39 protein-coding genes and 2 pseudogenes (1 of these 41 running past the window's edge) are annotated in these 57,671 nt (G+C 43.0%); 11 read left to right on the forward strand and 30 right to left on the reverse strand.

The genetic code is table 11. The features are described 5' to 3' along the window. The 3 genes and pseudogenes from CA600_RS14605 to CA600_RS14615 form a co-directional block, all read right to left on the reverse strand. Positions 1 to 533, reverse strand: a pseudogene (locus CA600_RS14605) (collagen-like protein); the annotation flags it as partial. 340 nt (positions 534 to 873) lie between these two features. Continuing rightward, entirely contained in the window at positions 874 to 1,527 is a 654-nt protein-coding gene (locus CA600_RS14610) for a deoxynucleoside kinase (protein ID WP_094870901.1), read from the reverse strand. Further along, positions 1,524 to 2,147 carry a deoxynucleoside kinase gene (locus tag CA600_RS14615; RefSeq protein ID WP_094870903.1) on the reverse strand — a complete coding sequence of 208 codons (624 nt, stop codon included), beginning with the start codon at positions 2,145 to 2,147 and terminating at the stop codon, positions 1,524 to 1,526. Before CA600_RS14615 ends, CA600_RS14610 begins: the two co-directional genes overlap by 4 nt. 300 nt (positions 2,148 to 2,447) lie before the next feature. Here CA600_RS14615 and CA600_RS14620 point away from each other — a divergent pair, with 300 nt between their 5' ends. Continuing rightward, positions 2,448 to 3,965, forward strand: a complete 1,518-nt coding sequence (locus tag CA600_RS14620; RefSeq protein WP_094870905.1) for a stalk domain-containing protein — start codon at positions 2,448 to 2,450, stop codon at positions 3,963 to 3,965. Positions 3,966 to 4,013: 48 nt separating this feature from the next. Here CA600_RS14620 and nspC read toward each other — a convergent pair whose 3' ends face one another. From nspC to CA600_RS14645, 5 genes are all read right to left on the reverse strand, one after another. Then, positions 4,014 to 5,150, reverse strand: coding sequence for a carboxynorspermidine decarboxylase (gene nspC, locus CA600_RS14625; RefSeq protein WP_042186699.1), 1,137 nt, complete (start codon positions 5,148 to 5,150; stop codon positions 4,014 to 4,016). Between the two features lie 9 nt (positions 5,151 to 5,159). Then, on the reverse strand, positions 5,160 to 6,359 hold the full coding sequence (locus CA600_RS14630; RefSeq protein ID WP_060624451.1) for a saccharopine dehydrogenase family protein: 1,200 nt from the start codon (positions 6,357 to 6,359) through the stop codon (positions 5,160 to 5,162). A 283-nt stretch (positions 6,360 to 6,642) separates the two neighbouring features. Next, positions 6,643 to 8,019, reverse strand: a complete 1,377-nt coding sequence (locus CA600_RS14635; RefSeq protein ID WP_094870907.1) for a DUF5808 domain-containing protein — start codon at positions 8,017 to 8,019, stop codon at positions 6,643 to 6,645. Between the two features lie 12 nt (positions 8,020 to 8,031). Further along, positions 8,032 to 8,427 (reverse strand): GntR family transcriptional regulator, encoded by a 396-nt coding sequence (locus CA600_RS14640; RefSeq protein WP_094870908.1) that lies wholly within the window; start codon positions 8,425 to 8,427, stop codon positions 8,032 to 8,034. An 80-nt stretch (positions 8,428 to 8,507) separates the two neighbouring features. After that, positions 8,508 to 9,995 carry an RCC1 domain-containing protein gene (locus CA600_RS14645; protein WP_094870910.1) on the reverse strand — a complete coding sequence of 496 codons (1,488 nt, stop codon included), beginning with the start codon at positions 9,993 to 9,995 and terminating at the stop codon, positions 8,508 to 8,510. 351 nt (positions 9,996 to 10,346) lie between these two features. Here CA600_RS14645 and CA600_RS14650 point away from each other — a divergent pair, with 351 nt between their 5' ends. After that, the gene (locus tag CA600_RS14650) at positions 10,347 to 12,233 is read left to right on the forward strand and encodes an LTA synthase family protein (protein WP_094870912.1); all 1,887 of its coding nucleotides are present in this window, start codon (positions 10,347 to 10,349) and stop codon (positions 12,231 to 12,233) included. A 66-nt stretch (positions 12,234 to 12,299) separates the two neighbouring features. Here CA600_RS14650 and CA600_RS14655 read toward each other — a convergent pair whose 3' ends face one another. Next, a complete protein-coding gene (locus CA600_RS14655; RefSeq protein WP_094870973.1) occupies positions 12,300 to 14,021 on the reverse strand; it encodes a glycoside hydrolase family 13 protein in 1,722 nt (573 codons plus the stop codon). A 272-nt stretch (positions 14,022 to 14,293) separates the two neighbouring features. Between CA600_RS14655 and CA600_RS14660 the strand changes: the two genes are divergently transcribed. Next, on the forward strand, positions 14,294 to 15,289 hold the full coding sequence (locus CA600_RS14660; protein WP_094870975.1) for a LacI family DNA-binding transcriptional regulator: 996 nt from the start codon (positions 14,294 to 14,296) through the stop codon (positions 15,287 to 15,289). 39 nt (positions 15,290 to 15,328) lie between these two features. Here the strand turns inward: CA600_RS14660 and CA600_RS14665 are convergent, their stop codons facing one another. After that, positions 15,329 to 15,535 (reverse strand): hypothetical protein, encoded by a 207-nt coding sequence (locus CA600_RS14665; protein ID WP_042193575.1) that lies wholly within the window; start codon positions 15,533 to 15,535, stop codon positions 15,329 to 15,331. A 21-nt stretch (positions 15,536 to 15,556) separates the two neighbouring features. Then, on the reverse strand, positions 15,557 to 16,138 hold the full coding sequence (clpP, locus tag CA600_RS14670) for an ATP-dependent Clp endopeptidase proteolytic subunit ClpP (RefSeq protein ID WP_094870914.1): 582 nt from the start codon (positions 16,136 to 16,138) through the stop codon (positions 15,557 to 15,559). A gap of 183 nt (positions 16,139 to 16,321) precedes the next feature. On the opposite strand from clpP, the gene CA600_RS14675 reads away from it, so the two are divergent. Together CA600_RS14675 and CA600_RS14680 are read left to right on the forward strand one after the other, a co-directional pair. Then, the gene (locus CA600_RS14675; protein WP_179281625.1) at positions 16,322 to 17,173 is read left to right on the forward strand and encodes an RNA polymerase sigma factor; all 852 of its coding nucleotides are present in this window, start codon (positions 16,322 to 16,324) and stop codon (positions 17,171 to 17,173) included. Between the two features lie 546 nt (positions 17,174 to 17,719). After that, a pseudogene (locus CA600_RS14680) lies at positions 17,720 to 18,609 on the forward strand (NAD-dependent epimerase/dehydratase family protein). A gap of 424 nt (positions 18,610 to 19,033) precedes the next feature. Here CA600_RS14680 and CA600_RS14685 read toward each other — a convergent pair. Beyond that, positions 19,034 to 20,827, reverse strand: coding sequence for a methyl-accepting chemotaxis protein (locus CA600_RS14685; protein ID WP_218832782.1), 1,794 nt, complete (start codon positions 20,825 to 20,827; stop codon positions 19,034 to 19,036). 235 nt (positions 20,828 to 21,062) lie between these two features. On the opposite strand from CA600_RS14685, the gene CA600_RS31245 reads away from it, so the two are divergent. Next, complete coding sequence (locus CA600_RS31245) at positions 21,063 to 21,236, forward strand: hypothetical protein (protein WP_179281627.1); 174 nt, start codon at positions 21,063 to 21,065, stop codon at positions 21,234 to 21,236. A 247-nt stretch (positions 21,237 to 21,483) separates the two neighbouring features. On the opposite strand, the gene CA600_RS14690 is transcribed toward CA600_RS31245, so the two are convergent. After that, positions 21,484 to 21,942, reverse strand: a complete 459-nt coding sequence (locus tag CA600_RS14690; protein ID WP_094870919.1) for a DUF2798 domain-containing protein — start codon at positions 21,940 to 21,942, stop codon at positions 21,484 to 21,486. A 152-nt stretch (positions 21,943 to 22,094) separates the two neighbouring features. Here CA600_RS14690 and CA600_RS14695 point away from each other — a divergent pair, with 152 nt between their 5' ends. Further along, positions 22,095 to 22,511: a MarR family winged helix-turn-helix transcriptional regulator gene (locus tag CA600_RS14695; RefSeq protein ID WP_094870921.1), complete on the forward strand. Its 417-nt coding sequence runs from the start codon at positions 22,095 to 22,097 to the stop codon at positions 22,509 to 22,511. A 359-nt stretch (positions 22,512 to 22,870) separates the two neighbouring features. Here the strand turns inward: CA600_RS14695 and CA600_RS14700 are convergent, their stop codons facing one another. From CA600_RS14700 to CA600_RS14755, 12 genes are all read right to left on the reverse strand, one after another. Further along, the gene (locus CA600_RS14700; protein ID WP_094870923.1) at positions 22,871 to 23,914 is read right to left on the reverse strand and encodes a YeiH family protein; all 1,044 of its coding nucleotides are present in this window, start codon (positions 23,912 to 23,914) and stop codon (positions 22,871 to 22,873) included. A 231-nt stretch (positions 23,915 to 24,145) separates the two neighbouring features. Beyond that, a complete protein-coding gene (locus tag CA600_RS14705; protein ID WP_256989856.1) occupies positions 24,146 to 26,125 on the reverse strand; it encodes an ATP-dependent DNA helicase in 1,980 nt (659 codons plus the stop codon). Between the two features lie 206 nt (positions 26,126 to 26,331). Continuing rightward, on the reverse strand, positions 26,332 to 27,837 hold the full coding sequence (locus tag CA600_RS14710) for an alpha/beta hydrolase family protein (protein ID WP_094870925.1): 1,506 nt from the start codon (positions 27,835 to 27,837) through the stop codon (positions 26,332 to 26,334). A 429-nt stretch (positions 27,838 to 28,266) separates the two neighbouring features. After that, on the reverse strand, positions 28,267 to 29,232 hold the full coding sequence (locus CA600_RS14715) for a pectinesterase family protein (protein WP_094870926.1): 966 nt from the start codon (positions 29,230 to 29,232) through the stop codon (positions 28,267 to 28,269). A 27-nt stretch (positions 29,233 to 29,259) separates the two neighbouring features. Continuing rightward, complete coding sequence (locus tag CA600_RS14720; protein WP_094870929.1) at positions 29,260 to 30,150, reverse strand: dienelactone hydrolase family protein; 891 nt, start codon at positions 30,148 to 30,150, stop codon at positions 29,260 to 29,262. A gap of 10 nt (positions 30,151 to 30,160) precedes the next feature. Next, the gene (locus CA600_RS14725; protein ID WP_094870931.1) at positions 30,161 to 31,522 is read right to left on the reverse strand and encodes a glycoside hydrolase family 28 protein; all 1,362 of its coding nucleotides are present in this window, start codon (positions 31,520 to 31,522) and stop codon (positions 30,161 to 30,163) included. A gap of 22 nt (positions 31,523 to 31,544) precedes the next feature. Next, entirely contained in the window at positions 31,545 to 32,666 is a 1,122-nt protein-coding gene (locus CA600_RS14730; RefSeq protein ID WP_094870933.1) for a glycoside hydrolase family 88/105 protein, read from the reverse strand. A 42-nt stretch (positions 32,667 to 32,708) separates the two neighbouring features. Continuing rightward, a complete protein-coding gene (locus CA600_RS14735; protein ID WP_094870934.1) occupies positions 32,709 to 33,812 on the reverse strand; it encodes a glycoside hydrolase family 88/105 protein in 1,104 nt (367 codons plus the stop codon). 41 nt (positions 33,813 to 33,853) lie between these two features. Beyond that, positions 33,854 to 34,729 carry a carbohydrate ABC transporter permease gene (locus CA600_RS14740; RefSeq protein ID WP_094870936.1) on the reverse strand — a complete coding sequence of 292 codons (876 nt, stop codon included), beginning with the start codon at positions 34,727 to 34,729 and terminating at the stop codon, positions 33,854 to 33,856. A gap of 21 nt (positions 34,730 to 34,750) precedes the next feature. Then, entirely contained in the window at positions 34,751 to 35,710 is a 960-nt protein-coding gene (locus tag CA600_RS14745; RefSeq protein ID WP_094870938.1) for an ABC transporter permease, read from the reverse strand. A 100-nt stretch (positions 35,711 to 35,810) separates the two neighbouring features. Further along, positions 35,811 to 37,370 carry an extracellular solute-binding protein gene (locus tag CA600_RS14750; protein WP_094870939.1) on the reverse strand — a complete coding sequence of 520 codons (1,560 nt, stop codon included), beginning with the start codon at positions 37,368 to 37,370 and terminating at the stop codon, positions 35,811 to 35,813. Positions 37,371 to 37,547: 177 nt separating this feature from the next. Then, the gene (locus CA600_RS14755; RefSeq protein WP_256989857.1) at positions 37,548 to 39,065 is read right to left on the reverse strand and encodes an extracellular solute-binding protein; all 1,518 of its coding nucleotides are present in this window, start codon (positions 39,063 to 39,065) and stop codon (positions 37,548 to 37,550) included. A gap of 179 nt (positions 39,066 to 39,244) precedes the next feature. Between CA600_RS14755 and CA600_RS14760 the strand changes: the two genes are divergently transcribed. The 4 genes from CA600_RS14760 to CA600_RS14775 all read left to right on the forward strand — a co-directional run bounded on the left by CA600_RS14760 (position 39,245) and on the right by CA600_RS14775 (position 44,553). Beyond that, entirely contained in the window at positions 39,245 to 41,590 is a 2,346-nt protein-coding gene (locus CA600_RS14760; RefSeq protein WP_094870941.1) for a helix-turn-helix domain-containing protein, read from the forward strand. A gap of 108 nt (positions 41,591 to 41,698) precedes the next feature. Then, a complete protein-coding gene (locus CA600_RS14765; protein WP_094870943.1) occupies positions 41,699 to 42,442 on the forward strand; it encodes a rhamnogalacturonan acetylesterase in 744 nt (247 codons plus the stop codon). Next, positions 42,405 to 43,247 carry a sugar phosphate isomerase/epimerase family protein gene (locus CA600_RS14770; RefSeq protein ID WP_094870945.1) on the forward strand — a complete coding sequence of 281 codons (843 nt, stop codon included), beginning with the start codon at positions 42,405 to 42,407 and terminating at the stop codon, positions 43,245 to 43,247. The genes CA600_RS14765 and CA600_RS14770 overlap by 38 nt, the downstream gene beginning before the upstream one ends. Before the next feature lie 145 nt (positions 43,248 to 43,392). After that, positions 43,393 to 44,553 carry a glycosyltransferase family 4 protein gene (locus CA600_RS14775; RefSeq protein ID WP_094870947.1) on the forward strand — a complete coding sequence of 387 codons (1,161 nt, stop codon included), beginning with the start codon at positions 43,393 to 43,395 and terminating at the stop codon, positions 44,551 to 44,553. On the opposite strand, the gene CA600_RS14780 is transcribed toward CA600_RS14775, so the two are convergent. The 5 genes from CA600_RS14780 to CA600_RS14800 form a co-directional block, all read right to left on the reverse strand. Next, positions 44,525 to 44,989: a DUF2269 family protein gene (locus CA600_RS14780; protein ID WP_179281628.1), complete on the reverse strand. Its 465-nt coding sequence runs from the start codon at positions 44,987 to 44,989 to the stop codon at positions 44,525 to 44,527. The two genes, CA600_RS14775 and CA600_RS14780, sit on opposite strands and share 29 nt — an antisense overlap. A 149-nt stretch (positions 44,990 to 45,138) precedes the next feature. Then, positions 45,139 to 51,510: a rhamnogalacturonan lyase family protein gene (locus tag CA600_RS32105; RefSeq protein ID WP_306440397.1), complete on the reverse strand. Its 6,372-nt coding sequence runs from the start codon at positions 51,508 to 51,510 to the stop codon at positions 45,139 to 45,141. Positions 51,511 to 51,744: 234 nt separating this feature from the next. Beyond that, a complete protein-coding gene (locus tag CA600_RS14790) occupies positions 51,745 to 53,577 on the reverse strand; it encodes a UbiD family decarboxylase (RefSeq protein WP_094870951.1) in 1,833 nt (610 codons plus the stop codon). 110 nt (positions 53,578 to 53,687) lie between these two features. Then, positions 53,688 to 54,209: a serine O-acetyltransferase gene (locus tag CA600_RS14795; RefSeq protein ID WP_094870953.1), complete on the reverse strand. Its 522-nt coding sequence runs from the start codon at positions 54,207 to 54,209 to the stop codon at positions 53,688 to 53,690. A gap of 258 nt (positions 54,210 to 54,467) precedes the next feature. Further along, positions 54,468 to 57,671, reverse strand: partial view of an alpha-L-arabinofuranosidase C-terminal domain-containing protein gene (locus tag CA600_RS14800; protein WP_094870955.1) — the 3' portion only. The gene runs 555 nt beyond the window's last position; only the last 3,204 of its 3,759 coding nucleotides appear in the window; its start codon lies off the right edge, out of view — the gene reads right to left on this strand; the stop codon is at positions 54,468 to 54,470.

A 57,671-nucleotide genomic window follows, 5' to 3' on the forward strand; every position in this document is an offset into this window, starting at 1 on the left:
CCTGCGACTCCTGTCGCACCGGTTGCTCCTACTGCTCCGGCCGCTCCTGTCGATCCGGTTGCACCTACAAAACCTTGTGGTCCTATTGCTCCAGCAGGACCAGGTAAACCTTGCGGCCCCTGAGGACCTACGAGTCCTTGTGTACCCGGTACTCCTTGCTCCCCTTGAGGACCAACTGGTCCCGCTACACCTTGTGGACCCATTGCTCCCGCTGGCCCAGGTTGACCTTGAGGTCCTTGGGGTCCCGGGGGCCCACCGGCGGGACCTTGAGGTCCTTCTACTCCTTGGAGTCCTCGTGCTCCTTGGGGTCCCGGTACTCCTTTAGTCCCTTGTACTCCTTGGATTCCTTGTGCTCCTTGAGGTCCTGTAGCACCAACGACTGTTGGAGTGGTAACGTTCACTTCAGGCGGAGGACATGTGACTTGTACAATTTTCTTAATAACTTTTCGACGATGTTCTTTTCTTTTTCTTTTCGAAGGATATACAGTGGCGATTTTTTTCTTATGACATTTTTTATCGTCTGGACAACTCAATACGTACACCTCCCTATTAAGATAGTTCAGTGTACGCATCTTATTAATTTTAGTCATGGACCAATAACTAGTTTTAAATAGACTGGAATCTATATCCAGAAAAAAAGGCTATAATTATAGGGTGTCGCCCTTGAGCATACTACAATGTCCACACCAATTTGGATTGCTTTTCGTATTTTATTACTAGGACAACTGACACTTCCCTATTTGACCCATATCTATGATTGGGTCTTTTTTTATTTTTACAAATCATCCCTCAAACTCAGTTTATATCGCTTAGTTCGCTTTCTGATTTTATAAAAAAAACAGCCCCCAAATCCTGGGGGCTTCAAATCACCAATTATATTTTATCAATAGGCTTACGAATCGCTTCGCCAACCTTCACAAGAATATCAGACATCGAAGTCTCATCATTCACATCATAATCATCAATGTTCAAACGAAGCACTGGACAAGCTGTAAACTCGTTGATCCATTTCGAATATCTACCATGCATATGCTCCCAGTAGGAAACATCCGTTTGAATCTCCATCTCACGGCCACGTTCATTAATTCGTGTCAGAATGGAAGGCAGACTGCCTTCAATATAAATCAGTACATCAGGATGCGGGAAGTACGGCGTCATAACCATAGCTTCATACAGGCTGGTGTAGGTTTCATAGTCCGTCTTGGACATCGTACCTTGATCCGCATGCATTTTCGCAAAAATACCGGTATCCTCATAGATGGAACGGTCCTGAACAAAACCACCGCCGAGTTCGAACATCTTCTTCTGCTCTTTGAAACGTTCAGCAAGAAAATAGATTTGCAAGTGAAAGCTCCATCTCTCAAAATCATGATAGAACTTTTCGAGATAAGGATTGTGATCGACCTGCTCTAGCGAGGTTTGAAAATTAAGTCTTTTGGCCAAGGCGCCTGTTAAAGTGGATTTCCCCACCCCGACAGTTCCAGCCACGGTAATAATGGAATTTTCCGGGATATGATATGAATTCATTTGATTAGCTCCTTTATATAAGAGACAATTTCAGTGAAGTGTTCCGGATTCTCCACGAAATCGACTGCATTTCCATCAATGGTAATAATTACGGTCGAAGGCTCCTGAATGGCTAGAGAGGCCATCGCGTCATCATAATCTTTAATTAATTGCTCCAAATACGCAGTATCCATTCCCTCTTCAAAGGGCCGCCCACGTTTTTCAATTCTGCTTAATAATGTATCTAAATTGGCTTTAATATAGAGAATAATATTTGGCTTTGGCAGGTCATCCGTAAGCACATGATAAATTTGCCGATACTTTTCACGTTTCGTTCCATTCAGCGTTCGTTCTCCAAAGATGAGGTTCTTATAAATATGGTAATCGGAAATGACCGGGATCCCTTTATCTATGTATTGTGTAACGGTATCTTCAAGCTGTTTATACCGGTTACAGAGAAAAAACATCTCCAGTTGAAAGCTCCAATCGTCCATGTTCTCATAAAATTTAGCTAGAAACGGATTCTCATCGACAATCTCTTTGATGATCGGTAAATTTAATTCTTCTGCTAGCATAGAAGCTAATGTTGTTTTTCCAGCCCCGATTGGGCCTTCCACTGCAATAAACGGTGCTTGTTTCATTGACGCTGACTTCCTCCTCAGATACAAACCTTTCAATAGCTAAATCAAGAATAAACGCCTTCGGCGTCCTTATAAGGACGGTAAGTGTTTAAGCGTGAAATATAAGGATAAAGTATAGCGTGAAACTTATACTCTCTTATATTTTAAAAAACAGACTAAATTATTGTATCACATGAGACCTTTCTTGTGAGTGGGTAAATATGAAGAAACTTTTCCAGTAGTTCTAGCGTCTATATGTAAGATAATGGATTATAGTGTAGACATAATGAAAATATTTAATAAGAAAAGAGAGGTATTCCTATGAAAAAATGGATCAGCATGGTTAGTGCTCTTCTCGTATTAAGCCTCGCCTCTAATGTAAGCGCAGTTGCAGCAGAGAAGTCGGTCACAACTACTAACCTCACTTCGTATGGAGCGGATTATCTGACCAAAACAGATGGTTCCTTCTGGGTATGGGGAGGGAATCGCTCTGTCCCCACTCAAATCCATGACCTGAATGAGGTACAAGCATACTTTGGTTCTCAATATGTAATGAAAAAAGACCTTTCGGTCTGGCAATGGAGAACATCGGCATACTCTGAAGCTGTTAAAGTGACACCCGTTCAAGAGTTAGACAATCTGGCAGATATGTTCATGGCGGGAAATAGAACGATAGCCCTTAAAGGAGACGGGACGATTCTAAGCGCCCCCCTTTCATCCGATGGACTCACTTCCTCCGCGTTCACACCGGTTTCCGGCGTCGATAACGTGGCAGCTGTGGGCGGTTACTATGAGTCTGATCTTCATAAGAGCTGGACACGTTACGTGTTCTTAAAGAAAGATGGAACTGTTTCTACTACACGCGATGACTTCGAAAGCTTCGAAACCATCCAAAAATTGACGGATATTATTCAAATCAAAAACAACCTAGCACTCAAGAAGGACGGTTCCATATGGAGTTGGCCAGTCCAAGATTATTACAAGAACCAAGGAGCTCCAATAGATCTATCTGCAACGCCTATTAAGGGAATCAGTAATATTAAAAGTTTAAAAGGTAATCAGAACAGCCTATTAGCCATTGACGGGGCCTCCCAATTATGGTTCTGGGGCGCTACCATTACAGGTTCCTCTGACGGAACAACTTACCATGAACAATCACCGGTTCTCCTTAAAGGAATCAAGAATGTAGTCGATGTTTCCATCGTAGAGCGGACTATTGTTGCATTAACTGGGGAAGGAAATCTCTATCAGACTTCTATTGAAAACGAGAGTATGTCCTCTGATTCAAAATTCACACTTCTTGATACTGAGGTAAGCAGCATTAAGAATGGTGCACGACATATCATCATGCAAAAGAAAGACGGTTCCCTATGGGGTTGGGGTGTCAATAAGAACGCACAGCTAGGATACGGAGACTATGAATTCACCCATGAAGCACCCGTCCCAGTTCAAAAGCCAATTTCTATCTCCCTAAATGGTGAATCCATCCCTCTTTCCAATGGTGTTATCACTCGAAACGGGCAGAATTTCGTCCCCCTCCGATCTCTGTTCGAGAAATTAGGCGCGACGATTACCTTTAAAGAGAACTTAACTGCAGCCAAAACGGTAGATAAACAAATCATGATCACTCGTACAGCTTCAGATAAGCCAGCTCTCGCTATCGGTATTAACGGTGTAACAGGAGCGACAATGGTGAACAATAAATCCGTGAATCTCCCTACACTCCCCTTCATCGTAAATGGATCAATGTATCTGCCGCTTCGATTTATCAGTGAACAACTTGGCGCAAAGGTTGAGTGGCTCCCACAGGAGGAGCGCATCGCCATCACGATGCAATAAGGAGTAATCAAAAAAGGTGTCCCATCACGGGACACCTTTTTATTAACCTTAAGATAAACGTTCGCTGAAATCTTCGAAAGCGAACTGTTTGATCACTTTAATTCCCTCTTCTTCATTGTAACTAACAATAGAAGGCAGGTTCACACCGTTAAACATATGGTTCTTCACCATGGAATAATGGGCCATATCAAGGAATACGAGTCTATCTCCGTATTTCAAAGGCTCCTTAAAGGAATAATCTCCGATAACGTCACCCGCTAGGCAAGTCATTCCACCTAATCTGTACGTATAAGGAAATTCCCCAGGTTGTCCAGCATCAATAATGTTCGGACGGTACGGCATGGCCAGTACGTCCGGCATGTGGCACTCTGCCGAGGTATCGAGAATCGCAATATCCATTCCGTTATGCATCACATCGAGAACGGTAGCTACCAGATATCCGGTATTAAGCGCTACTGCTTCACCCGGCTCCAGATAGATTTCCACACCGTAAGTCTCTTTCATGTGTAGAATGCACTTGACCAGGGTCTCTAGATCATAATCAGGACGTGTAATATGATGACCGCCACCGAAATTAAGCCATTTCATTCCTTTGAGATAAGGTCCGAACTTCTCTTCGACTACCTTGAGCGTACGCTCAAGGGTATCCGAATTCTGTTCGCACATTGTATGGAAGTGTAGTCCATCAATGCCTTCAAGCTCTTCCGGTCTGAAGTTAGGGAGAGTTACTCCCATTCTGGAATAATTATAGCACGGATCATACAGCGGAACTTCGATCTCGGAATATTCCGGATTCACACGAATGCCGCAGCTGATATGCTTCGGTGCATTCTTAACGCGATCCTTGAATCGATTCCACTGGTCAAAAGAATTGAACACAATGTGATCGGAATATCCAAGAAGCTCATCGAACTCACTATCTATATAAGCTGGTGCGTACACATGAACCTCCTTGCCCATCTTTTCATAGCCAAGTCTGGCTTCAAACAAAGAGCTCGAGGTTACGCCATGCAAGTACTTTCCAACTAACGGATACAAGGAATGCATGGAGAAGCCTTTTTGTGCGAGCAAAATCTTTGCTCCAGTACGTTCCTGTACAGAATTCATAATCTCAAGATTACGTGTAAGCAATCTTTCATCTACAAGGTAACAGGGTGACGGGACCGCGCTGATATCTATATCCATTATCGCGCCTTAGTCTAACAGCGTTGGCGAGAAATCTTCTTGCCAAGGCAGACCATGTTTATTTAAAGCTTCCATGAATGGATCTGGATCGAACTCTTCAACGTTGAATACGCCCGGTTTCTTCCAGATTCCTTTTATAATTAACATCGCTCCGATCATTGCAGGAACGCCTGTAGTGTAGGAAATGGCTTGGGAGCCAACCTCTGCATAGCACTCTTCATGATCGCAAACATTGTATACATAATAAGTTTTTGGCTTTCCGTCTTTAGTTCCTTGGATGATACATCCAATGTTCGTTTTGCCTTTTGTTCTTGGTCCCAAGGAAGCCGGGTCAGGTAAAATCGCCTTCAAGAATTGCAGAGGAACGATCTCTTTTCCTTCATACATGATAGGCTCGATAGAAGTCATGCCCACATTCTCAAGCACTTTCAAGTGAGTCAGGTAATTCTGCGAGAAAGTCATCCAGAAACGGATCTTCTTCACACCCTTGATGTTAACGGCCAAAGACTCTAATTCTTCATGATACAAAAGATAAATATCCTTTGGTCCAATTTCCGGAAGATCATATACTTTTTTCTCGGAAAGCGGTGCTGTTTCAATCCACTCGCCATTCTCGAAATAGCGGCCATTGGCTGTAATTTCACGAATATTGATTTCAGGATTAAAATTTGTTGCAAATGGATATCCGTGATCACCAGCATTGGCGTCTACAATATCAATAGTATGAATTTCATCAAAATAGTGCTTTTGAGCGTAAGCTGTGAACACGCCCGTTACACCTGGATCAAATCCACTGCCTAGCAACGCGGTAAGACCTGCTTTTTCGAATCTTTCTTTGTAAGCCCACTGCCAAGAGTATTCAAATTTCGCTGTATCTTGTGGTTCATAATTGGCAGTATCCACATAGTGCACTCCTGTTGCCAGGCACGCATCCATGATTGTCAGGTCCTGATATGGGAGAGCGACATTAATAACGACATCCGGCTCAAAGCTCTTGATCAGTTCAATGACTTCGTCCGTATTATCTGCATCGAGCTGAGCAGTAGAAATCTTCGTGCGGCCTCCGGCTAATTTATCTTTCAGAGCGTCACATTTCGCGACAGTTCTGCTAGCTATGCAGATCTCTTCAAATACATCCGGGTTCTGGCAGCATTTGTGAACAACAACACTGGAAACACCGCCAGCGCCAATAATTAACGCTTTTCCCAAAATAAAAACCTCCTAAAATTCCATTTGCAAAATCAACAAGGCTGATTATACATAATATTTTTGAATAAATCAATAAAAACCGACAAAAAATGATGTTTATTGTGTAAAATCTTCAAAGATTCTTGTTAATACTCTTGAATACTCATATTTCCTCGATTATCCACCTATATATCTTATGAAAATCGCTGGAATGGAGTAAATTTCCGGAAACTAGGACAACTAGATTATTCTATCACAATAGGGGGCTACTTCATACGATTTATTTTAAATTCAATGTGAAACCTCACCACCCTTTCAACTCCGCGTAGAGACGTTCAGTTTCAGTGGCATCCTTATTGTTGTAGAGCACATATACATCCGGCAATTTAATCACAATATATGGCGGAGAATTTTTCACAAGATAGACCTTACTCTTCCCAAACCCGTCAAACTTAAAGTTTCCAATGGCTACTGTATCCGTCGCAACGCCATTTGTTCTTCGGCCTCTTGGTAAGCTGTCCACAAGCGTCAGTTCTTGCACATCCTTCATGGCGAAGCTGTAATTATACATTGGATATTCAATCGAGACCCTTCCTTTTGTGTCTGTAGTTAAGGTAGGTGTTGAGAAATCAGTCTGAACGCCCATCCAACCCGTCCCGATCAACAGCAATATAACGAATACAAAGAGGCCGTAGTATATACTCTTACCCGTTTTTGTCCCAATATTAATCGTAGTGCCGATCCCAAGACGCTTCGGAACCATAACAGAGCGATCATTGGGGTTATTATACGTTGTCCCATTAATCCAATATTCATCATCATCCGTATACAATATCTCATGATCACCATTTAGCAGCGCAGCTTCAAGTTTCTTCAATTTATGATGTACATAAAAAATACCTGTCACCGGAATAACGGAGAACAAGAAGATACCCAAACTCCATACTATAGTTGAAGCCGCTCCATTTAAGGATAAGGCAAACACCGAAATTACGGCGATACAGCTATTGATGATAGCCATTCCAAACCATAGCAAGGACCAATATCTACGATTAGCCTGGTTAAGCAGGATATTAGTCTCGCTGTTATTCGTGTAAATTTTAGTCTTCATTCGATTAAAGGAGATAGCAATAATACAGAAAAACACGGTCAGCCCTAATGCTGTACCACCAGCCATTCGAACAATTTCAATATTTTCCTCCGGAACTGGGATCATAAAAGATAACGTAGCAATTAGTGCAGGAATTATGTACCAGTATAAAGAAAGACTCATTTTCTTTTTTAGCAGAGATAGCTTGGTATCCATTCGAACCATTCGCTTCTCTCCCACGAACCACTCATTTTCCCGTTTCAGTTCTACCGCTGCATGATGTGCCTTAATGAATGGAATTCGAAGCAGAAGCATCATAACACTCGTCCAAACATAAAAAAAGATCAGTGTGAAAGAGAGATAGCCGCTCAAGAACAAAATAGGAATCAAAGCCAGAAATGATAGGAGTCCATACTTTTTATATCTCTTCTCAGTTGAAATTTGCAGTTCGCGCAGACGTTCATCCTCAAGAGCAAACGCCGGAAGACTAACCCCAAACCACAGATTATCCTTCAGCTTCAAAGTACTCCTATACGTAAAAAACATAATAACTAAAATAACTATAGCTATACAAAAGAAAACGATAGCCATCTGAGTGTCCCCCTATTCCGTGATGGATGTAGACTTAAACGATACGGATGAAAAAATTCCAGCACACATTTGCATAAACTCCTCCCGGCCAATCCCTTTTACACTTGCCTCCGAGATGACTAACCGTAGTTCATTTTCCAGCTTCTCCTTAAACTCTGGCTGTCCATTCCCAATCGGAGCAACTGTAGCACCATGCCTGCGATCTATCGATATGAAGCCTTCATTCTTCAAAATCGCGTACGCTTTGTTCACGGTCATTGCGTTTATCCCTAAATCTTCAGCCATTTGCCGCACTGTTGGTAATTTCTCCCCATCCGCCAGTTCACCTGAGCCAATTCCAATCACGATCTCATTACGAAGCTGTACATAAATTGGTGTATCACTTTTAAAATCAAGCGTTATGATCATATTATCCATCCATTCAAAAAAAGTATTATTTGTATTAGTGATACTAATACAAATAATACTTAATGTCAAAATACCCCTATTTAATTCGAATGGATTTGAACAGCATAAGCTTCTGCATCCCATTCTACCTTAGCGCCTAACATTTCACTCACCAGTCTTAAAGGTACATATACACTATCATTAATAAAGACTGGCTTTTGATCTGTGGCTATTACTTTTCCATTTACAGTCGTTTGTCCATTAATCGAATTTAAAATCAGCGTAGTAGATGTAGATTTCTTCACAGCAATAACTGATCTCGATGGAACGTCCCAACGTACATCCACTCCCATTTGCTGAAATATTCCTCTTAAAGGAACGTAAGTAGAATTGTTGAGCAATAAAGGAGGCATGGTCAGATCCATTTCACTATTGTTCAACAGGACCTGTATCGATTTTTCCACGGGCTGAGGTGTGTCAATCATAAAATCTCTAACCCCCAACCCAGTCTGTCCAAATTCATTCGTTCCCCATGCAAGAACATGACCGTCTTTTAAGAGCACATAATGATTTCTGTTCCCGCTGGTAATCGAAGCTGCATTTTGAATACCACTAATCTGCTTAACATTCATTTTATTTTTATCATCAACGGTCCACTGCCATACGGTCCCATCAGCTTTTACTGCAGAGTCCGTTGTCATCGATACGGCATCAGTGAGTCCTGGGATCTGAATCAGCTGTAACGTTTTACCCGGATAACTATCTGTGTAATTACCCCATAACCAAACGGTGCCATCCCATCTCAAAGCTGCTCCATACTGCCCATTAATATCTACAGCTTTATATTCCCCGTTCCCCTTAATTTGGGTAGGCTTTAAGACCGTATCCTTTTTAATGCCTATAGTTTTAGATGAACCCCACACCCACACCTCTCCGCCGTTCCCAAGTGCCACTGAATTATTCGATCCTGCAGCTATAGCTAAAATAGAAGGTAGTCCTTTCACCTGTACCGGTGTTAGCCCATTTTTCCCTGAATCGTTACCCAGTTCTCCTTGCTCATTGCCACCCCACGCCCAGACCGTCCCGTCTTTTCGAAGAGCCAAGCTATGTGAGCCTCCTGCCGAAACAGAAATCACGTCCGTTAATCCCTTCACTTGAACCGGCTCTACAAGGACCGTCAAGGATTGTACGCCAGTGCCAAGTTGTCCATGTTCATTCCTACCCACTGCCCACACGGTTCCATCATCTTTTAGCATTAAGTTATGCCGATCTCCACCTGAAACTTGCTTCACATGATCAATATGCATTTTGACGGGAGTATACGCCGGCGTAGTTGCTCCATTACCAATAGAGCCGTATCCACCACCCCAAGCCCAGGCTGTTCCATCTGCAGTGATGGCATAAGCACTTCTATCCCCCGCATCCAGCCCTGTGATGCCAGACAATAACTTCTTTTCATCCGGGAAATTCACTACACTGTCCGCCTTAACTATTAATGGAGAGACTGCAGCTAGGATAATTGCTGCCCCGACAACCACACTACCTATTCGTCTTATCTGAATTTTAATGCTTGAAATTTGTCTTCCCACTTAAAATCACTCCTTTTAGAATCGGTAGGGTCAACCTATTGATCTGCACCAATAGAGACCCATTGTATTCATTCTCCTTATATAGACTGTGGAATATTATGTAAAGTTGCGAGAAACTGTATTTTTTTAAATCAATTTATACGCATTTAGCCTGTAGTTTAGGATTGAAGCTGGTTTTAACTATTTATATGGCATAAATCGCTTGTTGCTGCGCTCTAGGTCTCTCGTCCGTCTTTTGACACACGAAAACTTCAAGAGCATAATAGGCATCGGCATATTGCAACGGATTCCCACAACATACAGGGTTATGCAGGGTGATAGTGTGTTTTGCACCAGAGAGGATGATAACGAGTGAAAAAAGATTTTCGGATAAAAAATAAGCCCTTTCTAATCTTTAGCTTCGTCCTGCTCTTAAAATGCGCAGTGGCCTGGTTCGTGGTATTTAGTGACGGACCTAATTGGAGCATGCTGCTCACAGAGATTCCGTTCTTCTTTATCGTATTTGGACTCATTGAGTGGATGGCTTCCAAGCGGAAGTTTCTGTATTACATGATTGCGAACTTATTGATTTCAGTAATTTATTTTGCTGTCCTTATGTATTACAAGTATTACGGAGTCATTGCTACCTACCACGCCTTACAACAAGCGGATAAAGTTACCAAGGTTGGAGAAAGCACATATTCTTTGCTGGACCCTTATTATTTGTTCATTTTTGTGGATATTGTAGTCTTCATGTTCTTTATGTTCCGTCCCAAATATATTGCGGCCTGGAAAGAAAGAGGCATGAACCGGCGTATGAACCGAACCGCCTTGCTTGGGATCATTAGCGTTTCCCTGGCGATCTGTGTCTTTAATGTTTGGCCGAATCATGCCAGTATGAACGAGAATAAAAAGGCAGAGAGTATGGGGATTCTCAATTACGAGGTATATACCATCTTTGCTGACAGCACAGAAAAGCAAGAAATGATCGACAGCAAAGAAATTACGCAGCAGGCAGTGGACGCTACAAAGGGGATTACGGAGCCAGTCTCTCCGAAGTATTGGGCAGCGGCTCAAGGTAAGAATCTCATTGTAGTGCAAATGGAATCTTTTCAGAATTTCCTGCTTGGCTTAAGCATCGACGGACAGGAAGTGACTCCCAATCTAAATAAGCTTATAGCAAGCGAACATTATTTCAATAACTTCTATACGAATGCGGGGCAAGGTACAACATCAGATGCAGAGTTTGTAGTGAACACCTCGCTATATGTTCCTCATCACGAAGTAGCTACTTCCTCCAACTATATGACTAAAGAACTTCCCAGCCTGCCTAAGCTGATGAAAGCTAACGGATACAATACGGCCACCTTTCACACCAACAGCGTAGAATTCTGGAATCGCAAAACTTTATATAAGGTGCTGGGCTTTGATAAATACTACGATCAGTCCTTCTATGGAGATGATGATCATATCGCATTTGGTTCCTCCGATGAAGTGCTGTTTGCCAAGACGGTTCCTGAATTAAGCAAAATGGATGCTGAAGACAATCCTTTTTACGCGATGGTCATCTCTATGAGTGCTCATCACCCTTATAAAATGCCTGAATCAAAATATAAGATGACGCTGCCTAAGCGGTACGAAGGAACCTTAGTCGGCAACTATATTTTAGCCCAAAATTATGCAGATTACGCCATGGGACAATTCCTAGACGAACTGAAGTCCAGCGGGTTATGGGAAGATAGCGTGATTGTCTTTTACGGAGATCATCAAGGTGTATCACTGTACTCTCTTGATGGCAACGAGAAATCTTTAATGGAGGAAATGGTCGGGCATGAATATGGATATACCGATATGTTCAATGTTCCTTTCATTGTTCATGCCCCAGGCTTAGATCAGCCTACTGTGTACACTCAAACCGGCGGTCAGATTGACATCTTACCCACTGTAGCTAATCTGTTAGGCATTTCTATGAAGCATCAGCTCCACTTCGGAGAAGATCTGATGAATCAACAGACCAACCTGCTGCCGGTTAGACATTTTCTTCCCACTGGTTCTTTTATTAATGACACAAGCTTGTACTTGACGGGTGTCGATTATGATGATGGAAATAACTATAATCTAATCGATGGATCTGAAACTGAGGGCGGTTCGACAAAAGAACAATTCGATGCCGTTCAGCGGCTGTTGAATATGTCTAATAGTTATATTCTGCAACGGCCGGATTTATCTTCTACGGAGGATGGCGGACAGAGCAAATAATTGATATAAACGCAAGAATGCCCTTCAGCCATTGGCCGAGGGGCATTCTTGCGTTTATTAAAATAATTAAACCGTTGTTGCAGGTACACTTTCACGAATTGCCTCTTGCTCTACTGGTGCGTTAACCAGCATATACACACGAGATTCGTAAGGGCGTAATGCCACTGTCTCGATCTTCTCGGCAGGGTCAGCTTCATAGTTATTCAACAGCAGCTCACTGGAGTCAAATTCCAAGTCAAACGGAAGATCGAACAGTGCTTCCTCTGAAGTCAGGTTTGACATGACCAGTAATTTCTCATTGCCAAGTGTACGAGTATAAGCGTAGATTCGTTCATCCTCAGGCAGGATCAAATCATAGGTACCATAAACGGTAATAGGATTAGCAGCCCGAAGTGCGATTAGTTTTTTATAATGATGATAGATGGAATCAGGGTCCTGCTTCGCACGCTCCACATTGATCTCCGTGAAATTAGGATTAACCTTCATCCAAGGCTTGCCGCTGCTGAAACCAGCATTCTCAGAGTCATCCCATTGCATTGGCGTTCTAGAATTGTCGCGACCGTTCTTCCAAATAACCTCCATGACTTCTTCATGTGATTTTCCGGCATCTGTCTCTAAACGATACAGGTTCTTCATCGCCACATCATCATAATCATCCATCGAATCAAATCGTACATTGGTCATTCCAATTTCTTGACCTTGATAAATAAATGGTGTTCCTTGCATTAGGAAATACATCGTAGCCAGCGATTTGGCCGATGCCTTCCAATACTCCCCATCATTTCCCCAAGTGGAAACTGAACGTGGTTGATCGTGATTCTCGATAAAGAGTGCATTCCAGCCTCTACCCTCAAGACCTTTTTGCCAACGCGAAAGTGCTGATTTCAGCTGCAGAACATCCAAGCCACCTGTAACACTCTTATTCCAAAGGGCTAAATGCTCGAATTGAAAAATCATATTGAATTTGCCCTGCTCCTCGCCTACCCACATTTCCGCTTGATCGACACTGACACCACTGGCTTCACCAACGGTCATAATGTCATAACGATCAAATGTTTCCTGTTTCAGTTCCTGTAATAAATCGTGAATGCCTTCCCGATTCATATGACCCGCACCGGAGGAAACGAACGGAAGATGATCTGGATTTGGCAGATCAGGAAGACCTGAAATTTTCTTAATATGTGAAATAGCATCCACTCTGAAGCCGTCAATCCCTTTATCTAGCCACCAATTGACCATACCGTATAATTCCTTACGTACTTCAGGATTTTCCCAGTTGAGGTCAGGCTGTCTTTTGGAGAATACATGCATGAAATATTGCTCTGTAGCGGGGTCAAACTCCCAGATTGAACCGCTAAAAATACTCTCCCAGTTATTCGGTTCCTTTCCGTCCTTAGGATCTCTCCAAATATAATAATCACGTTTAGCATTATCCTTGCTTGAACGTGCTTCAACAAACCAAGGGTGTTCGTCTGAAGTATGGTTAATGACAAGATCCAGAATCAGCTTCATGCCCCGTGCATGAACCTCGCTTAATAGCTGATCGAAATCAGCCATACTGCCGAACTCCGCCATAATATCCTGGTAATCTGAAATATCATATCCGTTATCATCGTTCGGGGATTTATAAATAGGACAAATCCAAATGACATTGATGCCAAGGTCCTGCAAATAATCAAGTTTTGAGATTACTCCTTGTAAATCTCCAACACCATCGCCATTGCTGTCCATAAAGCTCCGCGGGTAAATTTGATACGCTGTGGCTTCTTTCCACCATGCTCTGTTCAATGTATGCAGCTCCTTCGTATTCATATACCCTCTCAGGAAAATATTTTCCTATCCAATTCACGAATTAGTGATTTTCATCATAAAAATTAAGATTATCCACTAAAAAACTATCTATTTAGGGTTTATTTAAGGAAATTATTTTCCTATGCGATCATTATAGGATCTTTTATTTTCCTGGTCAATAACAATCTTTTGGATTCTTGAAGCTATCCGTGATATGCTTGCGATATATTCTAGAACGAATACAAGATTGGAAAGTTATGGTGATATTCTTGAAGGTAAAAATTAAAGATATAGCCAAAATGGCTGACGTTTCAATAGCTACCGTATCAAGGGTTGTCAATAACAGCAAACCGGTAAACGAGGAAGTTCGTAAGCGTGTATTGGAAGCCATGAAACAATTGAATTACCGTCCTAATGTCATCAGTTCAGATGCAGGCAGATCGGATACACCTCTGATTGGTGTCATTATTCCGCAGAACAGTAATACCGTGCTTGATGATTTCAATATTGGCATACGTGATCTCGCCGAGCTATATGGTTATGATGTTTTGGTCGGGTTAACAGACGGAAGTGTAAATAGTGAACTTCATTATTTGAACTTATTCCACCATATGGGGACTGAGGGTTATATATATGTAGGCTCGGTTCCGAGTAAGGAGCATTTGGGGATTATTCAAAAATCCGGGTCACCTTGCGTGTTAGTCGGAGAACAATCTCAGATTGATTCGATCCCTTCTGTCCATCTGGATAATGTCACCGCTTCCTATGAAGCCGTTACTTATCTGGTTCAAAAAGGGCATAAAAGTATCGGCATGATCCGGGTATCTGGAGAGAATGCGGTGGGTGGTGCTCGTTATCGCGGATATCAACAAGCGCTGATGGATGCTGGAATAACCTTAAGGGAAGAATGGGTAGTAGAAAGTGGAATGGCTGTAGAAGATGGAAGCGACGCGATGCGCCGGATTAAGGATAGCGGGGAGTTGCCTACTGCGGTTTTTTGCTCCACAGATTGGATAGCTGTAGGGGCGATGAATTTTCTGATCGATAACGGCATTCGGGTGCCAGAGGATGTTGCGGTGTTCGGATTCGATAATAGCTTTATTGCTTCTGTCGTTCGTCCCAAGCTGTCCTCGGTGGAATATTCCGGAACGGAGATTGGAATGACTGCTACCCGGACCTTAATCAAGCTGATTAAAGGGGAGACTGGTATTCAGCATCATGCAAATGTAGCTCATTATTTGGCGATTCGCGAAAGTACGGGTTAGGGAAAACTTCCCTAACCCTATTTTTAAATCTGAGAATGGTTATTGTGTAAATCCTACACGGGCGCGTTCCCGTCCTTTAGTATCTAGTGTGATGGAACAGACGGAAGTCATGGGAATATAAAGCTCCTCGAATTCTGTCCGATATTTAATGAACTTCTCAGTTACCGTTTCCAAAATGCCTTTTCTAGCGTTAGAGCCATCTACAAAATAAATGGTTACCTCTTTGCCCTGCAAAGCTTCCAGCATCACTCACTTCACTCCTTCGTCCTACAGATTTGTGATGACTTTGTCGATAATCCCGTACTCCACTGCTTCATCAGCTGACATGTAATAATCCCGATCCATATCTTGCATTACCTTTTCCACCGTTTGTCCGGTTCGGTCCGCTGTAATTTGAACAAGCACTTCCCTTAGCTTCAAAATACGTTTGGCTCTAATTGCAATATCACTAGCCTGACCCTGCGCTCCACCATGCGGCTGATGTATCATGATCTCACTGTTTGGCAATGCAAAACGTTTCCCCTTGGCTCCAGCTAACAATAGAAGTGAACCAAAGGAAGCCGCCATCCCTGTGCAAATCGTGTTCACCTGTGGTTTAATAAGCTGCATCGTATCATAAATACTGAGTCCCGCCGTTACGGACCCCCCTGGACTATTGATATACATGTGTATATCTTTATCTGGATCCTCAGCTGATAAGAACAACAACTGAGCAACAACACTATTCGCTAATTGATCCTCAATCTCAGCCCCGACAAACACAATTCGGTCTTTTAGCAGCCGTGAATAAATATCGTAAGATCTCTCTCCTTGATTCGTTTGTTCAATGACATAAGGAATGTACGCCATGCGTATCTGACCTCCATCCGTTAATATTATTTTGAAATCTACCCTGTAAACGGATTAGTCTTTGGAGAGGATACGGGAAGTGGGGAAAATTTTATTTTTTTGATTGCGTATCTTATTTTCGAGCTCATTCGTTTATTATTAGAAGTAACCGAAATCACTTTACCGGAAAAGGGGTTATGCAGAGTGATCAGCCTTGAGAAGCTTAACGCCGGCCATGAACCGGATGAGAATCATACCATGTGTTTGCAAATGACCCTGAAGCGGTATTGCCTTGCACTGACACAATCCCCGTGGGAAGCCGAAGATTTGGTTCAGGATACGTGGGTCAAAGCACTGGGCTATATGAAGACTTCCGAACATTCGAAGCTGAAGAGCGATGATATGAACGATACAAGTCAAATGAACAACAATACAGATCATACAAGTCGTACGAATTTCAGCTCGCTAACGAATCATCCAAATCCTGAGGCGCTACTCCTGAGGATTGCCAGAAATACCTGGACAGATATTATGCGGCGAAAAGCCACGTTGTCACGGGTGCTGGAAATGGATCAACCACGGACAGAGGAAGCAGCAGGGTATGGTTTATTTGAGATTGAGGCTGCTTTTCAAGCCTTACAGAAGCATCTGTCTCCACTACAGCAAGCAGTCTTCCTGCTTCGCGATGTCTTCGAGCACTCCGGACTCGAAGCTGCGGAAATACTCAACACCACAGAAGGAGCCATCAAAGCTGCTCTGCATCGCGCCCGGCAAGCCCTCCCTGCAGTCAGACAAGAGCTTCTTCAATCTAACGGACCCTCCATTGTGCAGGATACGGAATTACAGATTGCCTTGAATCGCCTTGCATCCGCCTATGAACAAGGGCAAATCGCCGAGCTGATTGAGCTTGTCCTTGCGGATGAAAGTCAAGAAACTGTTATGGCCGTGTCCAGCCAAAGCTTCCAAAGCTTTCAGAGCGTTCAGCCTTTCCAATCTGACGGATTCAGCTCTATGGGCTGGAACTATTCCGAGCCAGGAATGCGGATGGTGGCTTAGCCTTTCGTGACTATTTCGTAATACTGGACTACACTTAGCTAAATGAAGCACATTACGTTACGTTATAACCGAACAAATATTAGTTTTGAAAAGTGTGAGTTTGATGAGATAGGTAAGTTTTGTGAGTCAGGTCAGTTAGTTGTATAGTTGGGTGATGTTTTAGCTTTGAGCTAGTGACGTTGCAAAATGTGCAACAGAATCCATGAAATCAACGCTAAAAAATGAAAGTACTGCACTATCTGCAATAGATTTTTAATATAAGTGACTTTTAAGGCAATTTCTCATCTTGTGATTGTATAGAGTGCAATAGAATTGAACTCTGTCTTATTTAGTTTAAATTCTATTGCACAAAGTACAATCACACGAATGAAATCTCCTTACATACCTTCATGCATAATTCATAATTCATAATTCATAATTCATCATTTATCATTCATCATTCATCACCTAACACCTATCACTCTTTTAGGCACACCCCCGCTTTTAAAAGGAAGACTTAATTCAGACTTATAAATATATACATTAGTTGGTGAGGAGTGGCATGATATGAGGAAAATTCTTATCTTAGGCGGCACGCGCTTTTTTGGAAAAAGGTTAGTTGAACGATTACTACAGGATTCCGTAAACGATGTAACGATACTTACACGCGGGGAAACTAGCGATTCCTTTGGAGATCGCATCCACCGGATCCATGCGGACCGTTTCCAAGCCAACGAGCTCGCTCAGGCGGTAGGAGATACACTATGGGATGTCGTGTTCGATAATATTTGTTATTCACCGGACGAAGCGGATCAGGCATGCCGGATTTTTGATGGTAAAACGAAACGGTATATTCTCACCTCAAGTTTATCCGTCTATGATTTCAGCGAAGAAGCGCTGACCGAGGACATTTTCGATCCTAAAGCTTACCCTATCCGCCACGGAGGGCGAAATGATTTTACCTATCAAGAGGAAAAAGACTGGCGGAAGCTGTCTTTATGCAGAAGGCCACCTTCCCAGTCGCCGCGGTTCGCTTTCCAATTGTGCTGGGAATAGATGATTATACGCGAAGACTTCATTTTCATATTGAGCATGTCCGTAATGAGTTGCCTATTGGTATACCGAATCCCGGAGCATATATCTCCTTTATCCGTTCAGATGAAGCTGCTGATTTCCTATATTGGCTCGGATGTAGCTCTACTATGACAGGACCGTTCAACGCCTGCTCAGACGGTACAATTAGAATTACGGATATTCTCACAATGATTGAAGAAGAAACGGGGAAGCACGCCAGCATCCAGAGCCAAACCGCGGACGAGCATATGTCACCATTCGGAATTGAACAATCCTGGTTTATGGATACGACCAAAGCCCAGTCGGCGGGGTACAAGTTTCTCAATCTAAAGAACTGGTTCCCAGAGCTAGTCAGCTCTCTGAACAAAACCTACGAGGAATAACAGTCAGCACCTTAATAGACCCCTTTCACTCACTCATTCATCTACGCAACAAAAAAGCTGTCCCTTAGTAGATTTTTTCTATGAAGGAGCAGCTTTTACATTGTACAAAACCTCTGCAAATGTTCAGTTAACTGCACGCTATACAACTAAATCAGGCCGGCCAAGCTTATGTTCGACTTTAGTTGTATTCAGTGCAATTAAAAACTAGCTAAACACCACTGACAGCCATTTCTCGGAGAAATAACTGCACAAAGTACAACTAAACACACATAGAGGAGATCACATCCTTTAATAGCTGTATTGAATACACTTAACGCGCAAAAAAAGGTAGTTAGAAGGATCTCCCCTCTAAGCTACCCTTTTACGTTACAGAATTAGTGAATCAAGTCGCTCCCGATGTGCGGGCAGTCAATCAAACCTTCCCCTATGCGGAGATTGTCAAATAAGAGCGCTCCTCAAGCGTTTCATCGCCAGGTGAGTCACTGTCATCCCCAACGATAATCTCGTCTACTATGTCCGAATTAATCTTGAAGACGTTGATTTCCTTGAATAATTTTTGCGAAATCTCATTAATCTCAACAGCTTGACGGGCAATGTCGTGGATCGCGTTGTCCTGTTGCACGCTAGAGGCATTCACTTCCTGAACCCCTGCCGCAGTTTCCTCAGCAATGGCTGCCACGTTGTGAACAGACTCTGCGAGTCTACGATTCATAGTCTGTGTCATATCTACCTTGTCATGGATTTGCCCAATCTGCTTACTAATCTCAACGATCGATTCATCTATCGCTTCAAATGAAGACAACGTTTCTGCCACTTTTTGATCCTGCTCTTCAAGGTTTCCTTTGGTCTCCAGCATATATTGCTGGAATTCATCCATCCCTGCTTGCAGTTCGTTAATAATCTGACTGATATGTACGGAGGATTCTTTGGTCTGATCAGATAATTGTCTCACTTCATCAGCTATGACGGCAAAGCCCTTTCCATAAGCTCCCGCCCGCGCTGCTTCAATCGCTGCATTTAGAGAGAGAATATTGGTCTGGTTTGAAATATTTGTGATCGATTTGGTAATTCTGGAGATGTCCTTCGATTGGTCGCTCAATTTGGTTAAAGCAAGATATACTTTATTCACAGACTCACGGGAGTGCTCTGATACCTCACGCAAGGCGATGACGGATTCTGAACCTTTTCGAGTATTGTGATTAGCGGTTTGACTGGTCGAGAGCATAACCTCGGTATATTCCGTAATTTCATGAACTTCCCGTTCCAGTTCCTGAATCAAGCTTGCGCTCTGCTCAGATTGTCCGGCTTGCTGCTCAGCGCCTACAGAGATTTCCTGTATTGTGCTTACGATTTCTTGATTCGTATGAGCGGTAATCGATGAAGATTGTTGAAAAGAGTGCGAATAAGTCGCGAGCGAAGAAGCTACGGATTGAGTCTGCTGAAGCATCTCTCGTACCCGCAACACCATATGGTCAAAATGATGACTTAAACTTCCAAGTTCATCATGATATGGCGAATTAATCTGCTGCCGCAAATCACCCTCAGCAATTTTACGTAGAGCCGCTTGCAACTTATTTATAGGATTCAGAAAGGACCGAATAAGCATAACCGCAATAACAAGTGTGAAAACAAATACTAATAATGCGGCATAAGTCCCCATAGAACTGGTCAGATTTAACAAATCAAAAGAATAATCCTGGGCTCTTTCTGCGTTCTCTGCTGCTGCGATGTATAGTTTCTCATTAGTCTCCAGCATCTCTTTATTCATAGCCAATGCTTTCGTATGTAATTCATCTATTCGTTCCAGTACGGCCATGGGATCAAGCTGCTCGTCCTGTATCGTATTCACTAATCCGTCAAAATAACCCGTATACCCTCCAATTTGATTACGTAGCTGTTCTAACTCCTTAGACGCTGGCGAATCTGCCTCAAATTCCACTTTACCCAACTGTTCCATTAATTTTGTCTGTTTGTCCTTAAAGGGTTGGGTAAACTCTAAATCGCTAGAGCCTGCTAGAGAGGTTTCCACACCATTCATTTCTTGAAGCAGTTGAGTAATGCTGGATACTGTAATTCTTTTTTCCATCTCCATTTTTTGTGTTTCCATAGAGATTTCTACTTGATTGATTTTATAATTTTGGTATAGCGCTACCCCTAGAAAGAATAGTACCACGGCAGAAAAACTCAAGATCAACTTCCACTTCATTGATAGATGCATAGACCTAGCCTTCAACAATATCATCCTCCGTATAAAGCCTCATATGGCAATAGGTACTTTTTACTAATATCTAAATTGTAGAAGCTGTACATTAAATACCGGACACAGTTTTGTATGAGAAATGTAAATTTTGTCGAGTACACGTTCACAACTCTCCTATTGCCATTGACGTAACGTTAAGTGCTAAAATACTTCTCATAGCGCGCCTTATCAATCTTTAGAACAGAAGTTGTCTATGAGTGGATTTGTGACCATTGATAAGCTTTCTACACAAATCGGGCTGAAGAGTCGGACGTTGCGTCACACTGGGAAGCACAAGGATTATTTGAAAGTCACCGTGAAGTTAGCTCGGGTTGGCGGATTTATGATGAACACGCAATCCTTGCTATTCATATCACCGCTTTATTAAGAAAGAGGTAACGATAGTCCCAAGGGTAGCTGAAATGAGTATGTATTAAATCTGCTCGAACCTATAAAAAAGAAAGCATAGAACAAAACGCTCTCCTTTGCCCATCATGGCATTGGAGAGTGTTTTTATTCTCATCAAGAAATACGATGATAGCTTATGATTGACTCAGCTTTAACAGCTTCGCTAACACTCGAGCTATTTCTTTACGAGTCGCTGCAGATTTGCGTAATGGTGATGTAAACATTCTCTATGCAGTAGCTGGAGTAATTTTCACAAATATAAATCGTGTAAGAGGCCCGACTAATAGAATTTGCAGTGGAAGTGCAACAATGAAATTCTTACCTATTGCAGACAGATAAGCCATCGGTAGTTCTGAGGTGAACCCTACATGAAGAACTGCGCCATAGAAGGACATAAACAGCACCATTCCGGTTACCATAAAAAAGGAGATGAACATTATTTTTTTGATCATCGGATCATTCTCTTTTACCAGCTTATATGCGATCCCTTTCGCAACTTTACCTACAACAAAGACATCCAGAATAAATGCAATTACAAACGCAGGTATGTAGCCGATGATCACATCTTTAACTAATGTACCTGACCAGCCCTCCATCAGAGCTACATTGTAAATACTCATACCCAGCACCATCAAAGCACACATGATGAATGTAAATAATAATGCTTCTTTTTTGTTTCTTCCCATCTTGTTCTCAGACTCCTTAGTGTTCCCTTAGTATTGTTATATTGTCAACTCGGATTACAATATCACAGTACCTTAAACTAAGTCAACCAAGTTGACAATAAATATATATGACTTATACTTGGATTAACGAACGATGATTTAGGAGTGTTCACATGGATAACCATCTGCAAGAAATGAATCTAATTGATTTACTCAGCGAGAAGCATCTAGCCTTACGTAAAATAGTGACCGACCAAGACCCTGACCAAATCAACAAGACAGAATCCCATATCCTAGCAGTTCTTGAAACACATCAAATGCTCTCGATCTCGGAAATCAGTAGAATTATTCATATTTCAAGACAGGGTACGCATAAGAGCATTCAAGGACTGTTATCCCGTAACTATGTGGAAGCCGCCCAAGTCAAAGGAAATCAACGTGATAAAAACATCATCCTTACCCAGAAGGGGATTGAATGCAATCAAAGAATGATGATCACCAAAATCGAATTAGAGCAAAAAATCTCTAACAAGCTTGGGGCAGCTAACGTAGAACTTCTCAAATCTTTGCTAAAAGAAGAATGGATTTAATCTCCAGCAAAAAAAAGACGCAGAGTTGCCCACCCTGCGTCTTTAAAAAGATTCAATTATTTTCCGGGAAATTGTCGTTAATTCGCTTTTAAAGCACAGTGATTGCATCCTACCCGTAACTTGCACTAAAGAATACTCCTTCATCAAGTTTTCCACTTCCGGCAATGGAATCCCTATACTTCTGTACCATCTACTCATAAGCAAATCTCTTGCATCTAAATCAATAAAATATCTGTAATTATTGCTGTTATCTTTAGTGGGCCTAACAATATCATGTTACTCGTATAACCTCAGTGTATCTGCAGTTACACCGAGAATAGAAGCAAATTCTTTTTTACAATTCAATAGTATGCAAAAAATCACGCCAGTCCAAACCAGTGAACTAGGGTAAATCCAACGAAAGACAATAAGACTGAACCTATAAGCCCTGCTGCAAAAGACTTCATCCCTAGTCGTCTAAATGCCGCCAAATCAACGTTTAAACCAAGTCCAGCCATCGCCATAGCGATTAGCATATAAGCAATCGTTACAATTCCATTTGCCACTGATGCTGATACGATCCCTAATGAGTTCAAACCACTGACAAGTAAGAAACCGAGGATAAACCAAGGAATAGGAATGCTTTTCCATGAGGCTTTGGATTGGCCGCCCTGCACCTTTCTTTCCGCACGATTCGTCCAAATCCCAATTATTATGGCAACCGGAACGAGTAAGGCTACCCGAGTCAATTTAACGATAACCGCCATATCTACTGCTGCATTCCCACCAGCATCTGCTGCTGCGATGACGTGAGCAATTTCATGTAAGGTAGCTCCTGAGAATACACCGTAGCCTAGATCCGACAAGCCTAGAAAAGGATACAAAAAAGTGTATAGCAACGTGAATATTGTACCTAAAATAGCAACTATAGCTGCGCCAATAGCAGTTTCGTCGTCTTTGGCTTTGATTTGTGGAGCAATCGCCACCACCGCCGCCGCACCGCAGATCGCTGTCCCGCAAGCCGTTAAGATACCAAGTCGTTTATCTACCTTGAACAGTCGGGTAAGTCCGTATACAACTGGGATCGTAAAGCCGATTACAATAAGCGCCAGTAGAAATACCCGCGGACCTGCAGCAACAATATCCATTAAATTCAGCCGCATACCCAGTAGGATAATTCCTAGACGTAGCAGCTTTTTGCTGGAAAAATCAGTGCCCTGGGTGATCGTACCCGGCACTCCTACGGTTGCCCGCCAAATAATTCCGATTAAGATGGCAATGACCAATTGGCCCATAATAGAGAGAAATGGAAAGCCTGCTAAATATTTTGCGACTAATGCAATGATTAAGGTTAATCCAATGCCAAGTGCAAAACCAACTTGTTTCTTATTGTTTGATTGGTATAATCCCTGTGAATCCCCCATGTCGTATACACCCCTTGTATGAATCTCTAGATGACGGAGGTATGTAATTCCCTTCCCCCATGAATCAACAATAATACGCCATGGCTCGAAAGTTAAATACCAATATACTATCCGTAAGATTAGGAATCCTTATGCTTGAATTTACATAAAAAAAACTCCTTCGAGAAGCAGCATGCCGGAGCATCCACCTCACCAAAAGAGCGATTGTGTTCCTATATTAAATTTTAAAATTTATACTTCAAGCTTCTGAAGCTTAGTTCCCTTCGGGAGTACAGAAGTTATATACTCGTGAACGGGATGTTGTCCTTCAGCTTCCGCAAGTACCGTCACAATTCCTTGGTCCGTACCCGTTCTGATCAGACGTCCCATTCCTTGTTTAAGTCTTAGCAGCATGTAAGGTAAATCCACATCTTCAAAAGGATTGGAAGTCTCCGCACGTTTTGCCATAAATACAGGATCAAGCGGAGGATAAGGTAGCGACCAAATGATCACATTAGATAGTGAAGGTCCTGGAATATCTAATCCTTCCCACAGTGTCACCGCACAAAGAACACTATGCTCATCCCGTTGAAAAGCGGAGATCAGATAGCTGATCTCCTGATCCCCTTCATAGAGGAAAGAATACTTGCTGGATTCTGCACTCTGCGAGTTGAGCTGCTTGAACTGCAGAAGTTCTTCGCGAGTACGGAATAGTAACAGAGCCCTTCCTTCTGTCTGCTGGATAAGCTTCATAGAGATCTCCATTTTCTCAGCAAAATCACCGCTCCGAAGCTCTGGTACATAGATATTCATCTGGTGCTCATAATCATAAGGTGAGTCTACCGAGAAAGACAGGAAGTCGTGTATTCCAAGACTATCCTTCAAGTATTGGAATGATTTATCCACGGATAATGTAGCCGAAGAGAAAACGATCGGCATTTTTTGCGTGAACAAGCTATCTTGGAGTACTTCCTTAACATTACGGGGCATGACCGACAGTGTTAAGCCATCGCTATCTTCCGTCGCCCAGCAAATTAACGCACCTGAATCCTCAAACAATCTCAACGCGATTTCTATGGTCTCCAAACGTTCTTCGACTATTCGCAACTGATATTCATCAATCGTGTACAGTCCACTTTCGAATACTAATTCTTCTTCGATAGCAGCAATTACACTACGCATGCGATGCACCTCACGGATTAGCGACGCATTTAACGCAATGCTTTTTCGATCTGATCCAGGAATGGTGCGGCATTGACGACGAATATATTTAAACATCTGCTCACTTTGCATAATCGCTTCATCGATAAGTACCGCGAGCGTCTCACGAATCTCATTCTGTAGCAGACGAGAAATCAATTCTTCAAAGACGACATGCTTCATTTTATAGCCTAACGCCTTCATGGCGGCAGATTCTAACAAATGCCCTTCATCAAATACAACTGCACAATGCTCTGGAAGTAAAGGAATTTGCCCTTCTCGCTTACGCGCTTCATAAGTCCAGACATGCTCCATGTAATAATCGTGGGAACAAATGATCAGGTCGCTTGATTTCCGGTAATGATCACGGGACAACGTTTGTCCACAGCGATGACGCATATCACAAGTAAAACAATCCTGAAACGTATCCCAGTTAATCTTATTCCATTGTTCGTCGTTCAGATCTGGATAATCCCTACGGTCGCCATAGGCATGGAACTGCTGCATCGGTGCATGAGAATGTACAAAATCAGGTAAAGTACCATACAAACTCTCCAGCGGCAAGCTCCCATCATCATTGTTGCGAGCATGATCCAGCTTTTTCAGACACATATATTTATCTGGAGATTTCGCCAGCCTGGCATCGATATTCATATTCAGATGCTTCGCAAGCTTGGCAATATCACCCTCTGGCTTCACCAACTGCTCAATTAAGGACTCGTCCGCACAGGCGATAATCGCAGGTTTACCCATATACCGCGCATAGCAAATGCTATATAACAAATACACTAAAGTCTTACCCGTACCGACCCCTGCCTCAGCAAAAATCGTCTTCTTCTCAGCAAAAGCTCGCTCCACCTGAAACGCCATGTAAATCTGTTCATCACGAACTTCAAATCCTGCCTCAGGAAGAATTTCATAGAATACATCGCCGACCCATTCCCCTACTTGCTCCATAAAAGGTCTGGTCCGATCGTATTCAAAAGGATACTGTGTCGCCAACAAGCCTACCTCCAATATTTGATCAGGCATAGCTCGTATGCCATGAAAAATAGAATCAACGGAAAAACTCTATTATCTCATAACTTTGGAGGAATTACAAAGTAGTTCAATTGGAAACGTATTAAATGTCGAGTTTACTTAGACAAAATAAAAACTCCCCTTCAAGTAACGGTTATTTATCAAACCCCTGTCTACTTGAAGAGGTGCTTATCAAAATCAGCAGCCTGTTACGTAATTTATAATAGTGAGGTTACGAACTTCACCTCCGGAAAGCGGCTATTCGGTCCTTTCATTAAGATTCCGCCTTGATTTTTCAGATACAAATCGAAGAAATCAAGCATATAGGCATTGATAACGGAGTTTGCTCTTTCGGGAGCAATCTTTCCGGTAATGCCCAGTATTTTGAATATTGGAGAAATGAACTGTATGTCGGTAAAATTCAAATGCTCCGTATTTTCGATATAGAGGACCTGTCCCCCTTCGTCGACTGTTTGGCGCATCCGTTCAAGCTCCAACTTTTTATCTTCCGTTACTTTATCCTCCCACTCTCTTGTTGAGCCCATACGGTTAAGCTCTGAATCCGTGTAGACCCGGTTATCCATCACCATTTTTAATTTTTCAAATTCGCTTTCCGAGTTGATGAACAAAAACGGCTTACGCAGACCCTCTCTGTCACGCAAACGATAAAGCCCACCATCAAAGTCTATTCCAACCGCGATTCGCGGATCGTAAGAAGCGTCATAGGCCGTCGCTCCGCCGATGGAATGACCGAATACACCGACATTATCGAGATCTATTCTCCCTTTTAGATGACTTGGAATCTTCCCCGATTGGATGAGCTCCAATTGATCCAGTACAAACGCCACATCGTCGGTTAAAACTTTACCTAACTTGTCGCGATTACCTCTTTCCGCCTGGTAATCATGGTCAGGCGAGAATAAATCGTTGGTTGTGCTGGTCATGATTCGACCGTCCGGAAACTCGGTTGCAAATGTATTGTAGGTGTGGTCAATCACTGCCACGATATATCCGTGACTTGCGAGATATTCAGCTTGCGCCGTGTGGAGGAACCTGGAAGAGCCGAAGCCGGGATTCGCAAGGATCAGTGGGTATGAAGTTTGTGCAGAAGAGACTTCAGCCCCCGAATACGCATGACTGGATACGTACTTTAGGTGTTGTAAAGTAAACCCGGGAAGGCCATAGTTCGTAGCCATATAACGTAAAATCTGGGTATCTGGAATAAAGGGAGCGTACTTGCCTGTGCCATCTTGAGCCGGATACCATACCTGAACCATCAATTCTCTCTTGCCTGTCGCGGTTTTGCTAAATGTTTCCTCCCGGTTTTGGTCTATGAAATGAAAGATTTTCGTGCCTACCTGCAACTCGCCGGATGGCGCCGGAATGTCGAATACAGGAAACACATATAGGAAGCACCCCGTTGCAATTAGCCCAATCACGATAAAAAAGCGGCCCAACACCCTACGAATTCGCGAGGCAGTCCGAGCGACTTTCCGCTTTATGAAAACGTCTGTAAGCGAAAGCATAAGCATCAGGATCGTAAATCCGTATAAAAATACAAGCTGAACCCTGTATCCTTCGACAAGCAAATGTATCACTAAAAAAATGGAGCCTGCTCCGCTTGTCAGGAGCAAAGCAGGTCTTCGAATACGTTGATTTAAAATGAACTGGAGTGCCAAAAAACTAACACTTGAAAAGAATAACAGCATTTCAAAAAACCTCACGACCAACTCCCCCTTTAAATTAATCCTATCAATGAATTAGTATAGAGAAGCTGCTAGGTTGATGCCATTGATCTAGATGACAGTCACCTAACACTTTTGTAAGGTTTCGTGACGAGGGCATTAACATTTAAAGCAAGCAAGATATTTTTAGTATTAGGCAAAAGGGAGGGGACAATCATGCATTGGAAAAAGTATTTTATTCTATTGCTGCCAACGATATTAATTGGGCTATTTTTATTTTACATTCTTCCAGCAATCCAAAGACCTTATGTTTTAATAGTTCCTATGGTATTTTGGTTGATCTATTACTCTTGGACATATTTCAAAAGAAAACAAAAGAATAAACGATAAAGAGCTCATTCATTAAAAACGGCAGCCTAGGACTTTGGTTCACTCGTCCAAGACTGCCGCTCTTTATAGACTAGTCAATTACAGTATCTGCTTCCAAAAATCCGTCCCAGCAAAAACAAACTCTTTATCCAGCGCTTCTTCCCCTTCCTCAAAGCAATCCGCCCAGGGAACACGTTGCTTTCGCACATTAGCAGCATCATTCACGCCAAATTCCTGATAACTTACGGTTAGCTCATTAGCAACATTATTCCAGTTATCCCAGCCTAAAGAATGAATATGCGAGCCCATCTGACAACCCACAAATACAGTCTTAGCGTACTCACGCCAAGGACGTCCTAGAAACACTGGAGCAATATCAGGTTCGGCTGTTAAGAAGCAATTCTTGAAAATATAACCATGTGGTTGTCCCTCGGGTGTGGAGGCAGCTGTTATATACCCTGTATTGTTTTCATAATGACGTAAACTGCGGATTTCACATTGATCAAAATAAGCCGCTGCGCTACCAAAAATAAAATCAATCGTTCCTTCTATATAGCAATGCTGATACAACTGATGATACTGGGCATGATGTTCTCTCAGCGGAACACCTCCGAATGCCCCTCGCTCTCGAGGAGCAGGTGGCAAAGGCCCTGTGAACAACGTGTCTTGATGCCCTTTGAAGATACAATCTCTGAACACGGTTTGGTCGCAATGGGCATAAACGGCTATCGCCTGACCAATATGTTCTCCCTGCCCAGCACTGTTGGTAATCACCAGGTTCTCTAAGACCAGGTTGGTACCTCCCAGAAATAACGTTGGTGTAGCAAACGTATTGATTTCTTCACCCGCTTCATCACGCTCTTTGGCATAACGATTCATGGTTATTTCCACGAGGCCAATCCCTATGATCGTTAAATAAGAACGATAAATCCTAACTGTCTCATTATAGATGCCTGACAAAATATAAAGCGTATCTGCCTGGTCCGGTGGCTCGCGCTCTAGCAAATCTATCGCTTCTTGAATGTTGTGATAGTCGCAAAAGGATTCTTTGCCTACTACTAGCATCGTTGGTTCAGTTCCCTTCTATGGATTTTATAGATACTTCGCCAAAAATCGCTGCCATAAAGTCCGCATTTCCACAGTCTCCATATGCCCGCCACTTGAAATGACAGGTTGCCAATGTTCTGATTTCCCTGCCGTTTGATAAGCTTCGGACAGCCCCTTATCCAAGAGTTCTACTCCTTCAGCGGGACATAGGCGATCATTTCTGCCTACCAGGCTCATTCGCGGGCGGGGAACGATCCGCTTTTGAATATCGAGCGTTGTGAAATGCTTCAATAGCCCGGGCACATAAGAATAGTAACCATGGTGATCTAGTCCTCTTACAGCCATTAGGGTATGCGCATCTACTTGACCACAAATATCGACAATCACCCCGACTCGTTCGTCTAATGCAGCCAGCCACCAGGCCATCAAACCACCCATGGACATACCGATTGTTGCAACTCGTGATGTATCAATATCCTCACGTTGGCACATGTAATCTAACATACGAATATTGTCATATAACATCATGCCCCACATGACCTGCCCCTGCCACAGCATTTCCTTCACTAACTCACTCTCCGTTTTGCCACCACGCTCATTAAATCCCCACATGTCGATACAGCAAGCTGCATACCCCAACTCCGTTAGCGTTTTAGCAAAAGAGGGCTGTTGCAAATAAGAACTACTCCGAATAAACTCATTGCGTCCATTCGCGTAATTCCCTCCATGAGAATGATTAAAGACAACTAGTGGAAACGGCCCTTCCTTATCCAAAGGGACTGCTACGTAAGCAGGCACCTGTTCAATTCCATTAAGATCCAGTAAAAGGGATTCCAGGCTATATCCGTCCCGCTCCTCTTGGTTCATCACAGTTACCGAAATCGGCTTATCCGCCGGAAGATCGCCCAACAGTTCCTTCAGTTTATCAGGCTCCATGGCCCCCCCCTTACGGACACACCTTCTGTTCTGTGCGCGAAACTGTAACTTGTTCTACTAGTTTTTCTGGCTTGCTCGTGTTCTTCGAATGACAATTCATGATCTCTATGGCTTCGCCATTTTCAATATAAAAAGCAGGTCCTTCATGATTCTCGATGGTCACCTGATGAAATTGTACATCCCTGGCATTGCCCAGATAAAATCCGCGATTGTTCATGTTCTCGATCCCTGTCATCATATCCGGATGCCCGGGAACTGCATTGTGTGCCATCGAGATATCAATATTTGTAAAAGTAATCTCCGAAACATACTGCTCCGCAAGTCCATATAAGAATCCCGCAGATGCATGAACATTACGTGCGGTAATATTGGCGAAATGAATTCGTCTAAAGCATGGCGTTTCATCTGTAATCGGATAAGGATTTTTGTCCCATACATACTTCTCTTTCCCGCGAGGTCCACAGAAATAGTATAGATTTAGTGTGAACGGACAAATGACGTCTTCCATTACAATATTACTGATCCGAATATCTTCAATCGTCCCTCCGCGTCCACGTCTTGATTTCATACGTATGCCACGATCGGTTTGTTTAAAGACACAGTTACTGATGGTTACATTACGAATATCTCCGCTCATTTCACTTCCGAGTACAACTCCCCCATGCCCATGAACCATGGTACAATTGGTGATCGTGATATTCTCGCATGGAATGCGCTCTTTCGTATCTTCAGTTCCCGCTTTGATAGCAATGCAGTCATCACCCACATCAATATTGCAGTTACTAATCCGAACATTCGTACAAGATTCTGGATTAATACCATCTGTATTCGGAGAATCAGCCGGGTTATTAATGGACAGATTATCAAGCGTCACATTATAGCAGCCCACAGGATTAACGGTCCAGCTTGGAGAATTCACTAGCGAGACATCCTTAATCGTTACACGCTGACAGCTATCAAATCCAATCAAAGTCGGACGGGGGTACTTCAGCTCTTCAGGGCGGTTCCGAAATACATCCCACCATGCTTTGCCATTACCATTAATAGTTCCGCTTCCGGTAATCGATACATTGACTAAACCTTTTCCATGAATACAAGGCGTATGAACCTGCTGCTTCACTCCTTCCCATCTACATTCCACAGCTGGATAATTCACCGGATTCGTACTGAATGAAAGGATCGCTCCCGGATTTAAATTTAATTCAATATTGCTTTTCATAACAATCGCACCCGTATAGTAAGTACCTGCTGGCACATACACAGTTCCTCCACCAGCCTCACTTGCCGCTTCAATCGCAAGCGTAATTGCTTCTGTCGCTAACATCCCGCTATTCTTAAGCGCTCCAAAATCCTCAATATTATATACGGACATTTTATAGCCCTCCTATTCTATATCAGATCCAGCCTCTTAATTGCTCGTACTCCACACAAGCTTGCAAGAAAGCACCGACACCCTTTTGGTCGTTAGTGACAATAGGCTCGCTAATGTAATAAGCAAAAGTACCGTCGCGTTGATCTGCTCCACCTAACCCTGCTACTTGGCAATTCTTATTTAGATTGACCCAGCCTTCTTTGGTTTCGAGTACAAATTCGGCGATAAGTCCTTGGAAGGCGTAATCTAACGGTTCGTACCAACTAGCCTCTAATACGCCTAATCGAATACCTTTTGCCATAGCGTACACTATCATACTGGAGGCGGAAGCCTCTAGATAGTTCCCTTTGCGTTCTCCCAGATTCATCACTTGATACCAGACTCCGGACTCAGTATCCTGATATTTCTTCACAGCAGATAAAGTATCGTTTAGAATACGCATCAGCTCTGGATAATCGGAGTGCCCACTCGGCAATAATTCTAGAACATCTACTAGAGCCATAAGATACCAACCCAGTGATCGCGCCCAAAAGTTAGGGGAGCAGCCTGTTTCGGGGTCACACCAAGGCTGAATACGCTGTTCATCCCATGCATGGTATAGCAGGCCTGTTTCCCAATCCTTCGTATGCTTCTCACACAAGATAAACTGTTTCGTCACGTCTTCAAGCCCCTGCCCTTCTTCAAAAGCTTGCAAGTAGGCTAAATAGAAAGGCGCACCCATATAAAGACCATCTAACCAAATTTGATAGGGATAAATATTTTTATGCCAAAAAGCACCTTCCAAGGTTCGCGGATGTGTCTCTAGTTGCTTTCTAAATAATGCAGCCGCTTGTTTATATTTTTCTTGCTTGGTTTCTTTATATAGCGTAAATAATAATTTCCCGTTATTGATGTGATCGATATTGTACTCATCCAAATGATAGCCCTTAACGCTGCCATCCTCCTGAATAAAGTAATCCAGCTGACCTTGAATGAATTGCAGATACTTCGCATCCCCGGTTATCTTCCACAGCCATTCAAATCCATTCAATATGACACCATAGTCATAGGTCCAGCTTCCGTTGTAGCCTTTATCTTCATAGAGCTTTGGTGTCCTTGCCATGATAGAGTCAGCTGTACGGATTGCCCAATGTGATCTCTTCATCCCAACCCCCTGAATATCATTAAATTTAAGGATACACATGAATCACTCTTGGATTAAGCTCTCCATCTCAACACAAGCCATCACCAACGCGCCTACGCCATGTAAATCATTTTTAACTTTAGGCCGCGTGACGTAACTCTCGTAATCCCCGGCCGAAGTACCAATACAAATGTCTGGCAAGATTAATCTATCCTGCTCATCCCACTGAATGGTTCGGATTAACCCTTCATAACCTTTTCTAGCCGCGGCTGTAGCAACTTCCACATCGCTTACAACGCCATGCTTCACTGCTTTGGCAATTGTGTAGACGAATAAACATGAACCTGAGCTCTCCAGCCAATTATCCGGCTCATGCCCCTTATCTACGACCTGATACCAAAGCCCACTTACCGGATCTTGATAACGAATAAGGGCATCTACGAATTCTCGTAAAGTAGAAGATAATTCAGCTCGTGCTGGATCTTGGACGGCCAACAGATCAAGAAATTGTGATAAGGCGAGACCATACCAGCCCAGCGATCTGCTCCAGAATTCCGGTGAGCACCCTGTCTCCGGGTTTGACCATGGCATCCGGCGGCTCTCGTCCCAAGCATGATACAATAACCCGGTTGTCTCATCTTTCATATACTTACGCATTAACATCTCTTGATGGAGAACTGTATCACGCAAGCTAGGATCACCATAGACATTCGCATATTTTAACGAGAATACGCCTGCCATATAAAGCCCATCTAACCACATTTGGTTAGCATATTTATCCTTATGCCAATACCCACCTTCAGAGGTTTTGTTTAACGTAAGCAATAAATTCTTCAGCTTCTCGGCAGCAATGCGATACTTGAGTTTACCTGTCCGTTTATGAAGATTAAACAGCAGTTGTCCAGCTTGAACAGCATCCAGCTCATCGCGGGCGAAATAAAAGTTACCATATTCATCTACCAAATCATCCACGTATTCCTGAATATAGTTAATATAGCGATCTTCATGATAAGCCTTCCACATAAGCTCCATACCACACAGAAATACACCTTGATGGTAATGCCAACGATGTGCTGGAGGAAGCTCTCCCGCTCTGTAAGTGTCCATTAAAGAATCGCATGCCTTTTTTGCCCAATCCATTGGTGTTGTTGGTATCCTGCCAGTCATCTCCAAGCTCCTTCCAAAGAATAATCTCTCTTTTCCTCTTATTAGCCCTTCATAGAACCTAACATGGCACCTTTGGCAAAATGCTTCTGCAGGAACGGATACACCATGAGAATGGGCAGGGTAGCTACCACGATGACAGCCATCTTAATCGTTTGATCCGGTGGTGGAACGGTTGCATCAAGCGTAGCACTATGGTCCATACCACTTGCAAGGACAACGATTTGTCTGAGCAGCACTTGAATTGGCCATTTCGCACTATCATCCAGATACAGAATAGCGCTCATGTACGTATTCCAATACGTAACCGAATAGAACAATCCAATAGTCGCTAAGGCTGGCAGGGATAAGGGCAGGACAATCCGGAACAAAATGCCGAAGTCGTTGCAGCCATCGATTTTTGCGGATTCCTCCAAGCCCTCAGGGATATTTTGAAAAAAGTTCTTTAAGATAATCATGTTAAAAGCACTAATGGCTGAAGGTAGAATGAGTGCTGCATAAGAGTCGATAAGACCTAATTCCTTTACTACCAAGAACGTTGGAATCATTCCTCCATGAAATAGCATCGTGAATACGACCAGGAAGTTAACCACCTTACGTCCATCCAGATCTTTTCTAGCCAGCGCGTAAGCCATCAGAGAGGTAATAAACATACTGAAGATTGTTCCGATTACTGTGACCCCGATGGAAACTCCCATCGCTTTAAATAATGTGTTCGTAGAAAAAATGAACTTGTACGCTTCGAGACTCCATACTTTTGGAATTAGCACAAATTTATTCGCTGCAATCTCGGCACTAGTTGTGAAAGATCCTGCTACAACATGCACAAAAGGGAGCACCGTCACCAAAGCAATAATGGCTAACAGCGTAAAATTTATTGCTGCAAAAATTCTACCACCGATTGTTTTATCCTCTACCATTTCGATTCCTCCTACAACGTATCAATAAACGCCTTCTTCTCCCATTTTCTTGGAGATTTTATTCACCGTCATGACCATGATCAAACCAACAATAGATTTAAAGAATCCAATGGCTGTGCTGTAACTAAACTGTCCTTGTCTTAGCCCTGCGGTGTATACATACGTATCAATAATTTCCGCGACCTCTCGATTCATGGAGTTAAGCAGCAGATAGACATGTTCAAATCCAAGATCCAGAACGGAACCGATTTTCAAAATAAACAAGGTGATAATTACGCCTCGAATCGCTGGAAGTGTAATATGCCAGACTTGTCTGAGCCGGCCAGCTCCATCCATACGTGCTGCTTCATAGAGTCCTGGATCAATTGCAGCAATAGCAGCCAAATAAATAATCGTTCCCCAGCCCGCTTCTCTCCAAATGACCTGAATAATGTACATCGGTCTGAACCAGCTTGGGTTAAGCAGGAAGTTGATTTTTTCAAAGCCAAAATAAGCCAGCAGTTCGTTGACAATGCCTCCGTCCATCGTAACCATAACGAAGGAGATGGAGACGACGATAACCCACGACATAAAATGGGGTAAATAGAATAGGGTCTGAAACGTTCTCTTGAAAAATGTACCTCGAAGCTCATTCAGCATCAGGGCTAATATAATCGGTATTGGAAAATAAATAAGAATATTCAATCCAAACAGGATCAGTGTGTTCACTAAAATATTTAAGAAGTCCGGTTCTGTGAACAACCTGCTAAAATGCTTCATCCCTACCCAATTGCTGCCCGTGATTCCTTGGTAGGGCTTGTAATCTTGAAAGGCGATAATTAATCCATACATAGGTAAATATTTAAAGATAATAAAGTACAGTACACCCGGCGTTAGCATGACATAGAGCCATTTATTTCTCCACAGCCGCTTTTTTAGTTCACTGTTACTCTTATATATACGCTTTGGTTGTGGGGCTGGCTGTGCGGTGAGTTCCTGCATGGTTCTCTTCCTTTCTCCTTCTTTATTCAAACTTTTTATTTCACCATGTGTTTAAAAAAAGGTTGTTGAAACAGGATCAACAACCTTTTTCTGCGAGAATCTATTTCTTGTACAATGCGTTATACTCTTCAATGATTTTAGCTCCGCCACGGCTCTTCCAATTCTCCACTTCTTTCTCAAATCCAGCCTTATCGATCTGTCCATAGATATACTTGTAGGTCGCATCGGTAATGATTTGTTGGAGTTCAACACCTTTTTCTGTATAAGTAGGAGAGTCCATCGCAGCAGTTGGGTCAGGTACACCCACTTTCACATTCTCAAGAACTAATTCTTCGGCGTGGATTCGACCTGGCAGCACGTTATAGCTTTGGTACATGCCATTCGTTTCATATTCTCCAATAACACTATCCTTAAAGCCCTTTACCTCACGCTCAATCAGCTCTTTATCATCGCCAGGCTTCGCTTTACCGTCTTCAACGGTATAATGAACGCCTTCAATGCCCCAATACATCAAGTTTGCAACTTCAGGGGTCATCATCTGATCAAAGAAAGCAAGAATCTTCTTCAGCTCTGCTTCATCTTTTACAGCAGATTTAGGGAACAAGACGACGTTGTTATACCCAGGAATCATCCATTGCGCAAACTTTCCATCCGGTCCTGCAACCATACTATGTGTGTCCAGAACTGCATCCGGGAAATTCTTGATAGTATCTTTATTCAGAGAATCGATATCCTGCATGGAGCCCCCGATATAAAGGCCGCCTTTACCACTGGTGAACATATTCACCGCATCTGTTTTACTTGTAGCCGCGAAATCTTGGTTCATGTAGCCGCTATCACGTACTTTTTTGAAAAAATCCATCGTATCGATATACTGCGGGAACGTAAAGTCAGGTGCTAATTTGCCATCCACTTCGCCCCATGTGTTCGGTGTACCAAACCAGGAGGATACTGTTTTGAAAGCACCGTAGGTTAATTCATTCCGGTCAATAATACCAGTGGTGTCCTTCTTGCCATTACCATCTGGATCTTGTTCTGTGAATGCTTTAGCCATAGCCAGTAATTCATCTACATTAGCCGGTGCTTTAAGTCCCAGCTTATCTGCCCAGTCCTTACGGTAAATGATCCCTTGGCGTGCTAGTGGGCGGCCGATATACAAGGTGTACAGCTTGCCATCCACTTTCGTGTTATTCAGAATTTCCGGTTTCAATTTACTCAAATTAGGGAACTCGCTTAAAAGAGGACCTATTTCCCAGAACTGACCGTCTTTAATCGCGTCTTTCATTTGAATAAAGGTGGTTTGATTCTTCAAATAGGTTACTTGTGGCAGTGAACCCGTAGCAAAGGATGAATTCAGCTTTTCTTCATACGTATCTGCCGGATAGAATTGATAAGTTAACTTGGTATTAGTCAATTTTTCAAGCTCAATTTTTATTCTGTCGGGTGGTGTTTCTGTAGTATTTAATGGAAGCATAATCTTAATTTCTGCCGGTCCTGCTTTCACTTCTTCTTTAGGTACTTCTGTCTCAACCGGCTTAGCAGTGCTCTCACCACTTGCAGTTTCAGAACTTGCTTGATTGTTGTTACCACCACATCCAGCTAACAATGTGCTGAACGCTAACAGTGCTGTCAACAACATGGTGAAGGATTTCTTCTTCATACCATTTTGACCTCCATAATTTGTATTGGTTACGAGTTACACGTTACATCGCCCGCAAGGTTACGAAAACAATCATTTCCCCATAAAGCCCTGTTCTTAAAGGGATCTGAGCAAATGATTATGGTGATAACACAAAAAAATCCACCGCGTCATCCGCAGTGGATCAAACTAACCCATTTATTTTTCTATCCCAAGCTCAGCCTCACCATATTCCTTAATAATCAGATCTCCTCCGCTAGCTCTCCACTTCTCAACTTCCTTCTGAAATCCCTCAGCGGTTATATTGCCTAATATGTAATTGTACGTAGCATCTACAATAATGGTAGACAATTCTACATTCTTCTCATCATAGGTAGATGAACTTAGAGAAACAGTCGGATCGTCGACCAAAAAAGATTCATTATCTTTACTTAGCTGATCCGCAAGTGAGGTCAATTGCTCCTTCTGAGCCACCTCCATAATGTTCTTATTACTAATGTCTGCAATCATCAAAGAATATAACGGATTCACTTCCTTCACCCGCAGCTCTGAGGTCTCCTCGGGAAGAATGATTTTTCCCTCCTCAAGCTTATAATGGCGTCCTTCAAACCCATACATCATTATATTCGCTACATCTTTATCCATGGTTTGATCAAAGAATTCGAGTACCTGGCGGAGTTCATCCTCCGTCGCAATGGCTTTTTTGGAAAAGAGATAGAGTCCGTTATAATTGGGAATCGACCACACTTTATATCCTTCAGGCCCTTTGATCCGATTGATTAACGTAAGTTCTGCTTTCGGATTCAAATTCTGAGCTTCAATAGAAAGCCGCTGAACATCTGTCATACTGCCAATAAATACGCCAGCAATGCCATTTATGAACTTATCACGTTGCACTTCTTTGCTCGTTAGGGCAAAATCCTGATTTATGATTTTCTCATCATATAATTTCTTCATGAAATTCATGGTGTTCTTATACTGAGCGGTCACAAATTCAGGAACGAATTGATGGTTCTTTAGTTTCCAATTATTCGGTGTACCAAAATACGAACTTAACGTCTTGAATACCCCATACACAAGATCATTTCGATCGACTAGTCCAAGGGTATCCTGTTTGCCATTCTGATCTGGATCGTTGTATGTAAATTGCCTCATGACCTCATACAGTTCATCCAGTGTTTGTGGATTATTTAAATGGAGATTGTCGAGCCAATCCTTACGAATAATGACTCCCTGTCTGGAAGAGGGGCGTTCCGTATATAGGCCATAGATCTTACTATCTACAGAAGTCTGCTTAAGAATGGCGGGGTTCAGTTGTTTAAGATTGGAGAACTCCTGAAGATAAGGTCCAATCTCCCAAAAGGCATCCGAACGAATAGCATTTTTCACCAGATTATAGTCTGAAAATTTTACAAATGTGACCTTTCCGAGGGAATTAGTCGTCAAAGCAGTGTTCATCTTATCCGTGTAGACCCCCTCTGGAACCCATCTTATATCGAGCTTCACGCCTGTCAATTTTTCAATCTCCGCCATAATCTCTTTCGAAGGCTGTTGTGGAAAATGAAGGGGTGCCAAAATTGAGATACTCGGCCGAGCCACATCTTGACCGGATCCGGTAAACTCTTTATCGTTGCAAGCGCTTAAAAAAGTAAAGACGAGCATGGTAAATAAGCAGAAATACAGCGTTGCCCTTTTACCCATAGATACTTTAGACATTTCTGTGGCCTCCTAGGTATTGTAAGGATTATCACTCTATATCTTGAAAATTTTACAATTTATAAGCATAATTAGAGCTAATGATTATCACAGAACAAGATGATTATTGTTATTTCCTAACATGTTACATACACTTAGATCAAGTGTCTACTTCTTCATAAGTAAAGGTGCTGAGTCCAGTGAGACCATTAAGCTTTCTAAGTAAGCTAACGATGTTTGCCTTTGTAATTAGCACACTGCCTGTGTTGTTCATCGGTTCTTTTTCATACTTCACATCATCAAAAGAAATTCAAAAAAACGTTAACAACAGCAAAATGGAACTAATCTTACAAATCACCTCAAATGTAGAACATAAGTTAACAACTGTCAATCAAACATTAAACCAAGTGATCAACTCTAGTGTATTAAAAAAAGCACTAAACAACCCTTTAAATGAAACCGATTTCATTTTATACAATGATTTAAGAAACGAAATTCGCAATATGCAGTCCTTCGATACGAAGCTGGAAGATGTCATCTTATTAAATCAGCAGCAAAATTGGATGATCAAAAATTCTGGTGTTTATCGCTTAAATGAGTACAAGGACCATGCGCAGCTCACAAACTTAATGAATATTGCCGAAGATACCTCTTGGATCCTGAACCCGTCCTCCATATTTTACAGTGAGGAAAGCATTAACGTCACAGGCTGTAACTACAGCATTAGTCTCATCAAGAAACTCCCAACCAATAAGCTGCAAAAATATGGGCTCGCCTTAGCTAATATTCCTGTCTGCAGTCTTCAGGATTTCATTAACTCGGATGTACAGCTCCTCGACGATATTATCGTTCTGGATAAGACAGGTCGATTCCTGCTCCATCCGGACCGCAACTTGATCGGAAAACCAATGAAAGAAGGCGGATTCACTGAAGATTCTTTCATTTCTAATCCATCTAAACTTTCAGGTCAGTTTAAGACCATGATCCACAAGAAGGATTACTCTGTCACTTACATGCGCTCTCAGATGAATGGCTGGGTCTATCTTTCGGTCACATCCATGGAAAGTTTAACGAAAGAATCCAAAAAAATTAGCCTGTTTACGATATTCGTGTGTACCTTTATGCTTCTATTGTCTATTCTTTTGGCATGGATCGGATCAAGACGGATGTACACCCCCATTGAAAGACTGCTCAATCAAATGGGCCAACGCAAACCCGACATCAAATCCAGACATACGAATGAGTTTCAGTTTATCGGAGAACAAGTTCATTCTTTATTCCAATCCAAATCACAGCTGGAAAAAGAAGTCCGTCAGCATATCCAACAGGTTCGAACCTTCTTCCTAATCAATGCTTTCCATGGCAACGTCAAGAAGCGCGATCTGCACGAAGAGCTGGAACAATTCGGCTATCATAAGCAGCTTGAAGAATGGAAGACGATGGCTGTGATTACGTTGTCGATCGATTTTGCCGATGATTCCAGCTATGAGAAAAAAGATCTTAATCTCTTATTATTCGCTGCCCACAATATAATTGAAGAGTTAGTCTGCCCTGAACAACGACTGGCTCCTGTAATTATGGATCATGCAGTTGTCGTCTTATTAGGGAGTCCAGACAGTGATACCGAGTCTTTTCACAAGACATTATATTCGTTAACTGAGAAGCTGCAGCAGGAGATAAACAACTACCTAAAGCTTCAGGTGAGCATCGGTCTAAGCCTTCCCTTCAACACCTTTGACAAATTATCCACGGCTTACAGAGAGGGACTCGAAGCACTGAAGCACCGGATCAAACTTGGTAAAGGTGTCATTATCCAGTATGAAAATATTAACTCTGGCAAGCACTATCTGAATTTGAACTACCCTACTCATAAAGAAAATGACTTACTGGACGCTATCAAATTAGCTGAAACAGATAAAGCAAAGGAACTCATTCATTTGCTCTTCAAATCTATCTTTGCTCATGAGCTTTCACCACAGGAATACCAGATTCCGTTGACGCGCTTACTAAATAATTTACTCATTATGATGCAGGAATCCGGTATTAGCTTAACTCAGATTTATCATGCCAATGGTTCCATATTTGAGGAGCTGCATGACCTTCATACTGTAACGGAAATTGAAGATTGGTTCTGGAGCATGGTCATTTATCCGATGATCAAGATTTTTAACAGCAGACAAAATGCTCAATATCACAACATCTCCGAGAAGATCATTGATTTGATACAACATGATTACGATACAGATCTTACTTTAGAAGAATGTGCTTCACGTCTGCATTATAATGCCAACTATATCAGCAGTGTCTTCCGCAAGGAGACCCAGTACTATTTCAGTGAATATTTAACGATGTACCGATTTAAAATGGCGAAAAAATGGCTGAAGGAAACTGATATGCCCATTAAAGATATTGCAGCCAAATTAAGATATAACAACTCTCAGAACTTCATTCGCTCTTTCCGAAAGCAGGAAGGCATGACACCCGGACAATACCGGGATCACAACGCTGGCACAAAACTTAAATCCACCTTCGACGAATCAATGTAAAAAGAGATGAATATGGTTCAGGTGGAATCAAAAAAAAGAGTCTCTCTTTTTTTCTCAAAATATGTTAACGTGTGCATATAACCTTTTAAGGAGGCACGGAGTATACTTATGACACCCACATTATTTATCGCAGGGGATTCCACTGCGGCTATCAAAGGTGCTGGAGAGAAACCTATGACTGGCTGGGGAGAATACCTGCAAGGCTATTTTGGGACTTCTGTTCGAATCGATAATCGCGCCATCAATGGCCGCAGTACCAAATCTTTTATAACTGATGGTCGCCTGGATGCCATCCTTAAAGACTTCAAAGCCGGTGACTACCTCTTCATTCAATTTGGACACAACGATGAGAAAAAAGAAGATCCTTTGCGTTACACTGATCCCGACACTGAATATCGCCGCAACCTAATTCAATATATTGAAGCTGCTCGGCAATTAGGTGGGACTCCGGTTCTACTAACCTCTGTAAGTCGCCGCCGCTTCAACTCCGATGGAGAGCTTGACCCGCTTGCTGTAGGCGCTTATCCCGAGGCTATGAAGCAGGTAGCTGAAGAAACGCATACACCGCTGCTTGATATTTTCGCAGCTTCGCAAGTGCTCTATCATTCATTAGGCGAAGAAGAATCCAAGAAATTATTCATGCATTTGCCTGAAAAAGCACATCCGAATTACCCAAATGGAGTTATGGATGATACTCATTTCTCTGATCAAGGTGCTCAGCACATCGCCAGACTTGTGGTTCAGGCTATTGAACAATCTCCTGCCTTACCATTAACAGACTTACAACAACTAATAAAAGGAGTGATCACATCACATGGGCATTCCCCTGCATCTGGGTGTTCGAGCACATGATTTCACACAAGTTCCATTGAAGGATTTAATTGAAAAGATTCAGTTTTATAATTTCGCTCATATTCAGTTTGCACTTAAAAAGTCTTTTCCTGACAGTACTCCGAGTCTGACTGCTATAAGCCCTGGAACAGCTAGTTATTACGGAAATGCCTTTAGACAGGCTGGTATTCAGATGGCGGTGCTTGGCTGTTACGTTAATATTATAGACACTGATCCATTCAAACGGGCACAAGCGTTAGCCGAATTCAATACGCATCTTCGCTTGGCCAGAGATTTCGGCGCTAGCCTGGTAGGAACAGAGACCGGAAGTGTAGGCCGGGGCTATACCACAGCTAATTTTACAGAAGAGGCTTTTCAGGAGGTCGTTACTTCGGTAAAGGTAATGGTTGCAGAGGCCGAACGTTTTGGTGTGACGGTAGGTATTGAAGCAGGACTTCATCATCCGCTTTATTCCGCTTCCTTAACTCGCCGACTGCTGGATGAGATTCCTTCTAATAATCTTCAGGTCATATTGGATTGCGCAAATCTAATGTCACCTACAAATTACTTACATCAGGAAGCTATTATTATGGAGGCTTTGAAGCTCTTAGGAAATCGAATAGCCATCATTCATTTAAAAGATTTTATCGTGCAAGATGGAGCCATCAAAATTGTTCCTGTAGGTCAGGGCTGGCTTGAGTTTGAGCCGATTCTTCGTTATATGAAGTACGAGCGTCCGCATATTCAGGGCATTTTAGAGAGCACTCCTGAATCGCATCTAAGAGAAAGCATCGCTTTTTTACAGCGGATATATGAAGACGTGTAAATATAAGATCTCATACAAAAAAAATCCACGGTACACCTCATTACCTTGTACAGTGGATTTTTATATTCTGTTTAACATCCGTTTGACCTCCATGAAATAATAGGCTGTTATGATCAAGACATCAAGAGTACCTGGGAGGGGTTCTATGCGTCTTGCTTTATTTACAGACACATTTCTTCCGCAAACGAATGGTGTCTCACTTACGCTTCAGCGCTTAACCACTCATTTGAACCGGCGGGGTATCGAGCATCTGCTATTTTCGCCGAAATCTGCTCCTGAAGACAGTTATGCCGATCCCATACGTCCCATTACCAGTATCCCCTTTTTCTTATACCCAGAATGTAGACTCGCGCTGCCGAATATGTCCTCCATCCAGTCAGAGCTAAAAGCTTTTCGACCCGATCTGCTGCATTTGGCTACTCCGTTCAATATCGGTCTATGCGGCCTTCGCTATGCGAGAAAGCTTGGCCTGCCTCATGTCGCCTCCTACCATACCCATTTTGACCGCTATCTTGAATATTATCGGATGAAAAAAATTGTTCCTCTTTATTGGAAGTACATGAAGTGGTTTCATCGGTCCTGCGATGCTACCTTCGCGCCCTCCAACGAGACACTTGATTCCCTCCAAGCTCAAGGTTTTCAACGTTTGAAGCTTTGGTCTAGAGGCATCGACTGCAATCTCTACACTCCGAAAAAACGCAGCCATCAGGTCCGTGATCGTTACGGAATTACCGCGCCGATATTACTTCTGTATGTGGGAAGGATTGCTCCTGAAAAAGATATCAACACCCTTGCTCTCGCCATGCAGCAATTCCCCGAGTCTATGCAAGCTCAGGTGCATTGGTTAGTTGTTGGAGACGGTCCCTTATTATCAGAAATGCGGGCACAGGCGCCGCAAAATGTCACGTTTACGGGCTACAAACACGGTGAAGAGCTTGCCCAATTGTATGCCTCAGCTGATCTATTCGTCTTCCCTTCCAGTACGGAAACCTTCGGTAATGTTGTCCTTGAAGCCATGGCCTCTGGACTGCCTGTCCTCGCCGTAAATGAAGGCGGGGTGAAGGATCTGGTTACACCCGGCCGCACCGGAATCATCGCCCCACCTCGTTCCCCTGTTGCTTTTATTCGTGAGATTTGTGCCTGTATAGAGCAACCCCAAAAGCTGGCTGCTATGGGTTATGAGGGGCGACAGCTGGCGCTCGGCCGCTCTTGGGAGAGCATTTTTGATGGACTCATTCGCGATTATGAAGAGATCATTGAGAATAGGCGCTTCGATCTTATACCGGCTTTACTACCATTAATATAATAATGACGATAGTGAGCACATGTACAGCTGCTTCTAACGGAGCGATCTTGTTCATTGCGGCGTTGTAGCCTACAGGGATTTCGTCGCCTTCACTCGCCATCACGAGCTGGGTCAGCTTTTTCAATCGAGGCTCAACAAATCCAATAATAATGACTTCTATCACGATAAAAAATAATAACGAAAGATTGATCCACAACACCGACAAGCCCATTTTATCAATGATCATTAACAAAATGCCTGTAACGATCAGGGTAATCCCACCCGTTTTAGGGAATCTGTTTATTGTCTTCATCATGCCAAATACAAAACGAAGCTGGCTGCCTGTCTTGGCAGAGCTTGTCAGTATTGGCAGCACAAAAGCTGGTCCAATTCCCACAATGGCCGCTATAACATGTATGACTACCACAATCTTAGAGATAATCTCCATCAATTCCATGATTACAATCCTCCCTATCATTCGTTGTTTAGATTCATATGACGATGATAGTGAAAATAGTCTTGCAGAATCCTTTAATTCTTAGATAATCTCGAAAAAGCGCCTAGCCGGATATTACCGACGTAGGCGCATTTTTAACTATTGCTTAGTTATTTTACCGTGACTTTCATAATTGTACTTTCACTTACGCCTTGATTATTCATCAGTTCTACACGGTATTCATAAACACCTGGAGATCGATTCGTGATTGAAGTAGAAGCCATTTGGGCATTCGGAGTATTTGCTGTTAAAGTTTGTGTATCGATAAGCACTCCATTCTCATACAAGCGATACACTTTGCCGTTCATCCCCCACCATAGATTCATGGTCACTTTATACTCTCCATCACCATCCCAGTTGTCATTAGATAACACTGGCTTACCTGGTGCAGCATCCTTCACAATAACCATATGAGAAGTAGATACCGTTGTTCCAAATGAATTAGTTAGCTCAGCCGTGTAGGTGTAGGTACCGTTTTCTTTTCCAGTAACACTAGTCACTGCGGTCTGTGCGGTTGGGGAGTCATCGCGTAAGGTTTGCGTGTCTATTAAAGTACCGTTCTCATATAGCTTGTAGACCGTACCATTATTGCCCCACCACATGTTCATTGTGATTTTGTAATCACCATCCAAGAGTCCTGTATCCTGCCCATTGTTATTGGATAGGACCGGCTGCCCCGGAATTCCTGTAGCCTTTTGCGACCCATTTACGACTATAATTACTTGTTCTGTCGTCGAGAGTCCAGCATTATTCACAGCTGTTGCGATGAACATATGTGATCCCGTAAGTCCTGTTAGGGCAATCTCATCACCATAGGCAACTTCTTTTCCATCAAAGGTGATATCCAAACTACGAACACCCGATTCAGGATCTTCTGCTACGACCTGTATTTTCAAAACCTCCGATTCACTCATTTGAGTAGAAGGTAAACCCGTAATTGCAGGTGGTGTAGTATCTTCTGTTTCCCCCGGTGAACCAACATATTGAATTTTTGGCGCCGCAGGTTGTTCCATGCCTTCGCCAAGAAAGAATCCAGGATGCGGAGGTTGATTATAACCCACGTTCTGCCAAGCCACTCCCAGTCGGTAGATCGGATCATGCATCAAAGTTCGAATACGATAATCTGTCATATCCGTTGTTGTATAGATTCGTAATTCAGAACTGTCCGTTGCGCGCCAGATCACTTCTTCACGCCAATCCCCGAACAGATCCGCCTGTAAGCTTGGGTTCGCCTTAGTGCCATTATTAGAAGAAGCTCCAGTAGCCGTCAACAAATTAGCTGTTGTCTGGTTGGTGTAATCCCACTTATCCACTCGATTAGAATCCAGCAATTCCCGTAAAAGATCACCATCCCACCAAATGCCGAAATTCGTAGAGGAAGGCAGCTTATTCGTAATTAGCTCTCCCTGAGCACTGTATACGCCCGTAACAGGGATCTGCACTTCATTGGTGATCGTTGCAGCCCATACCTCTTCCCCAGCATAACGCGGGTCAATATCTGCTGACATTCCGCGTCCAGTATCAATTCCTGTGAACACACCCCATAAGGTTTCCCCTGTAGCTGCATCACGCATTTCAATACCATACTTGGAATCGGTATGCTCATGTACATCAAAGACCTCCAGCCCTGGTCTGGTTGGATCAAGATCTCCGAAATGGATCGCATCCCCATGACCAAGCTTTGTATTGTACAGCGGCAATCCATCATCATCAATGGCCATCGCGCCGAAGGTTATTTCGTCCTTACCGTCACCATCTACATCTCCTACTGAAAGATTATGGTTCCCTTGCCCTGCGTAATCGCCATACCCTTCTTCATTACTATCAAATCGCCATACCTTCTCTAGCTTACCTCCGCGATAGTTATACGCTGCAAGTACAGTTCTAGTGTAATAACCACGACTGAAAATCACGCTTGGCTGTTCACCATCTAAGTAAGCTACAGCTGCCAAAAAGCGGTCCACCCGATTACCATAGGCATCGCCCCAAGCGCCCACATCACCACGCGGCGGATCATAACTAACCGTATCCATTGCCCGGCCTGTTGCCCCTTCGAACACTGTTAAATACTCATTGCCGAGGAGCACATAACCCGAGCTGTTGCGATAGTCTGCACTAGCATCACCGATCAAAGTACCTTGACCATCAACCGTACCATCTGCTGTCTTCATCATAATCTCAGCACGCCCATCACTGTCCAAATCGTAAACCATGAACGGTGAATAATGCGCACCAGCACGAATATTAGGCCCTAAATTAATCCGCCATAAACGTGTGCCATCTAGCTTATAAGCATCCATATAGACTAGTCCTGTATAACCTGCCTGGGAGTTATCTTTGCTGTTCGAAGGCGACCATAACATGATGATTTCGTAGACCCCATCACCATCCACATCCCCTAGGCTTGCATCCCCTGCACTATACGTATAAGGCTGACCGTCTTTGGTGTAATCATCTGCTGGTTTTTGCAAGGGAACTGATAGGTACTGCTTCTGCCATACGCTGAATTCTTCTGAAACAGATTTTTCGATTCCATTGTATACCGATGTGATTCTATATTTGGCATCAGCTGTGCCGGAAGGATCGAGATAGTTCGTGCTTTGCGTAATCAACGAATCATTTAGCTTCTCTTCCCCGCGATACAGATTGAAACCGATCGATTCCGGGTCCAGACCTAACATCCGCCAGCTGATATAAATGCCCTCATCTGTCTTAACCGCTACAGGCGCACGATCCAGCGCCTCCATCTTCCGATATAGTGTTGTCACCGCTGAGGTTTCCAGCGTAGCGGAAAGATCAGAGATACCGCCTGCATTTACCGAGGCAACTTTGTAATAGTAAGGAATTGTACTTAGAATGGTGGTGTCTGTGTATGAAGCTTCGAATGATTTGCCGATTAGAATGAACTCACCATCCGCGGATTTCGCACGATAAATGTTGAACATCCTTGCATCCGATACCTCATTCCATGTAAAGGTCACATCATTTTTGTTCGTAGATTGTACTGCTAGACCACTAGGTACGGTTGCTTTTGCTACAGATGGATCAATCATAGATACCTTTAAGGCATTAGATGTTACGGATTCCAGTCCCGTGCTATCTACCGAAGTTACCGTATAGATGTATTCCATACCGATATCCGCAGTGGTATCTGTGTAAAGCGGCTCTGTTGTCTCGCCCAGCAGCTCTGCACTGTTCGCAACCGTTGCTTGACGATAAACTCGGTATCTCAGCGCACTATCCATACCATCCCAAGATAGATTAGCTGCGATAGGCTCATTGTTTAAGTCCAGACTACCTAGTTTCAGATTCGTTGGGGCTAATAATAGAGGTGTGATTTCAAGTCCATTGAGATGAGCCGTTGTGCCGCTAAAAACAAGATTCATCTGACCGTCTTTGACAGCGATCTGGTTATACAGCTTCTCAGCAATATTTTCCTTACCTGAGGAGACTGTTCCATAATCTTTGCCTTCAATCGCTACGTTCGTCTTGGTAGAACCAATCCAATCTCCGGTATAAGTCTTAACGGAATAATAACCATTCGGTAAATCCACTTTAAATTCATACGAGCCTCCAAAATAGATCACGAAATCTCTACGAAGTGCATCAGTCGCACTACCGCGATCTCGATCACTCATACCTTCACTTGAGGACAAGCCATAACCACGTTCTGCTGTATAAAGTACATTACGGTTCACTTCCGTATAACCGGCGGCAACGGGTGAGCCAACAGGTCCAAAATCATAACGATATTGTGCGGACTTCGTAGTCAGCTTAACTTCATCTGAAGGCTCAGACTCACCTAATCCGTTTACTGCAGTCACTCGAACGGAGTAGCTGTTACCTTCCGCCATTCCGCTTAATGTTAAAGCTGGAATAGTGGCAGTTCCCGCCAATACGTAAGCAGTTTCAGCTTCTGACGCCAGCTTACGATAGATTTTATAAATATCAGCGCCCTCTACATTATCCCATTTCAGTACTGCACCTGCATTACTGATACTTCCCGCTACAAGACCTTTTGGCTTGGCAGGCACTGTTTCTGGCTGCTTAATGTCCTCTACAAAACTGGAGAGCGGAATGTTTAATTGCTCTATTCCTTTGGCCAGCAGACGAGCCATTTGAATCGCTCCGTACTCTTGAAAGTGAGTATCGTCTGTCGACCCATTCGGGAAAGCACCATATATCCCTGCATCGAGGTGAAGGAACACCGATCGTGTAGCTGCAAAACCGATCGCGTTGTAATAAGCGACACTTAGCGCGCTAAGATCAACCAATTCCACATGCAGCTCATTCGCTACCTCTTTCATCGCCTGCACATATTCAGGGAAACTCACATTAAATTGTTCCGTGGCAGCATTATAATCTCTACGTCCCATCGGGGTCACCAGAATCGGAGTCGCTCCTCTTTGTCTGGCTCCCTCGACATACGTTTTTAAATAATTTTTATAATCTGCTGGAGAGGCATACCGATCAGGAACGCTGATCGTTGCGTCATTGTGACCAAATTGGATAAGGAAATAATCACCTGGCTGTATCTTTCGCAGTACTTCATCCAGCCGCCCCTCTACAATAAATGACTTAGAGCTGCGGCCTCCTATAGCGTGATTCTTAAACGTTACTTCCTCACTAAAGAAATCAGGAATCATTTGTCCCCAGCCAGCCTGTGGTATCCAGTAAGGATCATAAGTCTGCACAGTTGAATCACCCGCAATATAAACTGTAGGCAATTCATTAGCAGGACGGTCTGGCTGCTTAGTAATCACCAGTGCATTGATATTAGGCTTAGTGCCAGAGAACGCCAAGTTCATTTGTCCATCCACCAAAGCGATGTCAAAGCTCATTTCCAAATACTGACCTGATGTTTTGCTCGTCTGTTGAACTTTTTGAATGGATTCTACTTTGATGCCAATGTCCGTATCTCCGGCGCTATCTCCAGCGATAAGTGACACAGTATAGTCACCATTCGGTAAATCTACATTAAAGGCAGTATCCTTAGGGACCACCAAATCCGATCGTAAAGGATCAGAGGTTCCCCGGTCTACAGCAGTTACCTTTGATATATCCGTAAATCCATATTTAACCGCAGAGGAATAAGATACTCCCGCATCGACCTTAAGATAACCTTCCGCCGCAGCACCTGGGCCAAAATCAAAGGAATATACATTTCCTTCTGGCAATGTTACAGGTGGCGTGTATACCATACTTTCCACTTTGTTAGATAACTGGGATTGTCCTTGGCCATTAGCAGCTTTTACCCCAAAATATTGACGCTTAGAGGTATCTACTGCTACATCCGTAAATGTCGTCTTTTCCGACTGCCCAATCTCCTGGAAGGATCCATCTGCTGAATCAGATCTTAAGATTGTATAACGGGTAGCTCCCGCCACGTTGTTCCAACTTAGCTGAACAGAACTCGCACCTACGCTGACAATCGAAAGGCCCGTTGGTGCTGCCGGAACCTCTGCCTCCGGAATTTTATCTACTGTCACAGATGCACTCAAAGCAGACTCCTCACCGCTGCCTTTAACAGCAGACACATTATAGATGTAGCCACTGCCTTGATTTACGTCTGAATCCACATAGTTGGTCGCAGGAACTTGACCAATCGATTGAATAGCCCCGCTAGGAAGCTCTGTCCGATATATATTGTAATAGACTGCTTCTGTCACGCTGCTCCACCCGAGGGAGACCGCAGCGGGCGAGAGATTCGTAACCGCTAAGCTCTCAGGAGCCTGCAGCGGACCCGGCACGATTTGCTGAATCATAAGTCCATTTAAATACCCGCCAACCCCTGTACCCGTAATGCCAACGGTCAGTTGACCGTCATGGACAGCCGTGCGGTAGGTGGCTTGATTTACAGCCTGCTTGCTGCTTATTGAACCAGCCGTAACACCTTCTAAGGTAATCGTAGTTTTAGTTGTACTTGTGCCTGCCAATAAATCTCCTGAGAATACAGTCACATCGTAATCCCCATTAGGAAGATCCACTAGAAAGGCGTAAGACAATCCCAATACAAAATCATTAGTCAGTTCATCTCCGCCCGAGCGATTTCTTGAGGCAACCGCCTGATCTAGACCATATCCTAGCTCCTTCGTATACAGCTTAGATTCATGCACAGCTGTATAACTACTCATTACAGGACTTGTTGCCGTTCCAAAATCATATCGCAAAGTTATTGGACCTGAATCCGCACTGGCTGGTTGCACTCCAAAGGTTGTAGAGGGAAATAGAGATGAACAAATGAAGACCCACGACAATAACACAATAAGTATTTTATTCCCCATTTTATTTCTCTTCATCTTCCGTGCTTCACCCGCTTTCTTAGGATTGAAAGAACTTAGTACGCATCTGGCCCTGCCGTAGTAAACGCTTACAATAAGCTTCATTGTCATTCGTTCTTCAAATATAAGTTCTCTTCGTGCGCGTATCCCCTCCTCCTTGCTCAGACACTTTTCTGGATAATCATTTCCAGATGCACTCATATCCAACACGATACTACCACCTAAGTTTCACTATGAACATTTAAAAAACAGAGTTTATCGTACACTAAACCGTTCAATTCACTCGCCTCTAGTTATAAAATCCTACGATTTCGTGACAAGCTGGGACATAAAACCCAGAATACACCTATACATTTTTAATTTCATATGAGTAAAATCATTTCAAAAAACAGCAAAAAGACCCCTTGGTTTCCCAAGAAGGTCTTTGAGTTATGGTTAGATCTTACCGTTTAAGCTGCCACCCGGAGCAAATAATCGTTCGATATGCTTTTGAACGACTGGATCCGGAATTAATGGTGGCGCTTGATGAGGTTTTACACGCGCATCAATAATCACGTTATCACAGGACCAATGCTTATATTCCGTAGAACTATTCACACCATAAATATCATGAGAAGGATTGCTGCGTGTGAATGTCGCCCACAGGAAATTCTCAATTCTTTCACTTAAGAACTCACTATCATCACACACAATAATCATCGGACAAGATGGGAGTGCTCCCTGTTCTTGAATCGCTTTGCTAAGCTTGTTCATTTCCTGTGCTGCTTCAGGGTAAGTAGTGAATTTAGAGCCTTGAAGTGCCACGAGACCCGGCATCACCATACGCGCATGTTCAAATCCTTGTAGTTCTTGAAAAATGCCAGGAACCTCTGTACTTAGCTCTCTTTTCTTCTCCCCAACTGCAGCGAAAATCACCTTACTCCCGCTGTTTAATCCTGTGCCGGAATAATCAAGGGTATCAATCGTTGTATTCGTATAGAAATGAATATCTCTGCGAAGATTAATTCGCTCCAGAATATACGTCAAGAAATCTTTAACATCATGTGTACTAATAGGCTGTTGTTCTTCGGCTGTAATAAATAAAAACTTAGCTAAACTAAGCTGGCCTGTACCCAAAATCCGATTTGCAATGGTAAGAATCTCTGCTGGCTGCTTCACTTGCTGATAAGGCGTATAACGTTCACTGCCAATCGCAAATAAAAGGGGATGAACTCCCGCAGCATCAACGGCGTGAACTTCTTTGACACCCGGGATTTCTTGTCGAATAGCTCCGCCCGTCAACTCGTGAATTAACTCACCAAAAGCGGTATCCTCTTGTGGTGGTCTGCCGACAACCGTAAATGGAAAGATGGCATTCTTTTTAGCGTACACTTTATGTACTTTCATAACTGGAAAAGGATGAACTAAGCTGTAATATCCTAAATGATCACCAAAAGGCCCTTCCGGCTTCGTCTCACCAGGATGAATTTCCCCTGTGATCACAAAATCTGCATCATTACTAATGCAATATCCATCTACATAGCTATAGCTAAAATGACGTCCCGAAAGTAAACCTGCAACGATCATCTCACTCATTCCCTCTGGCAAAGGCATTACAGCCGATAACGTATGCGCTGGAGGTCCGCCGATGAAGCAGCTCACTTTAAGGGGTTCTCCCTTTCGATTGGCTCTTTCTTGGTGAACGCCGATACCGCGATGAATCTGATAATGAATACCAACCTCTTTATTGAGTTCATAATCATTGCCATTCAACTGAACGCGGTACATGCCCAGATTGGAATTCATAATGCCTGGCTTGTCTGGATCTTCGGAATACACTTGCGGCAATGTGACAAAAGCGCCACCATCCTCTGGCCAATGTGTGATCAGCGGAAGATCAGAAATACTGATTTCCTGAAAACCACTTGGCAGACCCCCTGGCTTTTTGATAGGCAATGCTTTTCTCGCGGATAGTCCTGTCCCTACATATTTAAAAGGATTTTTGAGTGCTTTCATAGGATCGTTACGAAGTGCAATTACGTTATGTGTGGAGTTCCAGGTACGCCGAAAGATAAACTTACTGCGCTCAATCGTTCCAAAAAGGTTAGACACCGCACGAAACTTCGAGCCTTTTACATTTTCAAATAATAATGCAGGCCCACCGGCTTCATAAACCTTCAAGTGAATTGCGGCCATCTCCAGATAGGGATCCACTTCTTCACGAATACGAACCAAATGTCCATGTTTCTCTAAATCATTCACACACTCTTCTAAATTGCTATATTTCATTTCATTACTCCGATCTCTAGAAGGTTATTACAAGATTTCTTGGATGCTTTAATTATACCCTGGAACTTATTAAAATAAAGCGATACCCTATGTACTAGAACATCCCGCCGTTATCTTGTATGCTCAGGTTTAGGTTCATCTCGCAAAATATTTCTGGCAGGAATCCCTACGGCCGAAGCATTATCCGGCACATCCTTAACCACAACTGACATCGCTCCGATATTAACATCATTCCCCAGCGTAATCGGGCCAAGTATCTTAGAACCTACTCCGATAAATGCTCTATCACCAATCACAGGTTCCCCTAAGTTATTTCTCCCCCCAATGGTCACTTGGTGAAAAATAGTAGCGTTGTTGCCAATCACCGCTTTAGGACTAATGATAATGCCATTTAACCCATGCGGTAAATGAAGCGCATCACCAATTTGCGCTTCTGCATGAAGCTCTCCACTGGCAACAATTCGAACAAACAGCACATCCATTATTCGGTATAGGAGCCACAAAGGTTTGCGGATCAGGCCACTTTTCACCCGATAATACACCCAATTTCCAAAACGATAAGTAAACAAAGCCATAATCGTTTGTGGATTTTTTAGATTTGCCTTCCAGTCCATTTTGAATGATTTCATCATTGTATCATCCTCCTATAGGGGCAAGATATGAACTATATTCTCGTGAAATGAAAGCAGCTATGAGGTGAAAATTAACTGGGAGGTTCGCAGGATGAAGAGTCATTCGGGTGATTGTGCTTTCACCAGTGTAAGTTAGATTCAGAGATTCATCAAGAAGTGGACAGTTCTCCCTATATAAACATCAACCGATTACAAGCCTTCCTAAACAACAACACGCGCCGAGGTGATATCGGCGCGCGCTGAATGCTATCTATTCTATTAAATAAGGTCCAGAACAATCACGTTCACAGAATGGGCAGCTAGATTTACAATTGCAGTGTCTTTATTAAACATGATTTCTGTTTCAACCGGAGTAACCTTCTCATCATTTTTTCTGTTCACATTAGGGGTGTGAATCAGCGAAGCATCGCCCGTTAAAGTAATCCATTTACCGGTAGTAGCTACGTTTAAGCCTTTCAATTCAAGCTTCGTTGCTTTCTCTACACGATCCGCATTCACAAGCTTCATATAGAGATGCTTATCATCTTTAGTAACGGAATTGTATACTTCTCTGTTATACGCTTCGAGCTTATAATCAAGCACTTTACTTGTTGTCTTGCCATCTGTGTAAGAGCAAATCAAATGCTTGCCATCTGCTCCACCATAATTAACAGTGATGGTATATACCGTATGATCCGCCAGCTCTTCATAGCAACTAGCTCTCAGGTTACCTGCTGCTGTACTAGAGGAATAATCGCCGAGCGTATAAGCCTCAATCCCTTGCTTGTACACCTTGACTCCTGTGGCATCGCCATTATAACCAATCGCATATTCGATAACATCTTTATTTTCTGGTGAAATGTCTGTCAGACCTGCACCTACATAGAAGCCATCTTCGCCGGAAGCTCTTTCAAGAACAACCTCTACTTTATAATTAGTCCACGTGTCATTGAGGATATACAATCCATTCAGCCCGCTGTTCTGTGCCTTCAAGACTAGACCTTTGGAAGGATCAATCGTATATCCGGCAGAGCCAGGAATAACTTTCCAAGCTTCATGCAGCGGTTGTGTAAAATCTTGTTCAAACATAACGCTTCCATCCGTATTCGAAGTAACCTCCAACCGCTTCACAACCACTGATGCTTTTCCGGCAGCCACTTCAATTCCTCCGTGAGGAATGAGGTCTACCTTTTCCCCGTTGCGATAGGTCGAGAACGATGTGCCAACCACTTTGGTGCCGAGATATTTAGCGTACAGCTGTTGAACATAGTAGTTCGGCGTGTACCATACAGTTTCATCATCAAACCAAATGCAATCTGGTGTCCATCTGTAGGTGCCATCTGTTAATACCTTATTGAACAAAGGTGCCGTTGCAGCTAGTCTAATCACATCAGCGTTATTCTCGAAGCTGGACATGATCGCCGCCTCAGCAATCGCTCCTGCCAATGTATTTTTATCTGTCGAAGCATATTCACCCACAAAAACCTTCGAAGTTTCAGCCTCGTCCAAACTGCCGTCTTCTTTATAAGCTCTGTAATAATAATTGTAGCGATCCGCATTCTCTAACAAATACTCGTTGGAACGGTAGTAATGCTCGTCCGCAATGGTATCCATGTAGTTCTTTTGTTTCTCATACCAGGTAACCGTCTCTTCAATACTTGATGTTCCATCCGTGAAGCTGATCTGTTCCGAGCCCTGTAGATTTCCGCTTAGGAATTTCCAGCCTTGTTGATAGGCATCATCATCTGCTTGTGCGCCAACCGTAGAAAGAATGGTCAGTTCATGATCAGGGTAGTTCTTCACCATATATTCATCAATTGTTATTTTAAAATATTCGAAGTTAGCAAAAAACTCTGTTCCCCAGTTTTCATTCCCCACACCCAAGTAACGCAGGTCAAACGCTGCTTCATGGCCCATCTTTTTACGCAAAGCGGCCCACTCGTTATTGTCAAAATCCATGCTTATCGCAAAATCAATCAGATCCGTAAAGTTCTTCACATAATAGTCTCTTAATGCACCACCAGCAGGATTCGCATAATCCGAACGTGCTTGACAGAGTACCCCGCAGGCCATAACAGGAAGTGGTGTTGCATTCAAATCCTCGGCCAATTGGAAATACTCCATATAGCCAAGCCCCATCGTCATCATGTAGCCCCATACATTATAGTTCTCTTTGCGAAGCTCAATGTCGTTGACGGATTCTTTCCAATCGTACACATTCTCCCAAATATGAGACCCTTCAGAAATACAGCCTCCAGGGAAACGCAAGAACGTCGGATGAAGATCAACGAGTGCATTCACTAAGTCTTTTCTAAGTCTATAGTTCGGATTCCCTTTATAGTTCGCATGAGCTGTAGCAGAACGTTCTTCTTCCCCAGCGCCCCAAACCTCTTCCGGCATTAAGGAGACCATATCAATGGAAATCTCACCGTTAAAGGTTAACGCCAGCTGACCGAGTACAGTTTCAGATCCTGTTAATACAAGCTTAGAAGCCACGCCATATTTCTTCCAGTTACCGTCATCGTTCACCTCAACCACCGCCGTATCGCTAATGGCTTTACCGTCTTTGTCGAGCAATTGCAGGGTGATTGTTCCCGCTGCCTCTGCCTTCGCCCAAATGGTGAAGTTATACTTAGCATCCTTCTGAATAAACATGGAGCAGTGCTGATTGGAATCCGCAAAGCCTCTATTCTTAATCGTCGCGCCATCTGCCACTGTCACATAATGAGCATTCATATCTTTATCTTCGATTCCGAAGAAATCATTTAATCCGCCTGTATGATGAACCGTCATTTTATCCGTGTCACCAGACCATGCATGCAAAGGTGTATAATTTCTTCCCGTTGAAGTCCCATGTACCCCACATACATGTGAATAGCTGTCAAAAGCAAATGACTCAAAGGAACGATTCTGCACTAGCTCTGCATAAATCCCACCGTCTGCTGCATTATTAATATCCTCATAGAAAAGGCCATATAGAACATCGCTAACATCCAAAATCTCAAGGTTCCCATCGATCGTTAAAGTGTAAGGTGGCAACCCTTCTGGGAGCACAGACACATTGAAGCTCTTTTCTACTACACTGTCACCTTTTTTCAAAAGCGCGGTAAGCGTTACACCTTGCGCAGATTGGACTGTTTTATTCAGAATGCCCTCATTAGAAAGGATTGCTGAATCGCTGGACACCCAAGACACGTTAACTTTTCCGCCCATGAGCGTAGAGGGCAATTCGATATCTTTGGTGATGATGGAGCTAGTGAAGGTTAAATATTTATCTTTTGCAAGCTTAACGATATCTTCATCAGTCAACGATTCACACATAATCTCAATCACTTCGTCCTGCGTTAAACCCGCTTTATATACACGGAAGTCCGCTAGAGAGCCTCCGAAATCCACATCTGCAGTGTACTGAGACCTTCCGATCGTATTGTTACTATAATTTCCTTGGTCCTCAAATGTAGCAAACCATGTGCGCAGCTTAGC

Origin of the sequence: Paenibacillus sp. VTT E-133280, from assembly GCF_002264385.1 — a bacterium.
Lineage (GTDB): Bacteria > Bacillota > Bacilli > Paenibacillales > Paenibacillaceae > Paenibacillus_AQ > Paenibacillus_AQ nitricinens.

Excerpts from the sequence above, each read along its gene's own strand:
- CA600_RS14635 (WP_094870907.1), bottom strand. The coding sequence starts at position 8,019 with ATGGCTATCGTTTTCTTTTGTATAGCTATAGTTATTTTAGTTATTATG.
- CA600_RS32105 (WP_306440397.1), bottom strand. The coding sequence starts at position 51,510 with ATGAGTGCATCTGGAAATGATTATCCAGAAAAGTGTCTGAGCAAGGAG.
- CA600_RS14640 (WP_094870908.1), bottom strand. The coding sequence starts at position 8,427 with ATGATCATAACGCTTGATTTTAAAAGTGATACACCAATTTATGTACAG.
- CA600_RS14730 (WP_094870933.1), bottom strand. The coding sequence starts at position 32,666 with ATGAAGAGATCACATTGGGCAATCCGTACAGCTGACTCTATCATGGCA.
- CA600_RS14685 (WP_218832782.1), bottom strand. The coding sequence starts at position 20,827 with ATGCATCTATCAATGAAGTGGAAGTTGATCTTGAGTTTTTCTGCCGTG.
- CA600_RS14615 (WP_094870903.1), bottom strand. The coding sequence starts at position 2,147 with ATGAAACAAGCACCGTTTATTGCAGTGGAAGGCCCAATCGGGGCTGGA.
- CA600_RS14700 (WP_094870923.1), bottom strand. The coding sequence starts at position 23,914 with ATGGGGGATTCACAGGGATTATACCAATCAAACAATAAGAAACAAGTT.
- CA600_RS14775 (WP_094870947.1), top strand. The coding sequence starts at position 43,393 with ATGCGTCTTGCTTTATTTACAGACACATTTCTTCCGCAAACGAATGGT.
- CA600_RS14695 (WP_094870921.1), top strand. The coding sequence starts at position 22,095 with ATGGATAACCATCTGCAAGAAATGAATCTAATTGATTTACTCAGCGAG.
- CA600_RS14790 (WP_094870951.1), bottom strand. The coding sequence starts at position 53,577 with ATGAAATATAGCAATTTAGAAGAGTGTGTGAATGATTTAGAGAAACAT.
- CA600_RS14745 (WP_094870938.1), bottom strand. The coding sequence starts at position 35,710 with ATGCAGGAACTCACCGCACAGCCAGCCCCACAACCAAAGCGTATATAT.
- clpP (WP_094870914.1), bottom strand. The coding sequence starts at position 16,138 with ATGGCGTACATTCCTTATGTCATTGAACAAACGAATCAAGGAGAGAGA.
- CA600_RS14665 (WP_042193575.1), bottom strand. The coding sequence starts at position 15,535 with ATGCTGGAAGCTTTGCAGGGCAAAGAGGTAACCATTTATTTTGTAGAT.
- CA600_RS14725 (WP_094870931.1), bottom strand. The coding sequence starts at position 31,522 with ATGTCCGTATATAATATTGAGGATTTTGGAGCGCTTAAGAATAGCGGG.
- CA600_RS14735 (WP_094870934.1), bottom strand. The coding sequence starts at position 33,812 with ATGACTGGCAGGATACCAACAACACCAATGGATTGGGCAAAAAAGGCA.
- CA600_RS14795 (WP_094870953.1), bottom strand. The coding sequence starts at position 54,209 with ATGATGAAATCATTCAAAATGGACTGGAAGGCAAATCTAAAAAATCCA.
- CA600_RS31245 (WP_179281627.1), top strand. The coding sequence starts at position 21,063 with ATGAGTGGATTTGTGACCATTGATAAGCTTTCTACACAAATCGGGCTG.
- CA600_RS14740 (WP_094870936.1), bottom strand. The coding sequence starts at position 34,729 with ATGGTAGAGGATAAAACAATCGGTGGTAGAATTTTTGCAGCAATAAAT.
- CA600_RS14755 (WP_256989857.1), bottom strand. The coding sequence starts at position 39,065 with ATGTCTAAAGTATCTATGGGTAAAAGGGCAACGCTGTATTTCTGCTTA.
- CA600_RS14715 (WP_094870926.1), bottom strand. The coding sequence starts at position 29,232 with ATGCTAGTAGTAGGCAAAGAATCCTTTTGCGACTATCACAACATTCAA.
- CA600_RS14765 (WP_094870943.1), top strand. The coding sequence starts at position 41,699 with ATGACACCCACATTATTTATCGCAGGGGATTCCACTGCGGCTATCAAA.
- CA600_RS14770 (WP_094870945.1), top strand. The coding sequence starts at position 42,405 with ATGGGCATTCCCCTGCATCTGGGTGTTCGAGCACATGATTTCACACAA.
- CA600_RS14620 (WP_094870905.1), top strand. The coding sequence starts at position 2,448 with ATGAAAAAATGGATCAGCATGGTTAGTGCTCTTCTCGTATTAAGCCTC.
- CA600_RS14750 (WP_094870939.1), bottom strand. The coding sequence starts at position 37,370 with ATGAAGAAGAAATCCTTCACCATGTTGTTGACAGCACTGTTAGCGTTC.
- nspC (WP_042186699.1), bottom strand. The coding sequence starts at position 5,150 with ATGGATATAGATATCAGCGCGGTCCCGTCACCCTGTTACCTTGTAGAT.
- CA600_RS14610 (WP_094870901.1), bottom strand. The coding sequence starts at position 1,527 with ATGAATTCATATCATATCCCGGAAAATTCCATTATTACCGTGGCTGGA.
- CA600_RS14720 (WP_094870929.1), bottom strand. The coding sequence starts at position 30,150 with ATGGAGCCTGATAAACTGAAGGAACTGTTGGGCGATCTTCCGGCGGAT.
- CA600_RS14705 (WP_256989856.1), bottom strand. The coding sequence starts at position 26,125 with ATGCCTGATCAAATATTGGAGGTAGGCTTGTTGGCGACACAGTATCCT.
- CA600_RS14780 (WP_179281628.1), bottom strand. The coding sequence starts at position 44,989 with ATGGAATTGATGGAGATTATCTCTAAGATTGTGGTAGTCATACATGTT.
- CA600_RS14690 (WP_094870919.1), bottom strand. The coding sequence starts at position 21,942 with ATGGGAAGAAACAAAAAAGAAGCATTATTATTTACATTCATCATGTGT.